General features: G+C 36.4%; 54 protein-coding genes and 1 riboswitch (1 of these 55 running past the window's edge). Of the genes, 9 read left to right on the top strand and 45 right to left on the bottom strand.

Annotated features, from left to right (window positions below; all coding sequences use genetic code 11):
- Positions 1-161: 161 nt before the first annotated feature.
- The 8 genes from ACNSTQ_RS16750 to phaQ form a co-directional block, all read right to left on the bottom strand.
- Complete coding sequence (locus tag ACNSTQ_RS16750) at positions 162-986, bottom strand: basic amino acid ABC transporter substrate-binding protein (RefSeq protein ID WP_418200968.1); 825 nt, start codon at positions 984-986, stop codon at positions 162-164.
- Positions 987-1,350: 364 nt separating this feature from the next.
- Positions 1,351-2,694, bottom strand: coding sequence for a DUF2254 domain-containing protein (locus ACNSTQ_RS16755; protein ID WP_418200969.1), 1,344 nt, complete (start codon positions 2,692-2,694; stop codon positions 1,351-1,353).
- A gap of 66 nt (positions 2,695-2,760) precedes the next feature.
- The gene (locus ACNSTQ_RS16760; protein ID WP_418200970.1) at positions 2,761-2,916 is read right to left on the bottom strand and encodes a hypothetical protein; all 156 of its coding nucleotides are present in this window, start codon (positions 2,914-2,916) and stop codon (positions 2,761-2,763) included.
- A 154-nt stretch (positions 2,917-3,070) separates the two neighbouring features.
- A complete protein-coding gene (gene mreBH / locus ACNSTQ_RS16765; RefSeq protein WP_418200971.1) occupies positions 3,071-4,078 on the bottom strand; it encodes a rod-share determining protein MreBH in 1,008 nt (335 codons plus the stop codon).
- Between the two features lie 215 nt (positions 4,079-4,293).
- Complete coding sequence (locus ACNSTQ_RS16770) at positions 4,294-5,151, bottom strand: alpha/beta fold hydrolase (RefSeq protein WP_418200972.1); 858 nt, start codon at positions 5,149-5,151, stop codon at positions 4,294-4,296.
- 235 nt (positions 5,152-5,386) lie between these two features.
- A complete protein-coding gene (locus ACNSTQ_RS16775; protein WP_418200973.1) occupies positions 5,387-6,730 on the bottom strand; it encodes a cytochrome P450 in 1,344 nt (447 codons plus the stop codon).
- Between the two features lie 329 nt (positions 6,731-7,059).
- The gene (locus ACNSTQ_RS16780; RefSeq protein ID WP_418200974.1) at positions 7,060-7,614 is read right to left on the bottom strand and encodes a hypothetical protein; all 555 of its coding nucleotides are present in this window, start codon (positions 7,612-7,614) and stop codon (positions 7,060-7,062) included.
- Entirely contained in the window at positions 7,586-8,035 is a 450-nt protein-coding gene (gene phaQ, locus ACNSTQ_RS16785; protein WP_275119108.1) for a poly-beta-hydroxybutyrate-responsive repressor, read from the bottom strand. Before phaQ ends, ACNSTQ_RS16780 begins: the two co-directional genes overlap by 29 nt.
- A gap of 168 nt (positions 8,036-8,203) precedes the next feature.
- Between phaQ and ACNSTQ_RS16790 the strand changes: the two genes are divergently transcribed.
- The gene (locus ACNSTQ_RS16790; protein ID WP_418200975.1) at positions 8,204-8,989 is read left to right on the top strand and encodes an alpha/beta fold hydrolase; all 786 of its coding nucleotides are present in this window, start codon (positions 8,204-8,206) and stop codon (positions 8,987-8,989) included.
- Between the two features lie 76 nt (positions 8,990-9,065).
- Here the strand turns inward: ACNSTQ_RS16790 and ACNSTQ_RS16795 are convergent, their stop codons facing one another.
- Genes ACNSTQ_RS16795 through ACNSTQ_RS16810 form a run of 4 tightly spaced genes read right to left on the bottom strand, consistent with a single transcriptional unit; the run spans position 9,066 to position 11,863 of the window.
- Positions 9,066-10,157, bottom strand: coding sequence for an alpha/beta fold hydrolase (locus tag ACNSTQ_RS16795; protein ID WP_418200976.1), 1,092 nt, complete (start codon positions 10,155-10,157; stop codon positions 9,066-9,068).
- A 22-nt stretch (positions 10,158-10,179) separates the two neighbouring features.
- Complete coding sequence (locus ACNSTQ_RS16800; RefSeq protein ID WP_418200977.1) at positions 10,180-10,758, bottom strand: polyhydroxyalkanoate biosynthesis repressor PhaR; 579 nt, start codon at positions 10,756-10,758, stop codon at positions 10,180-10,182.
- Positions 10,759-10,788: 30 nt separating this feature from the next.
- Entirely contained in the window at positions 10,789-11,376 is a 588-nt protein-coding gene (locus ACNSTQ_RS16805; RefSeq protein ID WP_418200978.1) for a hypothetical protein, read from the bottom strand.
- A 52-nt stretch (positions 11,377-11,428) separates the two neighbouring features.
- Positions 11,429-11,863: a hypothetical protein gene (locus ACNSTQ_RS16810; RefSeq protein WP_418200979.1), complete on the bottom strand. Its 435-nt coding sequence runs from the start codon at positions 11,861-11,863 to the stop codon at positions 11,429-11,431.
- A 367-nt stretch (positions 11,864-12,230) separates the two neighbouring features.
- Here ACNSTQ_RS16810 and ACNSTQ_RS16815 point away from each other — a divergent pair, with 367 nt between their 5' ends.
- Positions 12,231-13,037, top strand: coding sequence for an alpha/beta fold hydrolase (locus ACNSTQ_RS16815; protein ID WP_418200980.1), 807 nt, complete (start codon positions 12,231-12,233; stop codon positions 13,035-13,037).
- A gap of 52 nt (positions 13,038-13,089) precedes the next feature.
- Here the strand turns inward: ACNSTQ_RS16815 and ACNSTQ_RS16820 are convergent, their stop codons facing one another.
- The 4 genes from ACNSTQ_RS16820 to ACNSTQ_RS16835 form a co-directional block, all read right to left on the bottom strand.
- Positions 13,090-13,869, bottom strand: a complete 780-nt coding sequence (locus tag ACNSTQ_RS16820) for an SDR family oxidoreductase (protein ID WP_418200981.1) — start codon at positions 13,867-13,869, stop codon at positions 13,090-13,092.
- Between the two features lie 121 nt (positions 13,870-13,990).
- Positions 13,991-15,625: a long-chain-fatty-acid--CoA ligase gene (locus ACNSTQ_RS16825; protein ID WP_418200982.1), complete on the bottom strand. Its 1,635-nt coding sequence runs from the start codon at positions 15,623-15,625 to the stop codon at positions 13,991-13,993.
- Between the two features lie 614 nt (positions 15,626-16,239).
- Entirely contained in the window at positions 16,240-17,304 is a 1,065-nt protein-coding gene (locus tag ACNSTQ_RS16830; RefSeq protein WP_418200983.1) for an SDR family oxidoreductase, read from the bottom strand.
- Positions 17,305-17,775: 471 nt separating this feature from the next.
- Positions 17,776-18,693, bottom strand: coding sequence for a DMT family transporter (locus ACNSTQ_RS16835; protein ID WP_418200984.1), 918 nt, complete (start codon positions 18,691-18,693; stop codon positions 17,776-17,778).
- 135 nt (positions 18,694-18,828) lie between these two features.
- Between ACNSTQ_RS16835 and ACNSTQ_RS16840 the strand changes: the two genes are divergently transcribed.
- Positions 18,829-19,689, top strand: coding sequence for a hypothetical protein (locus tag ACNSTQ_RS16840; RefSeq protein WP_418200985.1), 861 nt, complete (start codon positions 18,829-18,831; stop codon positions 19,687-19,689).
- Between the two features lie 204 nt (positions 19,690-19,893).
- Here ACNSTQ_RS16840 and ACNSTQ_RS16845 read toward each other — a convergent pair whose 3' ends face one another.
- Complete coding sequence (locus ACNSTQ_RS16845) at positions 19,894-20,883, bottom strand: NADPH:quinone oxidoreductase family protein (RefSeq protein ID WP_418200986.1); 990 nt, start codon at positions 20,881-20,883, stop codon at positions 19,894-19,896.
- A gap of 132 nt (positions 20,884-21,015) precedes the next feature.
- Between ACNSTQ_RS16845 and ACNSTQ_RS16850 the strand changes: the two genes are divergently transcribed.
- Entirely contained in the window at positions 21,016-21,606 is a 591-nt protein-coding gene (locus ACNSTQ_RS16850) for a TetR/AcrR family transcriptional regulator (protein WP_418200987.1), read from the top strand.
- A gap of 96 nt (positions 21,607-21,702) precedes the next feature.
- On the opposite strand, the gene ACNSTQ_RS16855 is transcribed toward ACNSTQ_RS16850, so the two are convergent.
- The 9 genes from ACNSTQ_RS16855 to ACNSTQ_RS16895 form a co-directional block, all read right to left on the bottom strand.
- On the bottom strand, positions 21,703-21,888 hold the full coding sequence (locus tag ACNSTQ_RS16855; RefSeq protein WP_275119093.1) for a hypothetical protein: 186 nt from the start codon (positions 21,886-21,888) through the stop codon (positions 21,703-21,705).
- Positions 21,889-22,086: 198 nt separating this feature from the next.
- Complete coding sequence (locus ACNSTQ_RS16860; protein ID WP_418200988.1) at positions 22,087-23,463, bottom strand: MFS transporter; 1,377 nt, start codon at positions 23,461-23,463, stop codon at positions 22,087-22,089.
- Between the two features lie 560 nt (positions 23,464-24,023).
- Entirely contained in the window at positions 24,024-24,938 is a 915-nt protein-coding gene (locus ACNSTQ_RS16865) for a CBASS cGAMP-activated phospholipase (protein WP_418200989.1), read from the bottom strand.
- Between the two features lie 196 nt (positions 24,939-25,134).
- Complete coding sequence (locus ACNSTQ_RS16870; protein ID WP_418200990.1) at positions 25,135-25,380, bottom strand: hypothetical protein; 246 nt, start codon at positions 25,378-25,380, stop codon at positions 25,135-25,137.
- A 243-nt stretch (positions 25,381-25,623) separates the two neighbouring features.
- The gene (gene speD / locus ACNSTQ_RS16875) at positions 25,624-26,454 is read right to left on the bottom strand and encodes an adenosylmethionine decarboxylase (protein WP_418201040.1); all 831 of its coding nucleotides are present in this window, start codon (positions 26,452-26,454) and stop codon (positions 25,624-25,626) included.
- 138 nt (positions 26,455-26,592) lie between these two features.
- Complete coding sequence (locus ACNSTQ_RS16880; protein ID WP_418200991.1) at positions 26,593-27,705, bottom strand: polysaccharide deacetylase family protein; 1,113 nt, start codon at positions 27,703-27,705, stop codon at positions 26,593-26,595.
- A 116-nt stretch (positions 27,706-27,821) separates the two neighbouring features.
- A complete protein-coding gene (locus tag ACNSTQ_RS16885) occupies positions 27,822-28,214 on the bottom strand; it encodes a (2Fe-2S) ferredoxin domain-containing protein (RefSeq protein ID WP_418200992.1) in 393 nt (130 codons plus the stop codon).
- Between the two features lie 372 nt (positions 28,215-28,586).
- A riboswitch (cobalamin riboswitch) is annotated at positions 28,587-28,800 on the bottom strand.
- A 68-nt stretch (positions 28,801-28,868) separates the two neighbouring features.
- Entirely contained in the window at positions 28,869-29,618 is a 750-nt protein-coding gene (map, locus tag ACNSTQ_RS16890) for a type I methionyl aminopeptidase (protein WP_418200993.1), read from the bottom strand.
- Between the two features lie 399 nt (positions 29,619-30,017).
- Positions 30,018-32,786 (bottom strand): GTP-binding protein, encoded by a 2,769-nt coding sequence (locus ACNSTQ_RS16895; protein ID WP_418200994.1) that lies wholly within the window; start codon positions 32,784-32,786, stop codon positions 30,018-30,020.
- A 624-nt stretch (positions 32,787-33,410) separates the two neighbouring features.
- Here ACNSTQ_RS16895 and ACNSTQ_RS16900 point away from each other — a divergent pair.
- Positions 33,411-33,707 (top strand): hypothetical protein, encoded by a 297-nt coding sequence (locus ACNSTQ_RS16900; RefSeq protein ID WP_418200995.1) that lies wholly within the window; start codon positions 33,411-33,413, stop codon positions 33,705-33,707.
- A 158-nt stretch (positions 33,708-33,865) separates the two neighbouring features.
- Positions 33,866-34,207 (top strand): hypothetical protein, encoded by a 342-nt coding sequence (locus ACNSTQ_RS16905; RefSeq protein WP_418200996.1) that lies wholly within the window; start codon positions 33,866-33,868, stop codon positions 34,205-34,207.
- A gap of 197 nt (positions 34,208-34,404) precedes the next feature.
- Here ACNSTQ_RS16905 and ACNSTQ_RS16910 read toward each other — a convergent pair whose 3' ends face one another.
- The 7 genes from ACNSTQ_RS16910 to ACNSTQ_RS16940 all read right to left on the bottom strand — a co-directional run bounded on the left by ACNSTQ_RS16910 (position 34,405) and on the right by ACNSTQ_RS16940 (position 41,167).
- On the bottom strand, positions 34,405-35,577 hold the full coding sequence (locus ACNSTQ_RS16910) for a cyclic nucleotide-binding domain-containing protein (protein WP_418200997.1): 1,173 nt from the start codon (positions 35,575-35,577) through the stop codon (positions 34,405-34,407).
- Between the two features lie 224 nt (positions 35,578-35,801).
- The gene (locus tag ACNSTQ_RS16915) at positions 35,802-36,059 is read right to left on the bottom strand and encodes a hypothetical protein (protein ID WP_418200998.1); all 258 of its coding nucleotides are present in this window, start codon (positions 36,057-36,059) and stop codon (positions 35,802-35,804) included.
- A gap of 124 nt (positions 36,060-36,183) precedes the next feature.
- Positions 36,184-37,092: a fumarylacetoacetate hydrolase family protein gene (locus ACNSTQ_RS16920; protein ID WP_418200999.1), complete on the bottom strand. Its 909-nt coding sequence runs from the start codon at positions 37,090-37,092 to the stop codon at positions 36,184-36,186.
- 13 nt (positions 37,093-37,105) lie between these two features.
- On the bottom strand, positions 37,106-39,085 hold the full coding sequence (locus ACNSTQ_RS16925) for a sodium:solute symporter family protein (protein WP_418201000.1): 1,980 nt from the start codon (positions 39,083-39,085) through the stop codon (positions 37,106-37,108).
- A gap of 15 nt (positions 39,086-39,100) precedes the next feature.
- On the bottom strand, positions 39,101-39,871 hold the full coding sequence (locus ACNSTQ_RS16930) for a cyclase family protein (protein WP_418201001.1): 771 nt from the start codon (positions 39,869-39,871) through the stop codon (positions 39,101-39,103).
- 125 nt (positions 39,872-39,996) lie between these two features.
- Entirely contained in the window at positions 39,997-40,803 is an 807-nt protein-coding gene (locus ACNSTQ_RS16935; RefSeq protein ID WP_418201002.1) for a TrmB family transcriptional regulator, read from the bottom strand.
- Positions 40,804-40,906: 103 nt separating this feature from the next.
- On the bottom strand, positions 40,907-41,167 hold the full coding sequence (locus ACNSTQ_RS16940) for a hypothetical protein (protein ID WP_418201003.1): 261 nt from the start codon (positions 41,165-41,167) through the stop codon (positions 40,907-40,909).
- 215 nt (positions 41,168-41,382) lie between these two features.
- On the opposite strand from ACNSTQ_RS16940, the gene ACNSTQ_RS16945 reads away from it, so the two are divergent.
- Complete coding sequence (locus ACNSTQ_RS16945; protein WP_418201004.1) at positions 41,383-41,880, top strand: hypothetical protein; 498 nt, start codon at positions 41,383-41,385, stop codon at positions 41,878-41,880.
- Positions 41,881-41,982: 102 nt separating this feature from the next.
- Here the strand turns inward: ACNSTQ_RS16945 and ACNSTQ_RS16950 are convergent, their stop codons facing one another.
- The 7 genes from ACNSTQ_RS16950 to ACNSTQ_RS16980 all read right to left on the bottom strand — a co-directional run bounded on the left by ACNSTQ_RS16950 (position 41,983) and on the right by ACNSTQ_RS16980 (position 48,155).
- A complete protein-coding gene (locus ACNSTQ_RS16950) occupies positions 41,983-42,774 on the bottom strand; it encodes a DUF4367 domain-containing protein (RefSeq protein ID WP_418201005.1) in 792 nt (263 codons plus the stop codon).
- On the bottom strand, positions 42,752-43,330 hold the full coding sequence (locus ACNSTQ_RS16955; RefSeq protein WP_418201006.1) for an RNA polymerase sigma factor: 579 nt from the start codon (positions 43,328-43,330) through the stop codon (positions 42,752-42,754). Before ACNSTQ_RS16955 ends, ACNSTQ_RS16950 begins: the two co-directional genes overlap by 23 nt.
- 291 nt (positions 43,331-43,621) lie before the next feature.
- Positions 43,622-44,641 carry a potassium channel family protein gene (locus tag ACNSTQ_RS16960; RefSeq protein WP_418201007.1) on the bottom strand — a complete coding sequence of 340 codons (1,020 nt, stop codon included), beginning with the start codon at positions 44,639-44,641 and terminating at the stop codon, positions 43,622-43,624.
- Positions 44,642-44,735: 94 nt separating this feature from the next.
- On the bottom strand, positions 44,736-45,980 hold the full coding sequence (locus tag ACNSTQ_RS16965; protein ID WP_418201008.1) for a glutathionylspermidine synthase family protein: 1,245 nt from the start codon (positions 45,978-45,980) through the stop codon (positions 44,736-44,738).
- 12 nt (positions 45,981-45,992) lie between these two features.
- Positions 45,993-46,409 (bottom strand): DUF350 domain-containing protein, encoded by a 417-nt coding sequence (locus ACNSTQ_RS16970; protein WP_418201009.1) that lies wholly within the window; start codon positions 46,407-46,409, stop codon positions 45,993-45,995.
- Entirely contained in the window at positions 46,406-47,650 is a 1,245-nt protein-coding gene (locus tag ACNSTQ_RS16975; protein ID WP_418201010.1) for a glutathionylspermidine synthase family protein, read from the bottom strand. Before ACNSTQ_RS16975 ends, ACNSTQ_RS16970 begins: the two co-directional genes overlap by 4 nt.
- Positions 47,643-48,155, bottom strand: a complete 513-nt coding sequence (locus ACNSTQ_RS16980; protein ID WP_418201011.1) for a hypothetical protein — start codon at positions 48,153-48,155, stop codon at positions 47,643-47,645. Before ACNSTQ_RS16980 ends, ACNSTQ_RS16975 begins: the two co-directional genes overlap by 8 nt.
- 302 nt (positions 48,156-48,457) lie before the next feature.
- Here ACNSTQ_RS16980 and ACNSTQ_RS16985 point away from each other — a divergent pair, with 302 nt between their 5' ends.
- Entirely contained in the window at positions 48,458-48,613 is a 156-nt protein-coding gene (locus tag ACNSTQ_RS16985) for an aspartyl-phosphate phosphatase Spo0E family protein (RefSeq protein ID WP_418201012.1), read from the top strand.
- A gap of 58 nt (positions 48,614-48,671) precedes the next feature.
- Here the strand turns inward: ACNSTQ_RS16985 and ACNSTQ_RS16990 are convergent, their stop codons facing one another.
- Both ACNSTQ_RS16990 and ACNSTQ_RS16995 read right to left on the bottom strand, forming a co-directional pair.
- The gene (locus ACNSTQ_RS16990; protein WP_418201013.1) at positions 48,672-49,214 is read right to left on the bottom strand and encodes a DUF6933 domain-containing protein; all 543 of its coding nucleotides are present in this window, start codon (positions 49,212-49,214) and stop codon (positions 48,672-48,674) included.
- Positions 49,215-49,285: 71 nt separating this feature from the next.
- Positions 49,286-51,682 carry a S8 family peptidase gene (locus ACNSTQ_RS16995; RefSeq protein WP_418201014.1) on the bottom strand — a complete coding sequence of 799 codons (2,397 nt, stop codon included), beginning with the start codon at positions 51,680-51,682 and terminating at the stop codon, positions 49,286-49,288.
- Between the two features lie 462 nt (positions 51,683-52,144).
- On the opposite strand from ACNSTQ_RS16995, the gene ACNSTQ_RS17000 reads away from it, so the two are divergent.
- Positions 52,145-53,578, top strand: a complete 1,434-nt coding sequence (locus ACNSTQ_RS17000; protein ID WP_418201015.1) for a carbon starvation protein A — start codon at positions 52,145-52,147, stop codon at positions 53,576-53,578.
- A gap of 393 nt (positions 53,579-53,971) precedes the next feature.
- On the opposite strand, the gene ACNSTQ_RS17005 is transcribed toward ACNSTQ_RS17000, so the two are convergent.
- From ACNSTQ_RS17005 to ACNSTQ_RS17015, 3 genes are all read right to left on the bottom strand, one after another.
- The gene (locus ACNSTQ_RS17005) at positions 53,972-55,393 is read right to left on the bottom strand and encodes a hypothetical protein (RefSeq protein WP_418201016.1); all 1,422 of its coding nucleotides are present in this window, start codon (positions 55,391-55,393) and stop codon (positions 53,972-53,974) included.
- A 701-nt stretch (positions 55,394-56,094) separates the two neighbouring features.
- Complete coding sequence (locus tag ACNSTQ_RS17010; protein ID WP_418201017.1) at positions 56,095-57,279, bottom strand: diguanylate cyclase domain-containing protein; 1,185 nt, start codon at positions 57,277-57,279, stop codon at positions 56,095-56,097.
- Between the two features lie 220 nt (positions 57,280-57,499).
- Positions 57,500-57,671, bottom strand: the end of a protein-coding gene (locus ACNSTQ_RS17015) for a DsbA family oxidoreductase (RefSeq protein WP_418201018.1). Its footprint extends 542 nt past the window's final position; the window shows 172 of its 714 coding nt (coding positions 543-714); the start codon falls outside the window, past its right edge — the gene reads right to left on this strand; it ends in the stop codon at positions 57,500-57,502.

The following is a 57,671-nucleotide window of genomic DNA, read 5'->3' on the forward strand; positions in this document are numbered from 1 at the left end:
GCCTCGAGCTTCCTTCAGATTCCACGTCACCATGGACACCCTTGCTTTTGGCTATGTACTTACCGCTACAAGGTCGTACTCGGGACTTTCACCCGTTAGAGTTCGCCCATGCTGGGCGAACAAAAAAGGTGAGACCTAATCAGTCACACCTTTAAAACCCGTTATTCACCAAAATACTGATTGTAAATTTCATCGTATGTTCCGTTCTCCATAATAGTAGAGAGTCCGTTGTCCATTTTCTCAAGTAGTCCATCTGCACCCTTAGATACAGCAATACCGTAATCTTCACCTGTTAAACGTTCACCAACGATACGTAATTGTGTGTCATCACCATCCGTTGCAATCTTATAAGCAACACTTGGATAATCGTTAACTAATGCATCAGCGTTACCTGATAAAATTTCCATGTACATCGTTGCATCTTCTTGGAGAACCGTTACATCACCGTTATACTGTTCTGCAAATTCTCTCGCCTTTTCAAGACCAGATGTTCCTTGTTTCCCAACGATCTGTGCACCTTCTAAATCTTCAATGCTATTAATATCGCTATCTACTGGAACAACTAGTGATAAACCAGATTCAAAATAAGGTTGTGAAAAATCAACTACTTCTGCACGATCATCGCGGATCGTAATCGCAGATACAGCAGCATCTACTTGATTGGCCTGTAACGCTGGGATAATTCCATCAAACCTCATGATCTCCCAGTTAACTTGTAAGTTCTCTTCAGCTGCAATTGCCTCAATAATATCGATATCAAATCCTGTTAAATCACCATCCACTATGTACTCAAACGGTGGATAATCTTGTACAACCGCAACTGAAATCTGTTGCGCTTCTTCCTCGGTTCCACCATCACCTGATGCTTCACCTTGAGTTTCATCAGCCGTCCCACATGCTGCCATCCCTAGCAAAAGCGCCGATGTAAAAAGGCCACCCATCCATTTCTTCATCTTACTGTTTCTTTTTCTCTCTAATTTTTTCAAGTTGTTTGCCCCTTTCTTTTTTTGTAAAGCGAAAGTAGTGTATTTGCATCACATACTTTTACAAACATTTTTCATACGTTTTATGTTAAACATTTATACAATTTTTCACAAATTGTGTATTTACTGATATTTTAGTATTCATGCTGCTAATTTATAATAAGAGTTTGTTAACTATAATACGTAGCTATTTCCTCCCAAATAACGGAAGATCCTCCATATCCCTAGGAATTTGCTTAAATAAGTTTGAAAGGGTTAATATGCAAGGTACAAAGAGACAAGTATTTGCTTGTCTATATATATAAAGTCATAAACTATAAAGAAAAAAACAAAAAACTGTAGCGTGATCCTACAGTTTTTAAAGAAACTAAGTCATTGTTTTTGCTCTTAATTGAATGAATTTTTCATTGTAATATTGAAGATCTAGGTCTTGGAGGACTTCTTTATTAAAGCTTTGATCAACGTACTGGCTAAACGTCCAGATTTTATTTCTAATCTGTTGGTCGTTTCCTTCTGCCATCATAATAAGAGCTTCATAAGTGGCAAGCATGATCGATATATCTTCCCGACCGTAATGACAGATTTGATAAAAAGTAACATAAAGAATTTCCTCAACTGTTTTTTGAGGAGCAATCACTCGTACAATAGATCGATCAGAATACAAAATGTAGTTTCCATCTTGTTTACATGCTTCTGCTAACAATTTTCCTATGTGTAAAATTCCGTCTATCGCTGTATTTGGATCATTAATACCAGGTGATAAAGCCCTGAGTGTTACTTCTACAACTTTTTGGATTCCAAAATCAACATCCTGTAATATCGTGCGATCATTGCCGACTTCTACGTATTTATGAAAATTGATCTTTGGTTTTTTATATTGATAGTATACGTTAAAAATGATTTGGTTTGTAGTGATAAATGTGCCAATTGCAGGAACAATTTCTACGTAAAGATCATCCTTTTTCGCTCTTTTTAATAAATGATCATATTGAAAAAGTTGAATATAACCAAATGTCTGGCTTCTTACTTCTATTTTATTAAAGCCCTCTGGAACTAGCTTAGGTTTTCTATAGGTAATATTTATTGTTTCCGTTTTTTTATCTGGCTTTTTGCGATTATAGACCGTATCAAGTGTATGTCTAGTCAATTCGCTAATTAACTTATTAACTTGAATGGAAGTTGCAACAAAATGAATAAAGTAAGCAAAAAAAGCTAAGCAAACAATCGAAAATAGCACACCAATTGTCCCTGCTATTACTTCATGTTCGAGGTCCTCTCTCATAAATAACAAAGAAAGGATCGAGTACATAAAGCCTCCCATATAAATTCCTAACACCCGCATCGTCACTTTATTCGTTACGAAATCTGAAAGCGTTCTCGGTGAAAACTGAGATGAATAAGTAGTAAGAACAACCATAATTGTTGAAAATGTGATCGTAATCATCGTTAATAAAGCGGCTGCAATAATACCTAATATGGTTTGGGCTAAATCAACACTAATTAATATTGTCGCAGGAAGTGTAGCTTCTACTTTCGCGCCATGTACGGTATCCAACCAAATGACAAATAGAGCTAGAACGGTAGCTATTAAACAATAAGCGCTCGGTATAAGCCATATGTTTTTCCTTACCTTTAACACAAGATTATAAATCAGGAACCACCAACCTCCTTCAAAAATGGGTATGAGCCCAACTAGACATAAGTTGTCCAAACCATAAAACCATTTTATTAGAAGTAATAAATGGTTTTCTTTAAAGAAGAGTGATCTGTACTTGACTTAATGAGTAGAGATATTTCCTTCTTTTAACTCATTTCGTTCTTGTTCATGATCATATTCACTTTCAGATAAATTCGTAATCAGAATGTTTAAGCAAACGAACAAGATCACTAGCCAAAGCCACCATTTTTTCCAAATCGGCTTCTTTTTTTTCATCGAAATCTAATCCTTTAATTTAAAATTCACGTATCACTAGAATAGCCAGTAGCCCTTCTTTTATACTTCATTTATATAACTGAGTGCTTAAAAAGAAAAAGTATCGATAGTCAATCGACTATCGATACTTTGGGACATTAAAAAGCAAATTATATCAACCAATACGCTTTTTCATTTTTGATAACATTTTAAGAGATTTACCAGTACCGACCGCGACGGACTCTAAAGGACTTGGTGCCAGCATAACGGGGACAACAATTTCTTCACTGAGCCAATCCTCAATACCGTTTAAAAGAGCCCCCCCACCGGTTAGGATTACCCCTCGGTCAACAATATCCCCGCTTAATTCAGGAGGACAATCTTCAAGTGTTGCGCGAATAGCCTCTAAAATATGAAATAAATCTTCTTTCATCGATTCTTGTATTTCTGTCGAATGAATTGTAACGTTTTTAGGAAGCCCTGACACTAGGTCTCTTCCTCTAATATCAATTGATTCCTGTTCATGGTCGCAAGGCGCGTAACCTATATCCATTTTAATTTGTTCGGCTGTTCGTTCACCAATTAATAGGTTGTACTTTTTGCGAATGTATTGAATGATATCCTCATCAAACTTGTGACCCCCAATACGGATCGACTGACAAGAAACTACTCCGCCAAAAGAAATGATGGCTACTTCTGTCGTTCCCCCGCCAATGTCAACGACCACATTAGCAATCGGTTCGTCTACAGGCAATCCAGCACCAATTGCAGCTGCAACGGGGCCTTCAATGAGCTCCACTTGTTTCGCCCCACAACTTCTGACCGCATCGATGATTGCACGTTTTTCGACCGATGTAGAGCCTGAAGGAGCACAAATGATGACACTCGGCTTTCTAAACGACAACCCTAGCTTCTTTGCAGATAACTTCATCACATGTTTAAGTAACATCGCTGTCACATCAAAATCGGCAATAACTCCATTTTTCAACGGACTAACAACTTTAATATTCTCCGGTGTTTTTCCAACCATTTGTTTAGCATCCATTCCAACGGCTACAATTTCATGGGAATGCTTGTTAATCGCAACGATAGAAGGTTCATTTAATATAATCCCTTTTTCTTTACTATATACAAGGATATTAGCTGTTCCTAAGTCTATACCTAACTCAAAATTCATAAACATAGCTATTTCACCAACTTCTTTATTCTTTACTGTTAGGTCATTTTATCAGTTAGTTAAATAGTAAAAACAGCTTCTAACGCCTTATCTTCTATGTAATTTCATGTAGTAATATGTAAAGAACTTCCGAAAAAAAGGAGGAATGTACGACTATTTGTTAAATAATGGAGCAATAACAAAATTCTCTAATCAGTAATACCCATCTCTATAAGACTAGTTTATATTTTATTAAAATGTTCCTTTACAAACGTTTGTGTCGCTTCTGGAACTTCGATATGAATAAAGTGGCCCGCATCTGGGATAATATGAACTTTAGCATGAGGGAATTCTTGATCACGAAGCTTATAAGCGTAATCTGTCGAGACATACGGATCTTTTTCTCCCCAGATAATCGTTACAGGTTTATTTATTTGTTGAAGTTTTCCTTGATAAGGTATAACTTTTTTCATATCACCGGAACGATATAACTCTAAAATGACAGATCTCGTGTCATCACTTGAAAAGATTTGGAAAAAGTCTTCAAGCACATCTTCACCCACACCTGGAACTTCTTTTTTCATCCCTGCAAACCATAATTCTTTATTGGCCATTTGCTTAACAAGCTCTTCACCTTTGCCAGGCGTTTGCCAAATTTGTGCAGCTTTATGCCAAGTATAATCAGGGGTAAACGTCGTGTCTGTAATGATTAAACTATTTACTTTTTCAGTGTTGGAGCTCGCCCATCTCAGCCCAATTAATCCACCCCAATCGTGTAAAACGATATGAACCTGATCTAACTGAAGTTCATTTAAGAAATCAGTGACAAACTGTTCATAACGTTCCCAGCTTGAAGTTTCTTCAAAACGTTCACTTTGACCAAAACCTGGCAGGTCGGGGGCAATTGTCCGATACCCTTCAGAAACAATCGCAGGTATGATTTCCTTCCATAACATACTCGATTCAGGAACACCGTGAATAAGCAATACAACCGGGTCATCAGTGTGACCGAAATCAAAATAAGCTACATTTTGACCTTTGGTTTTGATTTGTTTCTTCAGCTCTCTTCTTACTTCTACGTTCTTCACTTGTTTTGACATTGTATCCTCCTAAGAAAAGCGCAAGCGCCCGTTTAGCGACGTACAGAAAGCGGCACCGTATGAGAGATAGGGAAACACGGCGATCGTTAGTGAGCCGATGTTGACTTATCGTAAGGAAGTGAGCGAAGTCTCACTAGTCGCTGGGTGCTGGAGCTAGACATCTTCGAATTTTATACTTTTTTTAAAATAATGACACCAAATACTAACCATTCAGTATTTGGTGTCACGTCTAATGTTACGATCGTTTCGTTGCTACCATCGTTAAACCATGATTTGGTCTTAATGTAATTAACGGGATTTGTTTTACCGTTTGATCTTCAGCAAGTGTTAATTTATATTTTTGACCGATCGTTGCTAGAATAAGAACTGCTTCCATAATTGCTAAGTTATTACCGATACAAATTCGCGTTCCTCCACCAAATGGGAAGTAAGCATATTTTGGAATTTTTCTTAATAAATCTCCTTCAAAACGCTCAGGGATAAAGTCGTGCGGCTGTTCAAAATAGCGTTCGCTGCGTTGAACTGCATATTGACTCATACGGAAGTTATCACCTTTATTAAAAGTTACGCCACCAATCTCAACTGTTTCAAGGGCTTCACGACCGATCTCGTAAGCAGCTGGATATAAACGCATAGACTCTTGTAGAATGCAGTTTGTATACGAAAGTTGTCGTACAGACTCAAGTGTTGGTTTTTCGCCCTTAAGAACCGTGTCTAGTTCATTCCAGAATTTTTGTTCTACTTCAGGGTGTTGTGAAATTAAGTACCATGTCCAAGTTAACGTATGAGCTGTCGTCTCATGCCCCGCTAAGAAGATTGTCATAACTTGATCGTATAATTCCTTATCCGTCATAGCTGAGCCATCTTCTTCATAGCGAGATGAAATTAACATTGATAATAAGTCATGCTCATGTTCGCCGCTTTCAATTAACTTTCTCTTTTCTTCGATAATGGCATATATAACTTTATTTAACGTCTTCACTGCTTGATACAATTTCATTTGATTTTCTTGTGAAGGATTTCCATTTATAATTTTATCAACAAAAGTACTTGCGAAATTACTAAAAGATTCATCAATATCACCTAGTAATTTTTCATCGAGTTTCGTACCGAACATCGTTTCAGTGATGATGTTCAAGGTTACTTCCATCATTTCCTTTGAGATTAGTAGATTTTGTTCATCTTGCCAATCTTTCATTAAGTTGTCTGCATTTTTAACCATCAAATCTGCATATTGAGCGATGCTCTTCATATGAAAAGAAGGTTGTGCCAGCTTACGTTGTTTTTTATGTTTTTCACCTTCACTTGTTAAAAGACCCTCTCCAAGCAGAAGCATTAATCCATCATAGTCTTTACCCTTTTTAAATGACTTTTGCTTTTTTACTAGAACTTCCTCAATGTGATCTGCATTGAATAAGAAAAAGTTTTTTTCATCCTCACTTTTTGTAGGAATTTGTACGATATCATGCTCACCATACCTATCTAGCAAATGTAATGAAGCTTTTAAGTGGCTGGTGAATAATTCTGCTGCTTCTTCTGGTGTAGCTTTAGCAATTTTCTTTCCAATGATTTTTTCCATATCAATACTCCTATCTGATTTTTCTGATATTTTTTAATATACTAATATTATATTGTTAAGTCTTATGAATTTTCAACAAGATTTTTCCATTAATAACAGAAACTTGTCGATGTTTTACGACAAAAACCTTCAGTTTTATGACTTTGTCCTTATAGTTTTAATATAAAATTTGTCGAAATTTTGCATAAATTTTGATAATCGAAGTATTATTTTAGTTAACACTTTTTGAATATATTATTAGTTAATAATAATTGACTCTATTTTAGATCAAAGAAAATAAAAAGAGGAAAGCCTAATGCTCTCCTCTTGTACTTATTTATGTTGTTAAATTAACTCCCAGTGTTCACTAATGTACGGAAGCTATCCTCTAAGCGACGAGCCGTATCAATATTTTGCGTTCTAGCATATTGGATATACTCATCTGTTAGAGAAGCCCACGCTTTACGGCGATTACGGCGGTAGTTAATATATTGCTCAGTGTTTTGTTCAATACGATCTTCCACACGGTTAATCATATCAAACATTTGCTTCATTGGTGTTAGAGAAATTTCTTCTAATCTGCCAGTTACATCACGCCATTGATTTTGTACTTCTTTAGACTTTTCTGATGGTTCTCTTTGTAATCTTTCAGAGATATTAGAAGTAATTCCATTATAAACTTCTTTATTCGTGTTTCGAGCTTCTTGGTAAAAACCTTTGAGTGTTTCTCGGTAGTCTTGATTAAACTTTCTCGTTTGCTTTAATGCATTTAGATATGCATCATATCTTTCATCTGTTTGAGTACGGTAGCGAGCTAGTGCTCCCTCGTATTGATCCCATAATGTCTCTACTAGAGTTTCAGTTACATGATTTGTTTCATTCTTTTGCTTCGCCTTTTGACTCATCTTCGTTCCTCCTCATTTGTTTTTCAAATTCCTCTATCTTATCCTCCTTTTTAAAAGAAGGGATGTAGAGCTCGAGAAAACTAGAATACATATTGAAAAATTGATCCAGCATTGACTGGTAAAGTTCAAGCTTTTTCGCATAACCTTGTAAATAGTTTCTTCCTACATCTGTAATAGAATATAGTCGTTTTGCTGGCCCACTTCCTGTTGTATCCCATTCAGATTTCACAAGGTTTTCGCTCTCGAGTTTTCTTAACAATCGATACAAGTTTCCTTGATCAACCGTTTGAAAACCAAATGCTTGTAACTTTTGAATAAGCTCATAACCGTGAAGAGACATTCTACTTAAGATTAATAAAATGAATGGCAATACAAAATTTTTTGAAGGTACGATGGAAGTATCTTTTTTTTCATTTGCCATAGTTATACACCTCTGTAAAAATTCTTATAGGTGTATTTTACACATAGGGGTCATATTTAGTCAATAGTGCATATACTTAAATTAAAAGATTTGTGACAATTTGGTTAACAATCCAAAATTTTGGGTAAAACGTTATAAGAAACTAAATTAAACCTAGGAGGTTTTTATATGAAAACGGTGAATGTCAATAACATCCCCGTCCACTACCAACGTCTCGGAACTGGTGAGCCACTTTTACTAATTCACGGCTTAGGTGAAATCAAAGAAGGTTGGGTTGACCAACATGAACTAGCAGATCAATACGATCTCATTATCCCAGATTTACGCGGCCACGGTGAAAGTGAAACATATGATGGCATTTCCATTAAGAACTTTGCCAGTGATGTTTTAGGTTTACTTGATGCACTTAATATTGAAAGCGCTCACATTTGTGGCTTATCCATGGGAGGTACAGTTGCTCAAGAAATTTACAGGCAAGCGCCAGATCGTTGCCGCACATTAACCTTTGTTAGTACGTTTCACTATGCACCTAAATTACTCGGCAGGTCTTTTTTAAGGTTCAGAAAGTTTAGATCGAAATTATACACTCCTAAGAAAGCTAGAGATTTAGCAGCTCGTACTTGTCTCTATGCCTGGGATGAAGAAAAATCAAATAAATTTCTTCAGTTCTATAACCCTAAACCTAATAGTTATCAAAAATCAATGGAAGCTTGTCTTGCAATCGACAACCGTAAGCTCTTACCACAAATTAAAGTTCCTACGCTTGTTATTGGATGCCAATACGACACAGTCGTGCCGTTATGGGTGCAAATTATGATGCATGAAAGCATTCCGCACTCTGAATTGGTGATTTTTAGAAACGTGGGGCATATTGCTAAGCTTGAAGATACTGAGAGGTTTAATCATACCCTGCGAACGTTTTTAAATAAGAACAGACAAGAACAATTTGTATAGATACTTTAGAATAATAATTGTGGGAGGGGGCTATGTCCTTCCCACAATTTATTCTATTAAAGCATTAAGGCAAATATTACTTTGTTTTCGCAACTAAATTTGAACGTTCTGTTAACCATTCATCAAGTAAGACAGGGAACTTCCCAGATAATGCTAACGAAACATGGCCAGCTTCAACTAACTTATACGTCTTATTTTCACTAGAAACTAACTCCATCATCGGCAAACTTTGTTCTTCTGGAATTAGGTGATCATACTTAGACGTAACGACTAATAAATCAGCTTTGATATTCGCTAAGTCAACCTTCTTTCCTCGAATCGTTAATTCACCTTTTACCAGCTTATTATCTCGACCTAGATCATTTGCTAGTTGTTTGAAAGCCTCTCCAGTGAACGGGACATGTTCTTTCGTCCACTTATCTAAGCGGCGCCATCTTTCCACAAATCGTTCATCATGTGCTTTTGTCAATAACTGAACATATGGCGTGAAATAGACCGGGGCTGAAATGGAACGGAACATGGCGTTGACGAAAGCAGGTGGCATATTGCCATACACTTCAACCAGTCGATCAATGTTATAATCGCCTTTTCTCATTCCTTCTACCCATTTGTCTGGTGCAGATTGTACACTGAAGTCGATTGGAACAGTGGCTACAATTAAGTTTTTAATTGGTTCTTCAGCAATAGCTGCATAAATGGACGCAATTGTTCCACCTAAACAATAACCAATAACCGAGATCTCCTCTGCTCCAGAATGACGCAGTGCTCTTCGAACACCTTTTTGCAGATAATCAAGGATATAATCATCCAGGCTAATGCCTTTATCTTCATAACCTGGTGTACCCCAATCAAGCAAATAAACATCATAACCTAATTTTGTAAGGCCTTCGATAATGCTTGACCCTGGGTTTAAATCTAGAATAAACGGCTTATTGAATAAGGAATATACAAAAAATAAAGGAACATCATATTTCTTTTCAACCGCTGGATAGTACCATAATGTAGATTTATTTTTTTTCCATACCGCTTGTCTAGGGGTATGACCCACTTTTGGATCAGACTCCATTTCACTCATAATATTCATAAAACGACTCCATCGCTTCCATTCTTTTACCATATCAAAAGTTGGAAAGGGTAAAGTGTTTTTTTCTGGTGTTTTAGTTGTCACTTGGGCTCCTCCATTTCAATGATTACTTTTCGTTTTCACCAACAAGTACTGGTTCTAATTTTGGTTCGTTCACTTGATTTTTTTCTTGTAACAATTCTTTTAGGGAAGTAAGTTCTTCTTTAATGTCGCTCAATTGAGCTAGCTCTGCTTTTACTTCTTCTAATTCATCTTTAAGCGCTTTTGTTTCAGAAACTTCTTTCTTCGTTCTAGTTAGCTCCGTTTTTAGCTGCTTTGTCACCTTTACAACTTCACGAGAGATTTCTACTACACTTTCGATCTCTTGATTTGTATCATTGAATGAATCGGATAAGTTCCAAATTTGTTCTTCTAATAGATCTAGTTTTTCTTCTGTTTGAAGAGCTAGCTTTGAAACATTGGCTAAGTCTGTTTTTGTTGGAATATTTAGTTGAGTTGCTAACATTTCTTGGTTTCTACGTAATAGTTCTAAGTATCTAGAATGCGCATCTGAATTTACTTTGGCATAACGAACGAACTCTGAATTATTCGTCCATAAATGAATCATATCGTTGATTTGTTTTTCCCATCTGTCGCTAAATTTTTTAAAAGTATCGTATGGATCATATGATCTGTTTGATGACATATTCCTCTCCGCCCTTCTTTATTTTTTATATTATGATTTCACTTCGCTAGAACGTTCGATGTATTTATTAAAAGGAAATAAAACGTTTTTCAGTTGTTTTGTGAAAAGGTTAATCATTCCACGTTGATTTTCATGAATGGTGTTTAGCGTTGATTTTAAGTTGTCAAGAAATTGAATACGGCTCTTCTTTCTGAACTCAATATACTGTTCCATCGATTTAACATAGTAATCTAGGTGCTCACCGTTAGCGAAAGGTCGCAGCTGTAACTTGGATAGTTCTGTTGTTTTACTTTGGAAGTTATCCATCACCTTATTGATCTCTTCATAAGATTTAATTGGGAATAAGTATTGTAATGAAGTCGTTGATGTTAAAAGTTCTTCACGCGCCGTTTTTTCCCACTCGCGTTGCTCTTTAACTAATTGATCTAATAACTCTTTAGAGTTACTTTGGTTTCTTTTCATATTTTCAATGATACGCTTTGTATTGCGAAGTAATGCTTCTTCACGAAGGCTGGCTCTTTCATTCCAAGCATCTAACTCTTGTAATGATTGTTTCCAAAGTAAATCTAAACTCGTTACTTTCTCTTCTACTTCTACAGTTTCTTTTTCTTGTTCCATTGATTTTTCCTCCTTATTTGTCTTTCATTTTTATTAGGAATTACAGCAACGGTTAGTTTGCTAGTAAGTCTTTTAATTCATCCTGGAGTATTTCTAGCTTTGTTTTTGGTTTTAGAAGTTTACCTTCTTTATCAAGAAGTGTCTTCATCTTTCTCAGTTCAATAAACAACTCCTTTAACATTTGATTTTGCTTTTTGTTTGATCGAAGTAAACTGAACAGTCGCTCTTCTAGATCATCGGTTTTATGCTCCAGCCTTATTATGATGTTGGCCATCATCGCAACCTCATTTTTTGTTGGAACGTTTATTGATTTCAACCATTTTTCCGCGATTATTCTCCTGTCCAGTACACAATCAAGATGTGCTTCTAGCATTTTTCCAGACAATCGAACATATTCAGGACAGTTTAATGTAGAGATGAGCTCGGTGTTCCATTCTTCCTCTAGTTGTTTGTACTGTTCGTATAGATCTGATTTTTTGTCACTCATTCTCTTCTGCCTCACCTATCTACTACTAACCGGTTGGTATGTTAACCTTATAATATAACTAATTTTCGAAATTATCAATTATAATTTTCCAAAAAATTAAAATTTTTCTAAAGAACACAATATTATTTTAATATAATAGCCTCGCAAACCAACTTTTAGCACGCAGACCTTATATCAACTATTCAGTTAGATCAACTAATATACCTATTTCCCTAATAATTATATGAATATAAATTTATAGCTTTTATTCTACTTCTCAAATAATCGAACTCTACGTTAATACTAAATAAAAAGTACTTGTATTACTGTAATTTTCATATAATATTAAATAGAAATATCCATAATTTCCAAAAGGAGGTATGTTGCAATGCCAACTACAAAATCGAATGGTGCTGAACTGTATTTCGAAGTTCATGGACAAGGTGAACCTTTACTATTAATTATGGGACTCTCTCATAATTCCTTATCTTGGTTTCGGACTCTACCTGAGCTAGCTAAACACTATAAAGTTATCATTTTTGATAACCGCGGCTGTGGTAAAAGCGAAACCCCAACTACTCCCTATTCCATTGAATTGATGGCTGAAGATGCTCGTGCTGTCTTAGATGCAGCCGAAGTTGACTCAGCACATGTTTACGGGATCTCGATGGGAGGTATGATTGCCCAGCGACTAACCCTGCTCTACCCTGAACGTGTAAAGTCACTCGTTTTAGGCTGTACAACAGCTGGTGGCCCTAACCATGTTCAACCGCCAATGGAAGTATCTATGCAAATGATGGCTCGAGCTAACTCTCAAGCTACTCCTGAGGAAATGGCTTGGGAAGCTGCTCCTATTCTATATAGTTCATCTTTTATTGAGACAAAGCGTGACCTCATCGCTGAAGACATTAAAAAACGAATAGAAATTCCAACGTCTCCCCAAGGGTATATGTTACAATTGCAAGCTTGTCTTGGACACAATACAGATGAAGAACTTAGTCAAATTAAATGTCCAACCCTTGTTATTCACGGGGATGCCGACGTACTAGTTCCTTATCCAAATGGTCAAAATTTAGCTAATAAGATACCTAACGCTGAATTTATAACCGTTCCGGGGGCTGGGCATATCTATACTTCAGAAGCTGCTGAACTCGTAAATAATAAATTGCTAGAATTTCTAGGTTCACAAAAATAAGATTGTAGATAAAAAGTGCCATGACAAAAAATGACAGGGCACTTTTTATATTTTAGATGACAGCTGCACTAGCTCCTCCATCAACAACTAGTGTATGACCATACACATAGTCAGAAGCCTTAGAAGCTAAGAATAGAGCTGCACCTTTCATATCGTAATCAGAACCGAAGCGACCTGCAGGTGTATGAGCTAGTAATCTTTCACCCGCTTCATCAAGTACCCCTTTTGCCATTTTCGTAGGGAAGAACCCTGGTGCAATTGCATTAACGTGGATGTTGTAACGAGCAAGCTTTACGGCAAGGTCTTTTGTGAACGTAATCACGGCACCCTTACTTGTCGAATAACCAATCGCATCCATCACCTCAGGGTTTTGGCCACCAGTACCTGCGATTGATGCAATATTTATGATTTTTCCAGATCCCTGATCAGCCATAACTTTTCCTACTTTTTGAGAAAACATGAATATTGCTTTGACATTAACATCCATTACTTTATCCCAAGCTTCAACAGGCATTTCTAGTGCAGGTGCTCCCCATGATGCTCCGCTATTATTAACTAGAATATCAATACTTCCAAACTCTTTTAGTGTTGTTTGAACGACAACATCAATGTCTTCCTGTTTCGTTACATCACATTGTAAGGCAATGGCTTTTACTCCCTTTGCTTTTAACTTCTCGCTTACTTCCTGACACGCTTCAAGCTTACGAGAACAAACAACGATATTGGCACCTGCTTCAGCATAGGCATTAGCAATTTGTTCTCCTAAACCTCTTCCCCCACCAGTAATAATTGCTGTTTTATTAGTTAGATCAAATAATTGTTTAATTTCCATGTCTTGTTCCTCCATTGCTTCGATTATTAGTATAATTTAGGCGCCAATACTTGTTGGCCTAAGACACTTTTCTTTAGCTGATTAAAAGTAACTTGGCGCCTTTGTTTTAAATTAAATTAAATTAATGAGTTTTAGCTGCTTCCTCATCACGAAGAGCGCGTCTTAATAATTTCCCTACTGCTGTTTTTGGAAGTTCATCGCGAATCTCAACGAACTTTGGTACTTTATAAGGAGCTAACAGTGATTTTGTGAATAGAATAATATCTTCTTCTGTTGCTGTTTTCCCATCTTTTAAAGTAACAAACGCTTTTACAGTTTCGCCGCGGTATGCGTCAGGTACCCCAACTACGATTACTTCTTGTACTGCTTCGTGTTGATATAGCACTTCTTCAATTTCACGCGGGTACACGTTGTAACCGCTCGCAATGATCATATCTTTCTTACGGTCTACAATATAGAAGTAGCCCTCTTCGTCCATACGTGCCATATCACCCGTGAATAACCAACCATCTCTTAATACCTCTTCCGTAGCGTCAGGACGTCCCCAGTATCCTTTCATAACTTGTGGACCTTTAATAATTAATTCACCAACTTCTCCTACTGGAACTTCAACGATTCCATCTTCTGTTTCTTGAATAATTTTAGCTTCGACACTAGGAAGAGGAATACCGATACTTCCAACAACTCTTTCACGGAAAGGCGGGTTGAAATGTGTAGTTGGCGATGCTTCAGATAAACCAAACCCTTCACATAAGTTACAACCTGTACGTTTTTCAAATAAGTGAAGTTGTTCAATCGGCATGGCTGAACCACCACTATTGAAATAAGAAACTTGATCGAACCCATAATCTTCTAGGTTCGGATGACTATTTAATGCAACATACATTGTAGGTACTCCTGAGAATTGGAACGGCTTTTCGCGCTTAACAGTTTCAACTACTTCTTGTACGTCAAATCGTGGTAATATGATTTGATTGCATCCTGCTTTAAAGCCTAGAAATACGTTACACGTTAATCCATAAATATGGAACATCGGAAGGACACTCATGATTTTCGGATTGTCAGGACTGTCAATCGCTCTAAACATAAAGTCATAGATTTGTTCAAGGTTTGAAATTAAATTACGGTGAGTTAACATAACCCCTTTTGAAACTCCCGTTGTACCACCAGTATATTGAAGCATTGCAATATCTTCCGCTGGATTTAATTCAACTTGTGGAGGAGTTTCTGCTTCAAGTTGTAAAAAGTCATCGAAGTAATAATCACCTTCTGCCAAAGATGTCGTTTGCTGTTGTAAGCTCACCACGATAATATGTTTAAGGTTAGTGTTTGCTTGTACTTGTTTAACACGAGGATAGAGAAGATCTAAGACAATCATATACTCAGCACCTGAGTCTTTTAACACATGTTCAATTTCTCTTTCAACATACATTGGATTGACTTGAACGCCGATCCCTCCAAGACGAGCAGCACTGAATAATGAAAAAATATAATGAGGTGTATTTGGTAACATGATCGCTAATCGATCACCTTTATTAAACCCAATACTATGTAATGACGCTGCGTATTTTTCAGAGATACCATATACTTCATTAAAACTAAATGTTTTATTATAAAACGTAACGGCCGTTTTAGGACCGAACTCCTTCACTGAGTTCAATAAGACATCAGTAAGAGAAATGTTTGGGATGTTTGCGTTTTCTCCAATTTTTTCGTCGAAATGTTTTAACCATGGCTTTTCACTGTACACTGTCATGTTAATCCCCCTTATAATAATGTCAATTTTCGCCAATACCAACCGGTTAGTTAGTGACAGGTATCTTTATACCAATTGTGCGAAAATTATAGTAGTAGCTTTACACTTAGAATTATTAAGTTTAATAGCATATTTGTAAATAAGTGTTTGTCGACAAATAAAAACATTCTATATCAATTGCTGTCGATTGGTTTGTTAATAAAAGTTGTTTGATGTCACTTAAACGTTGTTAAAACGCGAATGCAGCAGTCGATAGATATTGGGGAAACGTATCGAATTTTGACGTACGAATTTTAAGTAAATTTCAGAAAAATTTTTATATTCTAACATAAAAAAGATAGGAAAGAGAACAAATACAAGCGAGTGAAAGAGTTGACATTCATCTAATACAAAATTGTTGACTACAAATGTATATTGCATTCGAACTACTTCTATCACTGAATCCCCTCTATTAACAAAATATAAATTTAAAGTGAAGGTCGAGTTTATCCTAAAATATAAAGTAAAATAAAAACTGACCCTTAAAAAGAGCCAGTTATAACAACTTTAAATTTACAAGGTTAATTATTTTATAGGTTTGGCGAGGAATTACACCATTCCCATAAATATCTCTATTAGACTAACAATGCTTCTTTTTCCTTCTTGTATCCAAGGATAATCGTTTTAAACATGTTCTTATCCATGTTCAATACTTCGTTATTCGTATCATTAAGAAGTTGCGTCGTGTTAGAAATGTCGAAATGAATATCTCGGTTAAAATAAACCGCAAAGCTGGAGATGAAATCATTTAATACTTTTTCTTCTTTCGACAAGAAAACATCTTCTTTTTTCCTGAATTGAATTTGTGGTAAATCTAGTAACTGGTGAATTAACTTTAGACCCTCATTATTTACAGGTGGTTTGGGGTTCGTAACATGATATATCGTCTGATTTTGTGCTTTCGATAATCCCGCTAATAAAACTTGACAAACATAGTCAACAGGCACAATATTTTGACTACCAAAAGGGTTACCAATTATATTAAACACTCTATCCTGATCGTATCCAACTCTAGTAATTCGCTTTTTAAAGACCTCAAGCCCCTTCAAAAAGCCGTACAAACCAAACCCCGAGTCTGTTTGACCGGTTTTAGAGTCACCTACTATAATCGCGGGTCTAAAAATAGCCACTTTCATCGTTTGTCCATAATCCATCACTAGATGCTCGGCTTTACATTTCGTTTCCTCATACGCATTATTAAAACTTCCACTTATATCATGTAATGTTTCTTCAGCATACTCTTTATCTCCTAATGTATAAGCTGTACTTACATAATAATAAGATTGAACGCCCAGATTTCTAGCAAACTCTAATGTATTTTGGGTCCCAATATAGTTTATTTGATTGAGTTCGTCCTTCTTTTTAAAGTCAAATGATAATAATGCAGCGATATGATAAAAGACATCAATGTTGTTCAATAATTTGTTTTGATCCTCTTTTGTAATGCATAACTCTTTGTTTGAAAGGTCTCCTACAATAACCTCAATCTGAGAGTGTAAATCATTAGGGATTTTATTAAGTAAAGTCTCGCTCTTTTTTTTCGATCGTGCCAACACATATACTTTATGTTTTGACTGTATTAATTGTAAAATGAGTTGGGTACCTAAAAATCCTGTACCTCCTGTCAAAAATATATTCATCTCGTTGCTCCTTTCCGAGCTGTAAGGTTGAACTCTCGGTCAAGTATAACAAATACTAACCTCCACTTTCGTTCATAAATCTTTCAATTTTGTGAAAATACAACCTTACCACTGTAGCAAGCTGTAAAAAAGGAGTCACCAACTACTAATAATATAACGTATAATCTATAGTCCTTTGAGGTATTACCTCGAAATCAAAAAAAACGAAACTGTAATAAGATAGATACAGGCACTCGATAGCAGCGTATGAACTGTCCGCTTTGCAAAAAATGCGGTTTTTGGATAATTTCACTCCATATATGACTTAGTGTAGTAGGAGAATAAAGTCCAGACGCTGATCCAGCAACGAGTGGACTACATATAGACACTTGTTGCTGGTGCGACCTTTCCCCGAGCGGACTGTGTTTGAATAGTTATGTTCCGAAACGTAGACTTTCTTACCCAAATTACATTCTCTTTTCTTTTATTCTCTTAACCCGACTTTCTTAAATCCGGTTTTCCCCTTTTTCCAGACAGCCGCTGGTCTAATAACCCTGTTGTTAGGTATACACCAAGAAATACAAACAAACCTCCCAAGACTTGGACGAATGTAATCATCTCACCTAAGATCATACTGATGATTGCTGTGAATACAGGGATCAGGTTTAAAAATATTCCAGACTGACTTGCACCAATTTCTCGGACAGCTATGTTCCAAAAAATAAAAGAACCAACTGATGGAAACAGGACAAAATAAACAATACCTGTTAACGCTAATGGGCTTAGCTCTGGTATCGGAAATCCTTGCGAAAGCGCAAAAGGTGCTAAAAGGGTCATTGCAAATAATGTTGAAACTGCCGTTGCAGAAATTGGCGGTAACGTTAGGCGCCTTCCTATAATTGAATAAAAAGTCCAAACGATAATCGCTCCAATCATAAATAGATCGCCCTTATTAAAGTCGAGATGTACGATTCGAGTTATGTCTCCTTGCGTTAAAATAACAACAGCTCCTACTAAAGAGGTAAAAAAACCCAGCAACTGAAGTTTTGACAATTTTTCTTTTAATAAAATGACAGAAGCTACGACAATAACGGCTGGATTCATCGCTGCTACTAACGAAGCATTGGTTGACGAGGTAAACTCTAATGCCGAGTACAAAATTAAATTGTAGCCGATAATTCCAAGGATCCCGTTCAGTATTAGAAAAGGCCAATCTTTTCTTATAAGCTTCCAATTGGGCTTTTCTACATAATAAGCAATCGGGAATAAAAGAAATAATGCTAAAACCCATCTTGAAAACGTCATCCATATCGGGTCAATCTCATTTACTACATAACTCCCAAAGACAAAATTCCCTGCCCAAAATAAGGTCGCCAAAATGAGCATGAGCCACACTTGATATTTCTTCACAATAAGCACAACCTTTTATGTATTTTAAGTTTGTTTACACTAGTTGTTTCCTCACATTACGTTTAAAACTTAGAAAACAAGAGGAATAAGACAAAAAACCCTTTTCATACGTTCTATTTAAGGGGTGAAGGATATATGGAAATAATGAAAATTCCACTTGCAAAGATAACTCCTGCTTTTGAAATTCAAAGGTGTAAAAGTGTAATAAACAATATTAAACAACACATGAATTATAGAACCGTATTGTACTTTCCTCTTTTTGTTGAAAAGCAGCCAAACGATAACTATTTACTCATTGGTAGCTATCAAGATTATTATGCTATTAAAGATACCTTTAGTGATACCAAAAAAAACGTACTACTTCCTTGTGTCATTATCAATACAACCATCACGAGAAAAGAACGTCTCTTAATCACTTTTCGTTATCTATTACGCTACTCTACGCTAAGCCCTCTCGATAAACACGCACTGTTTGTTCAACTTAGGAAACATATTACAGTAGAAACACTTGCTAAAGAAACAGGGCTTACCACTCAAGAAGTAAGTAAATATTTATTTCACCCTAACATCCCGGAAAAGTTTCGTAAATTGTTTTTCTTAGACCGACTACTCATACTTAATAAAGTGGAAAAACTTGAATTGGACGAAGACTTAAAAGAAAAATTATATTATTTAGCGCTCTTGCCAGAAGAAGACTCAAAACGACTAACTTATGAAAAACTCCTGTGCTTTAGACGTTTTTTATGCAATTTCAATGAACAAATTGGAAGAATATCAAAAATAGATAAAGAAACGCTGTTAATAAACATCATTGAGTCAGATTTTTATATGGAGCAATATCTTGAAAGCCTATTGTCTGAATACGTCAATCACTACAAACGAGCTTCTACTCGCATAATAGTAAAAAAAGAAGTCAATACACTTCCCTTCCCCATTAAAGGACAACAAAACGTAATTAAAATTAAGTTAAAGAACAAAATACTGTTTACTTATTGAAAAAAGCTTTGTATTTAAAACAAAAAGTAACAAAGCGAAAATAGGGTTCACCTTATATTTAGAACCCTATTTTCTTTTTTGAATTATTTGTAAATGATCATGGATTCAGTTATTCATAAACTGAAAAGTGTGCGAACTCGTTTACGTTTTTATCAATTATCAACTATGCTTTACATATCCCTACCCCTTACGTATAGCGGCAACCTATAGCTTAACAACTACTCTACCACGTACTTGCCCATTTAAAATAGATGCTAAGTGCTGTGGCAATTCTTTAAATTCACTTTCGACAGTAATCTTTTCCAAGCTTTCAGGCTTATAGTCGTCCGCCATGCGTTCCCAAATTACTTTTCTTAGCTTCATTGGACAATATACCGAGTCGATGCCTAACAAATTGACTCCTCGTAAAATAAATGGAAATACGGTCGTTGCAACATCCACTCCGCCAGTTAACCCACTTACCGCTACAGATCCACCGTAATGCATTCGACTCAGAAGGGCAGCCAATGTGTTTCCACCTACAGGGTCAACTGCTCCTGCCCAATATTGTTGATCAAGCGGACGGATTTTTTCAGGAACTACCTCTCCACGAGTTATGACCTCATTTGCTCCGAGTGTATGTAAATAGTCATGCTCGTTTTCCTTACCTGTACTAGCTACCACTTCGTAGCCACGTTTATGTAGGATGGCTACAGCGATACTTCCAACTCCTCCAGTTGCTCCCGTAACTAGTACTTTCCCCTTTTCAGGAGTCAAACCATTTTCTTCTAACCGGTGAACAGATAAAGCAGCTGTGAAACCAGCTGTTCCATAAGTCATCGCTTCTTTAAGTGTTAATCCTTTTGGTAGAGGAACAATCCAATCTCCTGGAATACGTGCGTATTCACCGTATCCTCCAAAATGTGAAACACCAATTTCGTAGCTCGTAGCAATAACCTCGTCCCCTTCTTTATAACGAGGGTCTTCTGAAGATACAACGATTCCTGCTAAGTCGATTCCTGGAATAAACGGATAAGATTGAACGATCTTTCCTTTAGGAATACTAGCAAGTCCATCCTTATAGTTCACACTTGTATATTGAACTTCGATTAACACATCACCCTTAGGTAGATCGTCGATAGAGACATCTTTAAAACCAAGTGAAAAATTGTCTTCTGTTTTATTGACAACTAGCGCTTTAAATACTTTACTCACTTTCGTATCCCTCCCATAAGTAAACTTCACAAGGATAATTATAGCAAAAATTATTCTGACTGGTCAAAATATTCATAAAATTAATTTTATAGTATACTATAGAAAAGCAATACCAATAAGGTGGGAAATCCTATGAAGAAAAGAGCATTAGAACGAAGAGAACAAATTTTAAGAGCAGCATTTCACGCTGTCGCAGATAAAGGATTTGAAGCGGTAACCTTACAAGATATTGCCGATTACGCAGGGGTCAGTAAAGGGGTTACGAATTACTATTTTCAAAATAAAGAAGATGTTTTCTCCTCTTTATTAGAATGGGTAACAAAACAAATTTATAAAAATGAATGCGAAGCGATTAATGATCAACACACTGCTATGAAAAAACTAGAGGCTTACATCCATTCTGTCTTTATAAGCCCTGAAAAAAATCGAACGTTTTATAAAGTGTACTTAGATTTCATTGCACAAGCGAGTCGAAATGAGAGATATCAGCAAATAAACCTACAGTTTTATGAAAATTGTTGGGGATTAGGAAGAGAAATCATTGCTGTTGGACAAGAGGAAGGCGTCTTTTCAAAAGAACTTGATATCAAGAAATCGGCAAAAATGATAAGAGCAACTATTGATGGTTGTTTAATCCAATGGTTAATGTGTAATCAAGATGATCTTCATGAACTTTATAAGAAAAGCTGCTTCCAAACTATTGTTCGCTTTTTAAGAAGATGATCATAAAAGGTTCGAGTCCTTGTTTAGGTAATACATATTTCCATAGATCAGGGTGCACACGGCAAATCGCCCAGCACCCTGTTTAAGATGAGGTAATTATATATCCTTGGAACCGCCATTTGCTTTCTTTTTTGTATTATTCAACTGACGGTTTTTTTGTTGATTTTCAACTGCGATATTTCTTTCACCACCGTCTGCAAGCTCTTCTGCAAACTCATGGTCTACTACATCATCACTTAATACAAGGTCTAAAGGACGACCTCTATGTTTTCTATGTGGCATGTTCACCCCTCCTTCTAAGCATTATTTTTTGTCAGCGGGAACTTTTTTATGATTTAAAAATTAGCCACCTATTGCTAATTTACAAGGTAATTATTAGTACTTTTATTTCAGTTGAAACACCCTCCTGATTTTTGCTCTCGTGGGCACGCCAATACAAAAAAGAGGCTGACTGTTAGCCTCTTTTTTGTATTGATAATATTAGTTAACAGATTTACGTTTCTGAAGTTCAGCTAAGATCGTTGGATACTCTTTGTCAATTTTGAACATAAGCAATAAAATGATCTGAACTACAGCCAAAGCTAATGGGATATAAATATTGAGTGCCAATATCATGTTGATAGCTAAGGTAGGTTGCTCAGCAGCCCCCCCCAAATATCCACCAATACCTAATAACCAACCAATTAATGCGAGACCAATGCCCGTTCCAATCTTAATTCCAAAGCTAGCTCCACTATTGACGAGTCCTTCTGTTCTCATACCAGTTTTGTACTCACCATATTCAATCGTATCGTTAATCATTGCAAATACTAATGCAATCGCCGGCATTGCACCTAAACCTGCTATAACAGTTCCAATTAAGAAAGTTGTTAAGTTTGTCGGGTCTATTCCTTTTACGATTTGACCCACAATAAATACCGCTGCCCCGAGCATCGCCACATTTCTCTTTCCAATCTTTGCAACTAACGGTCCAATAAAGAACAAGCCAATAATCATTGGGCCGGATAAAGCAAGTCCGATAATTGGGAACAAGTTAATATCGCCTAAAATCCATGCTGCGTAATATAAACCGGCACCTTGAGTTAACCCAATTGTTGCATAGAACGTAACACAAAATGCTGTTACAATGATCCAATATTTGTTATTAAATAAAGATTTTAATGATTTTTTTATGCCTAAATTCTCTTCATGGTGAACTGAAGCGGAAACTGCCCTTTCCTTTACGAAACGGAACGTAATGAATAAGCAAAGAACAGTAATAAATCCGTAAATTGCAGCTAGAGCTGTCCACCCTAATGAGGCGGCCACCGGTTGTGTCAATGTCATAACAATCATCGTACCAACCATTATAAAAATTGCGGAGTAAATATTTGATAACGAGCGACTATGTTGATGTTGCGTCATGACTCCAAGCAATGTTTTATAAGGAATAGATACAGCCGTATACAGCAAAATAAATAATATGTACGTAATGTAAGCATATACGATCTTACCATTACTACTAATATCCGGAACGGAAAACAGCAAGACTGTAGTAATCGCTAACGGGAAAGACATCCATAGCAACCACGGACGTGCTTTTCCATGTTTTGATTTCGTGCGGTCAACAACAGACCCCATACCTAAATCAGTAACACCATCAAAGAGACGTGCGATTAGCATAAGGGTTCCTACTGCACCAGCAGCCAACCCTGCAACATCTGTATAGTAAAATGTTAGGAATGCTCCAATTAATGTCCAGACTGAAAAAATTCCAAAACTACCTAAAGCATAGGCCCACATTTCTTGTTTCCTTGGCTTTTCTATTTCAATTGGCTTTTGTAACACAGCATTATCATTTAGTTTTTTCGCTAGCATGAACGAGTCCCCTTTTGCTACTGCAATAGAATTTGATTATTTTCCACGAATATTGAATAAAATTAGAATTATAAGATTATCACTAATATATGTTTGTAAGGGTTTTCATTTCGTGTTTCTTTTAAAACAATACCTTACAAACCAATTGATTTTTTTCAATAACCAACTTAATGCTCTTATCACCTCCGTAGATACCAATCGGTTAGCCAACGACAAAACCACCCTAGCCGTAATATCTTTGTTATTTTAGATTATTAATTTAATTGACTATTTTGTATATATTTTTTTGTCGACATACCTCTAGGGAGCCGTTAGATATTTTGTCGATTTATTTTAGTTTAACAAGATGAAATTACTTTTGTTTTATATACAAAGTAAGTTTTTCGGAAAATTGAGTATGAAAAAAAGGTCGAATTATGACTAACGATTTTGTGGTTTTTTAGAATATTTTTAGTTTTCAATGAAATGATGGTTATATAAAATAAACAAACGTGTTTAACTAACAAAATTGAAAATAAAAAAACGAGATTTCCTTATCGGTTCATCTCGCTTCTGTACTCCTATTCCTTATTTAAATATTGAAGTATAGTATCCTTTTTCTCCATAAATACACTTCTTCCTAATTCACTAAGTTCATCGATATATTCCACTTCATCAAATGGAATTTCCTTACCTAGTTCGCTGTTAATACGAAGATAATGATCACCTAAAAGATGATGACAATGGTAGGAAACAGATTCGGATGATAAATGTAAAGCTAAATCTAATAACTTTGGGGTCACTTTCATTGATGGTAAATGGAAGGGTAACCATTCTTTTATGCCCCAATCCATGTTATCGTCCTCAGTGAAATCAATGTTTTGCTGTCCCGTACCGATAGACATTATTTTAATATCATTTAATCGTTTTTGAAAAAAGTCCATCGCCTCAGTAACACAAACTAAAGACGGATTATTGGCCCACAGTCCCCCATCAATGGATAAATACTTATTTTTTACTTTATTAGGCGGGAAATAAACAGGTGCTGAACAAGATGACAGGACAGCGTCCCATAGTTTAACTGTTAAATCACTAGTTTCAGGGTGTCCATAGTTGGACCGATGAACAAATGGCTTTCCGTGTGTTAAATCCACCGCTGGAATTAGTAGTGGCTTTTCAATATCTTCTAAAGATGCATTTCCAAATCCCTCTTGTAAAAATTGTCTTAAATATTCATCACTGTATACGCTTCTAAAAATTCCAACCTTCGTTTGCCGAACGAAAATTTTCTTACCATATTTTTTATAATCTTCAAGTACGTCTTTCATTTCTTTGTTCATAGATATGGAAGCAGCAATTATCGCTCCCGTACTTGTCCCAGCAACCGCATCAAACAGATCACCAACAGCACAATCAAACTCTTCTTCAAGCGCTTGTAAAATGGCAAGTGCGAATACACCGCGGATGCCACCCCCATCAATACATAACATTTTCATTCTATTCACCTAAGCTTTTTATATGTTATCCTTTATTATCTCCTAAGTTTAAACGAAACAAAAGGATATAGCCTTACGCAAGTTAACATTTTTATCATTTTATCTGTATAATTTTAATTCAATTTTAGAAGGAATTATTTAGCGCAAAAAAAATGTTCTATACATATAGAACATTTTCTACTAATTAGAAAAACTTTTATCCGATCTTCTCTTCAGTATCTTTACTTAATAAATGACGTTTATTCTGAATCGGTGTTAGGTCCTTCTTCTTTAAGAGATATAATAGGTGGTCAACAGGCATCGAACCATGACCTTTATCATTTTCTAATATAAATTGAACAATATTGCGATTTTGCCGAATGACAGTTAGTGACTTCGCTGAATTAAAATGACCTTGCCTTTGTTCTGTTATCTCATATTCAGTTCCTAATTCAATTTTCATAAAGGGAATCTCCTTTTTCGTATTCTCCCCGTTATCATTCCAATATTTACACTTTTTATACACAGAAATTTCCAATGGTTATTATCAATATATTAGAATAATTATATTTAATCAACAAGCTTGAAAAACACTTTGAAAATTTTTCTTTTTACTAAGCTAATTACATTCAGTTTTGTGTAGTAAACTTTATCTTTTAACAACAAAAAAAGAAGCCATTTATTCAGCTTCTTTTGCACCTGAAACTTAATCTTTAAACTGCGTACCTAGTTGAATATTTTTCCCATAGAATATTTCATCCATTTCAAGTTTCAGTTTATCTGTTATTTCATCGACTTCTCTTTGTTCTAATTTTTCTTTTGTGTATCCAAATAAATAATTATTAATGTCAAATTCTTTAAGACGACATTTCGTATGAAACAGGTTTTCTTGGTATACATTTACGTCAATCATATCATACAAGCTTTTTACTTCATTAGGTATGTAATTTTGAATAGAGTTAATGTCGTGATCAATAAATAATTTATTTCCATCAATATCTCTTGTAAAGCCACGAACCCGATAATCCATTGTCATAATATCCGTTTCTAGAGAATGGATTAAATAATTTAATGCTTTCAGTGGTGAAATTTCTCCACAAGTTTGAACATCAATATCTGCTCTAAATGTACTAATTCCCTCAGTTGGATGAAACTCCGGATACGTGTGGACTGTAATATGACTCTTATCCAGGCCCATCACAACTGCACTTGGAAGAGGTCCAGGTGACTCATCGAATGACGACTCAGTTGGCACTTCTACAACCGGCCCTTCAGACACTAATATCGTTACACTTGCTCCTTGAGGTACATAATCCTGCTTGGCCACATTTAATACATGTGCTCCAATAATATCAGCAACATTTTTCAGTATTTTCGTGAGACGGTCCGCGTTATATTGCTCATCAATGTAATCAATATAAGCTTCCCGTTCTTCTATTGTTTTTGTGTAACAAATATCATACATATTGAAACTTAGTGATTTTGTCAAGTTGTTAAAACCATGTAGTTGGATACGTTCTTCTGGAGTAAGTGACATCAATCCGTTCCCCCTTAACGTTGATTAATCTTGTGATTGATATTGAAAGTCTAACGACAATACCCCGATACTTGATGAATTTAAACTAGTTTTTCTTAGGTTACCCATTCTTTTCTATCTATATCAACACAAAATTATTTACTGTGATAATAAAGTCTGAACGGTAACAAATCGATACCCTTTAGCTCTTAAGTCATCAATAATCATCGGTAACGCTTCTACCGTTCCATCAAGGAGACGGGCATCTGTTTGAAAGTTATGCTGCAATACTATCCCGCCCGGTGATATATCCCGCTGTACTATTCTTAAGATTTCATCTCCTGATAACCCGCTCCAATCAAGCGTATCAACAGACCACATAATCGTTCGAAAGCCCATTTCATGTAGGACAAGTGCATCAGATTTTGTTATTGCTCCAAATGGCGGACGAAATAAATCTGGTTTTCTGCCGACCGTTTTCTCCATTATATTTTGAGTCTTTCTTATTTCTTCAATTACTCTACCCGTCATTTGCCGTGGCAGTACGGGATGGCTCCACGTATGATTGGCAATACCATGTCCTTCATTGACGATTCGTCTCATTACATCTGGAAATGCTTCTACTTGCTTACCCATTACAAAAAAAGTAGCTGGAACTTGTTTACTTTTGAGGATGTCTAAAATTTTAGGAGTATAATATCCATCCGGTCCATCATCAAAAGTTAAAGCCACTAGTTTTCTTGCTGGATCTCCATGATAGATAAAATTAGGTGCTGAACGAATATTCGTCGTAATGAAAGTCCGTTCGAGTTGTGGATTATAGGTTGTTCTCATTCCAAATTTCCGGGTAACATCTAGTAATGGCACAAATATATCGCCAGCGAATTCTATCGTTCGCGTCGATAACGGTTGACGTTTCCATTCGCCTGTCGCTCTTACAAAATCATCTGAATAGTTTTGTCCAACGGGCAACGCAAAGCAAATATTTCCATCGGTAAAAACAACAGAACGATATTGCTCATTCCAATCAACCCTCACGCCAGTATGTTTTAAAAACAAAGAAGGCACCATCAACTGGCCATCTCTCATAATGTACTTTGTTTTTACAGGCAGATTGTCAATAAAAATAGGTGCTTCCGGTAATCTTGATTCTTGTGCATATGTATGAGTCGAAAAGGATGTATTAATGAAAATCGCCAATAATATCATACAAAATATTTGTAAATGCACTTTCTTTACCCTTTTACGATACAACACCGTCACTATTTGCATTTATGTCTCTCCTAGCTATTAAATTCATATTAGACGATGTTATATTTACCAATTTTCTGCTAATTTATTTATTAAATTTAGGGTTGATGGAAAACCCACACTGAAATTTTTTCACTTTATAATACTTTAGATACTTTTTTTACACGTTCACGATCTTTAAATTCCCCTACAGGAACATCACCATGCCTTCTAAACCCATTTCCATCAAAACAATGACTGATTTTATTTGTCATTCTTGCCTCATTTACTAATGAATTAATGAGGTCAGAGGCATCATTTGCAGCTAAATCCTTATACCAGATGCCTTGTGGGTAGGCAATTAACACACACTTATCCTGACATCGCCCATTACATTTCGTCCGTGTAGTATGGATCACGTCGTCAAGACTACGTTCTGATATCTCTCTTCTTACTGCTTGTGTTAAATCCTCAGCTCCAGCCTTATTACAACTACTACCATTACAAATTAATAGATGATGTTTCGTCTCCGATAAATCCCATGTCGCCATTCTGTAACCTCCAGTTTTTTATTAGCTCTGTTAAATTGTTAATGTTCGGCTTAAGATTTCGACTAAACTGCTGTGAAACTATCATTTCACACGCATAGTGCACCACGAACTAGATTCAGCAACAAGTTAACACAGCCTTTTTTTATTAATAGACAATCATCGTTAATCTACCTTCAGGAAAGAGTTAAAAGTAAAGTGTCTATGTAATTCTAGAAAAATTCAAACCAAAAAGCATCTCTGCCTTAATAAAGGGTCAGAGATGCTAATCATAATTCATGAAATTACAAATGGAACAATAGTCTACATTCAAAGCATAAATAAAGATAGACATGTTCAGCATTCTAACCACTTCCCTAACAGCCCCGTAGGTCAAACAGTGATGTTAAAATAGGTAGGTCTCCTGACTTAGGGTACTTCTTTCAGTCCTTCCCAGGTATTTCCCAGTGGATCAATCTGAAAGTCTCAGTAGTTTAACTACTGATACCCAACACAGTGGCGGGTCCGTGTCGGCATTGAACCGAACTTCCCTATTAAGCTTGTAAAAGCAGTTCTGCTTTTATCTAGCACCTATTTTCTAGTATGAAGTTGATCAAGTCTATTAACCGATGACTTGAGTTAATAGTAGACATAATGCAGAAAATTGTCAATACATGTTTATTCTTGTGATGTAAGCAACTTCGGCCCTGTTTTAGTAATCGCTAATGTATGTTCATATTGTGCAGACCATTTTCCATCCACTGTTCTTGCCGTCCAGCCGTTATCATCCATTTGACTAAACCAAGTACCTTCGTTAATCATCGGTTCGATCGTTATAACCATTCCTTCTTTGAGACGTGGTCCTCTGCCCGGCGAACCGAAGTGTGGAATTTGTGGTGCTTCATGTATTGTTGGACCAATACCATGTCCTGTAAAGTCTCTAACCACCGAAAACCCTTCTGACTCAGCATACGTTTGAATGGCATGGCCGATATCGCCGAGTCTATTTCCAACTAATGCTTGCTCAATTCCTTTATATAACGAGGTTTTCGTTACATTCATTAACTTTTTCATTTGATCCGAAACATTCCCTACTGCATACGTCCATGCCGAGTCGGCTAATCCACCGTTTAAATTAATGACCATATCAATCGTGACGATATCCCCTTCTTTTAACGGTGTTTTCCTTGGGAATCCATGACAAATTTCATCGTTTATAGAGGCGCAGGTTGCATAAGGATAACCTTTATAACCTTTTTGTTCAGGTGTTGCGCCATTCTTCATTAAAAAGTTCTCCACAAACTGATCAATCTCCATCGTGGTTATCCCAGGTTGAATTAACTTTGCAATTTCTTTATGACAAGCCGCTAACAACTTGCCGGCCTCTGACATTTGATTGATTTCTCTTTCAGACTTCAATGTAATCATAGGATCATTCCTTTACAAATCAAATAAAATACAACACGCAGACTTCAACCGCACTTTGAAACTAATTGTATACCCCTGCAATAGATTAGTTTTCCACTTATGATCTTCTTTAAAACATAAATTTGATCATATCTTAGATAATGAAAGAAGTACCGTGACCAGTCGTTAATTGTAAAACAAGTATCAGCATCTTTCCATATACCATTATTATGCTATTAAACTAAAGACTACTCAAACTATATATAAAGTTAGATACCTTTTCAGGACGGTGAAGCGGGGGCTTTGGTCATGAATAACGACTTTTTAACAGAGCAAAAAAACCGGATTTGCCATGTAACAATTCCGGTTTTTTTCTTTACTTTCAATAGTTTGGGTTTACATAATTACATAATTGTTTACTTATGTGAGTAACGGGCTCTTAAAATCATCTTTTTGCATCCATTCGTATTGTAGTAGTCTTACCTTAAACAGAGTGATAGGGTCCTGATATTGTTCTGGGTTGGCTTTTAATCGTTCTAGCGTATCTTTTTTCTGTTGAATATCTTGTTGTTCTTCTTCAATGACTTCGTGGATGACATGGAAAGGTTCACTAAAGAACATCGTAATATCACGGTCCAACCCTTTCTCAAATAATTCAAATTGTAAAATAAACTGATTAGTAACCGTGTTTGCAATCTTTTCATAGTCCTCATTCTCAATAAGCTTCTTATACATATTACATAACATCGTTTTATTTGGACGAAGTGTTCCAAAAAGCTTTCCGGCACTTTTTAATACTAACTGAGACGGGGTCGAACGGTTGAGAATATTCAGCATGTCTAATTGAACCCCATTTGATAATCGGTTAGCATCACGACTCCAATCATCTAGTACTTTAAAGTCACAATTAAGCTTTAGTCGCTGTTCCCCATACATCATATTAAAGCCTTCGCTCATTTCCCCCAAGTAGTCTTGACTCAAGTAAAATTCCTCGGTAGCCATCTCGATCCAGCCTTGAATCGCTTTTGAAAATCTCGGTAAAACCGTATGTTCAATATAGTTATGAATCCTTTCGTTCATTTCTTGATTAAGCTCGATATGAATTTTTCGAAAGTCACTTTCTTCTTTAATAAGGGCTGCACAATCTCTCAATAATTTAGGAATTGTCAATTTAAGATCTAACTTAATATCTTCCTTAATCGTATGGTAAGAACTTTGAATGACCTTCATTTTTTCCTTTTCTAAGTCACTTAACTGATGAACTGCTGCATTTAACTTAGAAACCATATCTTCTTTCCATACAATGGCCTCTGTCATTTCATTTTCCGTTTCTACTCTCCTCTTTAGCAAATAAGTAAGCGCTTCTCGGATGTAAAAAAGTAAGTGCTGATTTCGTTCGGTGGTTCGCGTTTTTTGGTTCAGAGCCTCTCGAATAAACTCAGACAATTCATCCACTTGTTTGCTGCTTTTATTGTGCTTTGAATAGGGGAAAATCTTTGCTTTCGGAAAATCTTCAGCCAACTTTGCACGTATTTCTTCTACCATCTTCGTTACTTCTTGTTCATGATAGATCGCATCGGTTTTTAATAAAAAGTGAACTCGTAAATGAGGCACATTTTCTTGTATTTTCAACAAGAGGTCCCGCTCTCTATCTGTAAAAAGAGTGTTAGCTGTTAGGACAAACAACAACCCATCAGCTAAATGTAGAAATTTGTTCTGTTCTTTTTTATTATTTTTAATGGCTTCGAATGTACTACGGTCAAAATCAGGAAGTTCGATTAAATTTAATTGATTTTCTAGAAGGAATTTGGCGGGCATTTTAAATTGCACCAGAGACGTTTGCGAGGTTGTCAGGTCCTCTTCTTGCTTCATCTCAGCAAAGTCTATGAGACTTGAAACCGTTTGAGTAGATGTTTCCGTCACTTCACTAATGTCTATCTCTTCATCGTTACTATATAAAACAACAGTAGAAGGCGGAGTTGTTCCAATATTTCCACCTATAAGGGAATGAATGACCGATGTCTTGCCATTCCCTGTCATACCAGCTACTAAAAGGTTGTTGGCTTGAAGATCTAAAATCTTTTCAACCGCCCACTTCAAGCGGTGATCAACGTTTAAATTATGTATTTCCCCCCACTTTACAATTTCTTCAAACAACTCAGAACTACGCTCAATTTGAGCTACAGGATGCGTCTGCTGTAGAATATACTCTGCTTTTTCTATGGTTGTCGGAGATAGTGTCCCTTCGAAAATATCATTCCATGCCATCACCGCTGTTGCAGCAAATAAAGCATGCGAAGTGTCAGCTAATTGTAACCAGTTCGTGAGTAAACTTGGAACGCTTCCTGAAATTTCATCCAGATAATATTCACCGCTTATTAATTCAAAATAAGTGTCTTGATACTTAGCTGACACTTCATGCCACATATCTGAAGTTGTGAATTCAAGATGAAGAAATAAACGATCAATTTCAGTAAGCCATGAAAAATAAAACTCCCCGCCTTGATAACTACTCCAGAAAGCTACGACTAGCTTCTCAAAACTTTCTTGATTTACATCATATAAAACTTCAAGAAGTTTTGAGAAATAATGAGGTGGGATTTGTTTCGTTAACCCTTCTTCGATATAACCCTTCAAAATATCGAACCATTCCATCTGTTGTGTACGAATCGCTTCATCGACAGCAAGTTCAATGGCACTACTCCAATCACGATACCTTTCGAAAAAAGTTCGAGCGGCGTTTGTGACATTTGGATAGTCTGGATTGACAGATACAGCTCCTTTAATAACGTCTGCAGCAAAATCCAATTGACCTTGTTCGTTATAAATTGTAAATAACTTTAATGCCACTTCCGAATTTAAAGTTAAGCTGTCACTGTTTACCGATTGATATAAATCAATGGATGCTTGTAATTGACCTATTTCATAATAAGCGTCTGCCATATTTTTTATTGCCCATTGCTCTAAACCATTATGTACCTTTTCCCATTTAAATATAGCCGCTTCAAAATCTTTATTATGAAAATATACTTCTCCTTGTGAATAACGAATATAAGAAAGGTCTGCCTCTTCCTTTCGTTGTTCATCTATATATAAATGTCCTAGAAATTGAACTGGGTTTTCAGTTGCTTCTTCTATAATTAGACTTTCAAAATACTTTTTTTGGATCAGGTGGTTTTCTAAAGTCATGTCTATTCCCCCAAATATGAATTTTTTGTCGAATGAGCTTACAACCCTCTTCCCTAATTTCAAATCAAATTAAACCAAGTATCTTTCATAAATAGTAGCAAATGTTTTAATTACAAAGGTTTCAGTTATATTTCAATTCCGCGTCAACATATGTAAAATAACCGCAAAATAAGGTTCAGTTACGGCAGTAGAGATTTGTAATCTGTAATCTGAAGCATTAGTGAGATTTTTTTACGGACTGGGAGGCCCTTATTTCGTCAAAATATACTAGTTTGCCACTCTTAGCGGACTGAGAGGCCTCTATTTCCTACGATTGTAGTGCAATTAACCACTTTTCTATAGAATAAGAGCTTCTGAGTCCGCTAAACCTTAGAAAACAGTGTTTTCGACCCAAATAAGGGCCCTTGAGTCCGCTAAAATGTGTTCAACGCCACTGTTCCATTTCTATAGTAATCTCTCAAAATAACAAACACTTCTAAAAAACTAATCTAAGAACATCGCAAAAATTGTAAAAGTCTAAAAGAGAAATGTTAAAGTCATGGATTCACTATACAAAGCGACCCTACCTGCGTAAGATGGCAATTGTAAACAGAAATTCAAATTCCATGAGGAGGTTTTTTCAAAATGAAAAAGCTATTTTTAACAGCAGCATCAACTATTCTTGCAGTAGGAGTTTTAGCAGCATGTGGAGATCAAGATTTAGATGATCCGACAATGACTGAAGAACCAGACTATGGAACAGAAACAGAAGGCGATATGGGTGGATTTGATGAAGAGCCTGCAATGGATGAAGGTACAGAAGACTTTGGTGGCTTCGAAGACGAGTCAGATGACTTAGAGTCTGATTTAGATATGGGTGAAGAAGAAGATACATTTGAGTTTGAAACTGAAGAAGACGACGAAATGGAAGACGAAGCTTAATATTATAACAATAGAACAACATGGACTATTCAATCAGTAGGAACGTTTCCTACTGATTGACAATCTACACTCGTAACGCTCCCCCACCCGTATCTATTAACGACCAAGATCGTAGGATACTTTGGCCAAAAAACTGGTCTTGAAACGGAGGGACAAATATGGATCGTCAATCAAAAAAACAGAGCCATACTCAAGAAAACAATCATTTGCCAAACGAGCATCATTCATCACCTGAGCAAGAAAAGAATAGAAAACCTTGGTACAACCAAGGTTGGCTCTGGCTGCTAGTCGCCCTACTCGGAATCGGTGTTTTGTTTTTCGGTTTCTCTTCTCTAATTAGTGAAATTGGAAATACAAATCAAGTGATCCAAGAACAGACAGAAGCAATCAATGAACAAAATAATGTATTACACTCTATTAATGAAGGAATGCAGGAAATTACAGTAACTATTCAAGACGCTATTAGTTCACTTAAAGACTCCATTAATGGTTCAGCATAATGGGTTGGTGATCAGGAATACAGAATTAATAAGTTTGGTGAATGTTCTTACAATATAGAAGAAGCGGATGACTAGAATGTCATCCGCTTCTTCAGTTTTATATAAGGTTTTAGCCATATTAAACAGATTTAATAAAGAAAGAAAGAAACCAAGAGGAAGACGGTGATCCTCATACGGTGACCTCCCTTCTTGTTCATTTAACTGATAAATTCCGTAAAGCCTAATATAAAAATAACCCATATACCTATTAGCATATGTGAAACACAAACACCGACGAATGACTTTTGCTTGGCAAACATCCAACCCCAGAATAAACCTGGAATAAAAGCCGAAAGTGCAAATAACGTCCCGATATGAGAGTGAGCCATGGCAAAAAGTAAATTCGATAGAATAATTGATTTCATATGCTTTCCTTTTGACCCTGGTAAAAATCGATAAAGGGCCGATTGCAAGCCCGCTCTCGCAATAAATTCTTGAACGACAGAAAATAGAATGTAAACAATAATGGTTAGTAAAAAGATAGAAAAACTAAAGCCTATTTCAGAAAACGCAGCAGTTGGATTAAATAATGCAATATCAGCAAATGCCGGTATAAAAGTAATAAGGCCCCATTTCAAAACCAGGAAAAAGAATAATACAGGCAGCGTAAGAAGAATAGCGTCTTTTACATGAACCTTCCATTTGTCCAGCGATAAACCGAAGGACTTTAACGGATATCCACTTTGCTTTAAGATCGTATACATAACAAACGCAAACCCGATTAATAACGCAACATCAACAAATGTAGACACCCCGTGATAATCAACAAAGTGAGTAAGCGACATAAGCATAAGTGTATAAATCGATAGAACGACTAATAAATTCGTAGCTAGTAACCCTAGGGCTTTATAGGATTTCAACTCCTTTTGTTGTCTTGCTTCTTTTTCTAGCATCATTTCATTCTTATGCTGTACTTCTAACGAAAGCTGCTTCACCATCTTCCGTAACAATTTTACTTGTAAACTTTTATAGTTAGGATTATTTAATAGATTTGTAACGTTAATTTTAATTAACAAGGAAGGTTGTCTCGTCCTAACAGCAGTGGTTGAACCATGACCACCAACCTCTGCTAGATCCCCAATAAAATCACCATCGTTTAAGACGGTTACTAACTGTTCGTGTTCTCTCTGTTCTTTATATAGGCCAACACTGCCAGTTTTGATGATATATAAAGACGGTTCAGGATCTCCTTCACGAACGATATATTCGTCTTTTTCGGTCATCATTACTTTTGAATGTTGAGTGATAATGTTAACCTCATCATCAGTAAACTCCGCCCCAAACGGATTATGTTTAATTTCATGATATACATTAAAAGTTTTACTGCTCATAGTAACCCGCTCCTAGTTTCGCAAGAGATGTTATTTTAGTCATACCTTTAATTATAGTAGATGCAATGGGGCAAATATAGTAGGTACGAGACAGCAATATTTAGTAATGTAGAAGGATATTAGAAACTAGGATTGGGGATAATTTACTAAAAAAATAGATTGTTATCAAAAAGGTACATGGCAACAATCTATTCTCATTTTACGAGCCTAAATTGAGGGAAATCTTACAGTTCGTCTAATTCTTCAAGAACTGCTGGATTGAATAAGGAATGTGACATTGATTGATCAATCTGTTCTAGAGGCAAATCACCAGTATAGGATTTGATTTCATGCTCAATCTTTCTTATATCTTCCATAACCACATCGTAAGCGTCAGTATCATTCTCTAGTTCAGTTATTTTGTTTTGCAACATTTGTCTTGTTTCCATTAAAATATGTAAATCTTGTAACTTTTCAACATAAGTTAATTCTCTTTCCATCATATCCCTCCTCCTTTGTTATACTTTCCAATTTTTTGATTAAATATGTATTTCTTGTTTAATGTTGAGGCATTTCTACTAAATGTTAAAAGCTATCCCGAATAAATACGGGATAGCTCAGTAGTGATTAGATGATTTTATTTTTTAAAGTACCTAAATGTTCAATCTCTAGCTCCACTTTATCTCCAGGTTCTAACCACCTATGGACTTCATTACCTAATTCAAGAATACAACCCGAACCGACTGTTCCAGAACCAAAAATCTCTCCACAATGAAGTGGAACTCCAGCAGATGCTCTCTCAATCATTTGGCCAAAAGTATAATACATGGTTTGAGCATTTCCTTCTGACAAAAGCTTCCCGTTTACTTTTGCGGTCATACGGAGGTTAAATTTATCTCCGCTACGGTATGGCTCTAATTCGTCTTTTGTTATAATATATGGCCCTATCGATGTAGCAAAGTCTTTACCCTTAGCTGGACCTAAACCAATTTGCATTTCTTTCATTTGCAAATCCCTTGCTGACCAATCATTTAATATTGTATAACCAAAAATATAGTCATCAGCTTCTTCCGCTTTAATATCTCTGCCATCTTTACCGATTATACATGCAATCTCCAATTCATAATCAAGCATTCTACAGGTTGGAGGCCTTTCTACATCTTCTTCAGGACCCTTTAAAACTAAGTGATTCGTAAAGTAAAAGGCAGGAATTTCATACCAAGCTTCGGACATTTTTATCTTACTTCTCTTGGTAGCATTCACCACATGCTCTTCAAACGCCATAAAGTCTCTTACACTTGGAGGAATTGGTATTGGTGTTGTCAGTTGTACTTCGTCAAAGTTATACGATGGTTCTATGAGATGTCTATTAATTTCGTTTGCTAACGGCAAATACTCTTCGTTAAGCTTTATAAATTCCAGTAAGTTACTTGGTAATTGGCCTTTACTAACCTCTTGCATATCTGCCACGCCATTACCTAAAATCCACCCTGATCTAAGGTCACCATTAGCATGTCTATATGTTACAAGTTTCATTAAGCACTCTCCTTTATATACTAGAATGTTGAATTGTAGTTGGTGGATATTTATTGACGAGACGTTTACCTGTTTCAGTAATAGTAACTTTCCGTCTCCAAACACCAAATTCTTTTACATGATTTTGTTTTATGAGTTTTGCTAAAACGACAGAAGCCTTTAAAGAATCGTACTCTTGTTGTTTTAAATATTTTTGCAACACATCGGTTCCCTCATTTAGCTTTTGTAAGAATAAAATATCTTCAAACGATACATTGTCTTCACTCATTCTTTTTTGCTCATTTGTTAACGAAAAGTACTTTTTTGCATCTTTAGCTAGCTCAAATGTATAAAATCCAGGCCCTGTATATTTTTGTCTAGTAATTAATCTTTTTTGATCTAAACTCTCAACAATCTTATTACTAACAGAAGAATCCACTCCGAGCATATCACTCACTTCGGCCATCGTGTTGTAACCAAAGTGGATGAGTTTTAAGACTGATTTTTCATCTTCATTCACTTCAATAGGGTCAATTACACTTTCTTCCTTCCAATCCTTTGCACCATAATAATTAGGTTTTGTCACTAAACTAATTAATATAGTGGCGGTTAATGTAACTACTAAACCTACTACTCCAATATGAGTATATTGAGCAATGTTAAAGATACCTGCCAAATCTAAGACGGTAAATAGAATTAATACAAATATTCCGAGGATTGCTCCCCAAAAAGCCCCTTGAATGGATGTACGTTTCCACCAAATACCTAAAAATACTAAAATTGATGGTGGTCCGAGCCATGCAGTGGAGAATGCAAATAAGTATAGTGGTCCCCCAGGATAAAAACAGAGTAACCAGACAAGTAAACCTAAAATGAGTGTAATAACTTTTGATGGGGTCGTTAATTGTTTTGAAGTGGCATTAGGTTTAAAGTACCGCTGATAGAAATCACGAACAGCTGTACTCGATGCTCCAATTAATGCTGTAGTTGATGTGGAAATTGAAGCTGCTAAAGCTCCTGTTAATGCGAGGGCTGCAATACCTACTGGAATGACTGTTAAGACAACACCAAACGCTGACATTGGATTAGCGGTTCCATTTGGTGCAAATTGATCTGCAAACATACTGCCTGCAAATAGTCCGATAAAAGCTAAAATGAGAGTTGGAATAAATAACAGTAATGCCCCATAGACAAAAGAAAGTTTTGCCGTTCTTTCACTTCTAGTTGAAGAAACACGCAACCAATAGTAGTTATTTCCCCATACTAAAAAGCAAGCAAATAATACAATAAAAGTTAGAATACTAGGATACTTAAGAGAAAATATCGACATTTGTGCATTAGCAAATCCACTAGTCCAATAACTAAAATCACCCGCCCAGTTACTGCTAATGAAACTCGTGCCTCCAAATTGAGTGAGGACTGTAATAAATAGTACTGGCAGAGCAATTAAGCCGATACACATTTGAATAAAATCAGTTAACGTAACAGCCCAAAACCCTCCAATATACGTAAATAAGAGGAACATAAAAAAGATAACCGATAACGTCCAAATAATCGGCCACCCTGTAAAACCAGTTGCAACCATCGCCATGGACACAACATTATTGGCCATAATACCAAGCAGTCCAAGAATAGTTGTCACTGTAATTAGGGTTCTTGTCTTAGCGTCATACCTCATTTCCAGCCATTCGGATAACGTATGAGCTCCTGAACGTCTAATGTAGGGAGCAAAAATAATCCCATATAATGCTAAGCCCCCAATGGCATATACAAGCCCAAACCCAAGTGATCCCCAAAATCCGGTTGTGAGAGCCAGCCCTGGAATAAGCGTAATCATCGTTCCTGCAAATCCGATCGCAGCAACCCCGAAAACATTAATTAACAAACTTACTTCTCGGCCTGCAATAAAATAATCATTCGAGCCTGTGATCCATTTTTTCGTAATGAAACCACCATACAACAGAATGATGATGAAAATGACACTATATAAAAGAAAGATCATATTAAAACTCATATTCTATCTCCCTTCTTAATCAAAAATTGCTACTGGTCTCGCCCAACCTCCGCTTGCGCCTTTAATTTTTACTGGAAAGACAGCCACTTTAAATCCAAAACGTTGTGGTAATTGATCTAAATTAGCTAGTTTCTCAATTTGACAGTATTCTTGTTCCTTACCTGCAAAATGAGCTGCCCAAAGTACTCCTTCTCTAGGATTTTGGAGATAATCCTTAGCTTGTAAATACAACGGGATATCCCACCCCCATCCATCTGTACCCATGACTTTAATACCTTTACTCATCAACCACTTGGTTGCATCCGCTGATACTCCTGCATGGACACTTGCATAGTTTTCTTGATAGTATTTTTTATCTGCATCTGTCCGAATAAGTACGATATCATATGGTTTTAATTCATAATTCATTTCCTTTAACTGACTCTCTAAATCCTCTATTTGAATTTCATAGCCTTCTGCCTTCATGCTAAAATCAAACAATACTCCATTACCGTAAAACCATTCTAAAGGCAGTTCATCTATCGTTCTTGATCGTTCTCCATTCGTTTTTGAAGCATAATGCCAAGGCGCATCGACATGAGTCCCTGTATGTGTAGATAATGTAATTGTTTCAACTGCCCATGCCTCGCCGTCAGGAAAATCTTCTGCCTTTAGCCCAAGTAGCTGCGCTGCCTGTTCGGCTCCTTCCTTATGTTCAGAATAAGAGATTTGCGGTGGAAACGGCTCCTTCGCTTCACTATCCAAGGGTACACTGAGATCAATAATTCTCAACTGATTTCTGTTCATATCTTCCTCCTTAAGTTTATTTTTTGAATAGAGCTTAATAGAAAGCGCTTACATTTTTCTTGCAAAGAAATTAAGTTGATACGTTTTCCTATACTTAAACTTAATCACCTCCTTTAAGATTAATGCTAAAAGTCATCTATTAACTTTTCTAGTTGTTCCCCGTATAATTTCTTTAAATCCTGATCAAAATCATTCATTATTCTATTCACATAAATATCATGTCTAATATAATTTCGTGTTGTCTTAACCATTGACTGATGACTAGATACAACTCCACTAGACTTCGCTGACTTAGCCTCCAAGACAATTACTTTTTTATCATCAAGAACAATACTTAATTCTCCGAAATGACGGTCATCAACTTTTGTACTTGGATAATGAAAAAAGTGACTCCAAGGAATTGGGGTTGTGGTTTGATCGAATATCATAGTGACAACTTTTACCCCACGTTTCTGTGCAGCTGCTAAGTGAGATATAAGCGCATCAAATTCTTTTGCCCAGCAACTCATTATGATTTCCTGACTCGACTGGTCAATTTCATTTTTAATTACTTCAATCGAAGTTTCATATCCTTCCATATGAAACAATTCGCTCCATTCTTCGTCACTGCTATTCGAAATCTGTTCCAAGGATGTGTGAAGTAAATTTAAATTCTCAGTAAACTCTTTTTCAAATGATGTTAACAAATCTTCATAAGGTAACGGACTATAACGCTTACTTGTTGATTTATCTCCACTTTTTACTAGGAAGACATAGCCTTTTTCTTGCATTTTCCTTAATGTTTCGTATACTTTGGGTCCTGGTACCCCAGAAGATTTAGCTATCATATTCCCATTAGCGGGGTAACTTTTTAACAAGGATAGGTAAACCTTTGCTTCATATTCAGTAAAACCATTGTTCTTTAATGAGTTTATAATATTCTGATTTTTCATAATATTCACCTGAATTGTATTTTACTACTAGGGTAGTATGATGTCAATAATATATTAGAAAAAATATCCTCTTTTAACCTCAACATAAAATTTTCATTATAATTTAACTACTTAATATATCAACCTTTCTTAGCAATCTCTGTTCACCTTCAATTTTTCCACCATCATTATAAACCGTACCATCAATTGAATTATATATACTGACTGTTGAATGTTTTCTTAGGTACAGATCACCTGTCAGTTCAGCGTACAAAAATAGCTTTGCCCCACTTAGTACCTGAATGTCACCCTTTACTTTCCCTTTAATGATCGTATCTACTTCAATGATTGCATCACTTAAGTTATTACCGATAATAAGTTTCAATATCACCATCTCCTTTAATCAAACAAACATTAACTCTATTAGAATTAATCGCTGAAGCCTCTCTTTTGTTACACAAAATTTAAAATTTTTTATTACGCTCAGCAATCAATTATCTGTTTTCTTCCAAAATAAAATATAATTTAGAAATTTTCGTAACAAGTTTACGTTTTAAAAGATTAATAGAATTGAATAAATTAATAAGGAGGAATTATTTCATGTTTCTAATTCAAAGAACGAGCTTTTTGTTTTGTTTATTTTCTCTAGCTGTTTTCACCTGGACTACAAGTACATTTGCGGTTGAAGAACAGTTGGAGCCTGGTGCTTTAACTCCCCCACCGCCAATTGAACTTGATGAAGATATTGGGGACTTCAATATAATGTATAGTTCTTTATCTTCTCTCATTAGTAATGCATTTAGCAGTATTTCAAGAAATAATAATACGGTTAGGGTTTCGGGGGATACGTATACGACCAGGACGGTAGATGAATTACGACTTACTCTTGATATTCAACGGTGGGATGGCTCTAAGTGGAATACGATAGGTTCAAGAGGACCCTTTATCGATTATAATTGGTATTTCACTTCTGCCTCACAGAGTTATACAGTCACAAAAGGTTATTATTACCGTGCACGTACTGTACACTATATTCGGTCCGGCAGATCTACCGAACAAGTCACACGTTACAGTAGACATATATTAGTTCCGCTATAAAAGATGAACTAGATGCCAAAAGAAGAAAAGAGCAAAACAAAGCCCAGCCTACGACCTTAGACGGTATCGGCAGGGCTTTAACTATTTAATAGCAATCCAACACTACTTTAACTGTTTGGCAAAATCCATCGCTTCCTCTTCTGACAACGCTCCAAAAATCGTAATATAATTATCCCCTGAGATATACTCTAAATTAATAATGTTATTGGACACGACTACGGTTGCTGGGACATGTCCGATCATCACTTTTCTCACTTCAGCCTGATCTAGATTATATTCAATACTTCTACTAAAGTGTTCAGGTATTTTTTCTTGCAAAATAGAAAACCAAACTTCCCCATTGGAATAAGCTAATTCTACCTTCTCAACACCAATCTCTTGAGAAGTCGTCCATACTCTTACTTTTTCTAGCTCATATGATCCAAACAACTTATCTTCTACGGGAAAGAAAGCATCAAAATTAACCCTCTCTTTAGCTTCGTCTAACTCAACTTCTTTTATTTGGGATTCCGTTACAATGGCTTCTCGTTCATTTTCATCCAGCAAAAACGCTTCACCTGGGGCTGGAGTTAGTGCTGCTCCTTCTTCCGTTTGGTCAGTTTGTACGACGAATTGAACGACATTGTCTTTCCATTGATTGACGACATGAACGACACTTGAGAAAGCGGAAGATCCAGTTGGGCTCGCTAAAAATACAACCAATAAAAGGCTAGCGGCTAATAAACCGCTGTATTTTTTCAGACTATTTTTTTTCATTTGAACTTGCTGTTCTTTCTCTAGTTCAAGTTGAATACGGTTCCATGTTTCTTCTTTATCGGGTAGAGGAATGTTCGTATCATTGAATGCCTTATTTGCTGCATTTTTAATAGCTTTATCCCATTTTGGATTGTTCATCATGATCCCCCTCGGTTTTCATACGTTTTTGAATAAAGTTTCTTACTCGAAAAGTTCGTTGCCTGACTGTATTTTCCTGAAGGTTAAGACGTTCTGAAATCTCTTTATAAGACAGATCATGGACATACCGTAGTAAAAAAATGACCCTTGAAACCTCTGGCAGATCACAGATGATCTTTTGTATTTTTTCTATCGTTAAACGATTCATGATCTCCGCTTCAATTGAAGAATACTCTTCACTTAATTCAATCTCCTCTTTAAGCATTTCGTTACGCTTGCTAACGTTTTTTAAGTATTTTAATGCTTCATTTCTAGCAATCGTAACTAACCATGCCTCAAAACTAGCATTTTCTTTTTCTTCATAAGTAGATATGTATTTAAATGCACGGATAAATGTTTCTTGAACAATATCTTTGGCAATATTTTCGTCCGCACAATATCGATAAGCCGTACGATAAATACAAGGATAATATTGATTATAAATGACTTTTTGAGTCGATAAATCCATCGTATGATTTGCTTTTTTATTAAAAAAAGATAAAATGAACTTTTTCATAATTTCTCCCATCTTAGAAATCGTAACTCTATTTTCTACTAGCTATAACAATTGTACCAAATTATGTATTTATTGTTATGTATTTTCATATTTTCTTAACTACTAACTATTCAAGTGTGATGATATTAAAATAAGTCTTTATTAAAGAGTCTATTAAAAAATCAAATCATGATCGTACAAAAAAATTCTCGACCTAAAAAGGAAAATCGAGAACTTTTCGTATGATTTCTTTCTGAACATTTATAGAGCAAGCCTAGGGAGAAACGACTGAAGCGACATTCTAAGAACTCTTTAATCATCTAACAACGCCTCGTATGTTTCTTTGTTACAAATGATATATAACACCGCTTCGTCTGGAATTTCCTCTTGTAATCTTCTATTAATATTGAGTTGATCCCGGTCAGCAATCAATGTTGCTCCTTTTGAAAGTAACTCCTGAAACGCATCATTATACGTCACCCAATGTTCCTTTTTCGTAACCTTATACAAATCTTCACCGTGCTGCCTACTGATTAACTGTGAATAAACTTTACTTACACCTTTATACATCGCTGATCGAACCGCTAAACTAGATATCGTTTCTTGCGATAATATAAACTCATCCACTCGTACATGCGAGAAGTTGGAAATATGTTTTTCCGTTAACACTTCAACTGTAGTATGTACATCTGGTGCTAATCGATCAACAGTAATGGCAACTAAGAGCGTTTTCGCATCTTTTAAAGAACCGTCTTGAATCGTATCATCTGCAAACACAATAACCGCACGAGCTTTTTCGATATTTGCTTTTTCATACGTTTCTTCCTCGGTCGGATCTCCTTGAATATAATGAATTCGGTTATTCGAAACATCGATTGGTGCTTGTGTAAGAGTATCAATAATAATAACTTCTACCTGTTGATCCGAGTCGAGAATTTCTTTAACGGCAAAGTCCGTTTTCTTTCCCCAACCAATAATGATAACGTGGTTTTCTTTGATATAGCTCAACTTCCCTTCCTCCCTTTTCCTTCTGAAGATGGTGAATGAGTCAACAATTTTCCCAATCACAACCCCTAGCAATCCAATACCAAATAAATACATAAAGACAGCAAACATTTTGCCAGCCATTGTAACGGGAGAGTAATCTCCGTATCCAACCGTAGAAAAAGTCGTCATGACAAAATAAAACGTATTTAAAACACTTTCAAATGTATCCGGTTCCAACAGATACATAATAATGGTGCACATCATAATGAAAACCAGTGACGTAATAAATAACGTTAAATTCCTCATTTTTATTAAGCCAAGACTTATTTTTAGAAAAAAATGCAACTAAATCCCCCCTTTCGTTTCCATAAAATAGATAAACCAATGAAAACGGGAAGCTAATCCTTCCCGTTAATTGAATAAGATTTAGAAGTTCACATCAAACAGTTGTGTATGGCACAAACATCGATAAGTTACCTGTTATTAACCCGCCAACTCTGAAGAACAACCCACTCGGTTCACCGTTCATAACATGAGAACCAATTAATAACTTTCCGGTATAAGGGCCATCCCACGTATCAATGGTTTGATCAGGCATCTGGAAATATTGCTGATAAACCGCTTGTTGATCTTGATAGTAGTCAACATCCTCATCGAGAATTCTCCCGTTCGAAACAACACGGATGCCTCCACCTTCTCGACCTAATACCGGTTTTTTAACAAAAGTATCCCTTAACGGATCAGCAGAAAAATACGTAGGTAAAAAGTATTTTTCAATTGCCGCCTGTTCCATTCTCGTATACCACTCTTCTTTTTTGGCGGTAATGAGTGCTAGTATCGCTTTTGATTGCATAAGTAGTGCAGCAGGCGGATTAATAACCTTCAATTTATTATTGATAATATGAACTAAAAATTGTTCACCAATTGGTTCACCCGTACCACTTTGCTCTTCTAAAAAGTATTCTAAGGGATATAGACGATATAAAAATTCAATCGATTCGCCATCAGGCGTTTTCACACCCTCTTTATCTACTACAATCTGTTCAAGTGGAACATATTTCGCTTGCTGCGGAAACAATTCCATTAAATACTTCACAGTTTGTTTATCTTCATCGTGCCAATCCGCACACGTAAAATAGAGCGTGTCGCTACTACGAATATCATAATCTCGAATGATTTGCTCCCACGTACTTTTCACTTTTTGGTTGATGTGTGCGTTTGGGTTTTTACTCTTATGCTCATTACATAGAACTTCTTGTGCGATAGCTGACTCTACTATGCCTACGGGAGTATCTGTATTAGCTTCAATTATTTTTAACCCACTAGATGACGCAATAAAATCATATCTCGTAAAGTAAGAAAATTTTGTCTTGCCCAGCTTCTGAAACAAGTCCCACAGCATAATTGGCAAACCTAACTCATGAATCGTATGTGGATTTTTTACAATTTGCTCGTACGTTTTCGAAAAGATATCATGGGCTGCTCGGGACGCATTTTCAATTTCGCGAACCATCATTTCTGGAACAAGTAATAAAGAATCGCTCATATATTGATTGTCTTCATAATTTTCATATAAACTTGCCCATGTAAAGCCTTTTTCCGCTACTTTCTTTTCTACCGCTTCCCAGGATTTTAAATACGTTTCCGGGTGAAACGGCTTTGTTAATGATTGGTATGGAAGCATTGAGGACCTCCTTTAATAACTAATAGCTGCAGCAACAATCATACCGACTAGAATAGAAACACCACCTAAGAAAAGACCAACAGCAACGTTTCCTTTTTCCACTTCTTTCGCCAAATTCGTATTTCGAGTAAAAACATACTCAATGACTATGTGAAGCACGATTTGCACAATAATAGCAATAATGGCCCAAATCGCTAAATCCACTAGATTGATCGAGCTCCGGATCGCCGACTGAAGGACAACGACAAGCCCCGCCATCTTACCTAATAGTTTAAGAGAAACCGCTATATTCCCTTCTTTAATAAGTGCTCGTTCAGAGTATGGGGTAATTAATTTAAAAATATAAGTACCAATCAAAAATAATACTAATGACGCTCCTAAGTAGATTAAAAAGTGATCAAAAGTTTGTAAATAATAGGTTAAATTCATTCACTTTCTCCTTTCACACCACAAGGTAAAAAATATGATAAGTTATTTGTAATTTTATCGCCTGCTCGAAGGCCAAACGCACTGGGTTTTTCATTGATGATAAAACTACCGATTAATAAATGAGCGTTTTTAGCTCCCTCTTCTGTCTGGATCGTCGTTGCCGGAAGATCAACATATTTTTGGAACACTTTTACATATTGATCATACGTTTTTTGTTTCGGAGCATAAATTGTATTACGTTTTTGTCGTACTTCTACCGTATCACCTTCACGTCCAAAGGCTGGTTTTGACACATAAGTCTCCCCAGTTTCGATAAAAGGATCTTCGTCTAAATAAGTAGGTAAAAAGTAGCTTTCAATAATAGCGTGTTCTTCTTCACTAAAAAATGGATGGCGTTGTTCACACATCCCCCAAATAACTGCCATGACGGCTTTGCTCTGCATCAAAAAAGCTGACACTGGATTTAACATCCCGACTTTTTTCTGCTCGACTAATTTCATAAATTCAATACCAATCGGAAAATCGTCACTCGTCTTATCTTCTAATAGTGCTTCTAAAGGATATGTATGGCGATAGACGATATCAATTTTCTTTCCATTTGGATCAAATACACCCTGTCCTTCTACTACTTGCAGATCTCCCAGGGGAATAAATGCAGTACCTTTAATTTGGGAAACAGCCATCAAATAGTTCATCGTTTCACGGTCTTCAATGTCGTCTTCATGAGCTGTAAACACAACATACGGATGCCCTTTGACACCGATTGATTGTGCACAATGAAAGATACTATTTCGAATTGATTTTCCTAAATAAGCTTCCTCATTCTGATTGGGATTACTTACACCGAACCGTTCGCATACGAGCCCGTTCACTTCAAACAATTCACGAATAAAAGTAGGCGTATCAGAATTAAATTCAATAAGCTTTAATCCTTCGTATGTTTTTACAAAATCAAAGCGACCAATCACTGTTTCATACGGAATTTGTCCGATCCGCAAAAAAGGTAACGCTTTTTTGGGAAACCCTAACTCTAATAAAGTCTCATCAGGTGCATTTTTTAAAAGTAGATTTAGTTTTTTATAGATTGAATACGCATCATTCGTTGCTCGCCTTACTTCATCCGCTTCAACTGGTGCAATGAAATGACAATCGTACAAAGCGTATTCCGTTCCATATAACCGATCCCAAAACATTGGAATTTGCTTGTAAAAGGCATTTCGTTCACTGTATTGTTTATCCACCAAAACTACCACCACTACCCATACCAGATCTTGAATTCGTCACTTGCCCTGAATTTGTGCTCCGATTCGTTTGTTGACCTGTTGTTGTTTGATTGTTTTGATTAACCCTTTGTTGATTCGTTGTTGTTCCAGTTGGTTCCTGACGTCTTTGCGTATTATTTACATTTGAATGATTTGAACTACTTCTTCCGATCGCTTGCCCAGCCATAAATGCTGCAATTGTCGGAAACCAACTTCCTCCTGAATAATAGTGCCCGTAATTCTCTGATCCCTCCTGAACACATTGATAGACTTCACCTTCAGCATCCCACGTCCAAGTATCACAATCTGCTTCATCTGGAGATGGCGGGGGCCCAGGATTTACAGCCTGATTATGAGTATGAGACTGTTCTGGAACTGAAAATAATTCCTCTTGAGAATTTGTCGAACAGCCCGCTAAACCGAAAAGAGCGACACTTGTTCCAACAATGCCCTTAAGAAGTTTATCCGTTTTTGGTTTTTTCATGATTTACACCTCCCGTACATAGTTACGAAACACTTTAAGAAAAGTTTCAAGACCATTAAATTTTACCAGTAGTACAACATTTGAGCAAAAATGGTTTTATAAATAAATCAGTTTTAGAAACCTTAATCAAAACTAGTGATATATATACTTTTTTTAAGTCATTTAATGCGGAAAATTGTAGAAAAGTTTTTTAAAATATTTTTATTTCTAATAGGATTTTAGTATTCATTTATCGAAATATTTATTAAATTTTTAATTTTAGAGAAAAAGAAAAAATAGAATGTGGGGGGGCCTACGAAGAAATGCCTACAAGTCTAATGCAAACGATTGAGCTTAAACGAAATGAATTAGTAAATTACGGAAAAAAATATGGATTATCCTCTGATATCACCATTAAAAGCAGTCAAGAACTCGATCAGCTATTAAACACATTGGAGAAAACCAAAAATTATCATTAATACAGGCAACTCCCCTTCTTTAAAAAGGTGGAGTTGCTTTTTTATTATTTCGGGAAAGTTACAAGTGTTGTAATTCATCCTTCATCGTTTCTCCAGAATAGGATTTTGGAAGCCTCAGCATAACAAAACGATTAAGGTCTCGATTGATGTCGTCAATGTTGATTTCCTTTCCTTCGTGTTCTCGGATTTCCATCCAGTATTTAAAGACACTAATCATTTCATTTATCTGACTAATAATGGTTCGCTCACTCGTTTTCGTATAAGTAACCGACTGGAAATTTTTCATGTATTTATGTACGGTAAGTTCGTCAATCCCATCAGCTATCATATTACGCTTCATTTCTTCCATAACGATTTGATCAAGCTGCTTGAAATCACTAGCTTTTAAACCAAACAATAGAAAGTTATAACGAGAAACGTTGTTCATCACTAACACACATTTCTTTCTCTTGTAAAGAAACAGATGTGCATGCCATGAATATAGCGGTTCGTTGGTTAGGTCGGTTAAATCCGACATCGGAACCTTAAGAGTCTCTTGTAATTTTTTCGTACATTGGATGGTGAGCAAATCTATCACCTCTGTTATTATTTGTGTCCTCATTATAGCAAAGTTATTGAAAGGAAAAAACGATCCCCATAGATGAACTGTAAGGATCGTTTTAGTTGAATAGTTTAGTTTTTAGTTACTAGATATGCTTTGTACTCCGTAACACCTGCTTTTTCCACGTAGACTCCTAGGACCCATTGACCCTTTGGTAGATTAATACCATTTTGCACTGTCCCATCCCAGTTGAATTCATGAATTGGGGCTGAAGCGTTTTCAAATGAGCCAATTGTATCTACAAAACCACCAATTGTACCGTCAGCGTTGTATACATATATATCATACTCAATTACTTCCGCACCGCCTGGTAAGTAAGAGCCAACATAATAAGAACCGTCAGCCTCTTTACCCATGAAAGCTCCAGTTACACGAGGATAATCTGGCTCTTCGACAAATAGAATGGTAGGAACCTTAATAGTTTTTGTGCCATCACTTACTTTAATTGTTCCTTCATAATAACCAGGCTTTAACTTAGACGTATCCACTTGAACGTTAAAGTTCACTTGTTGTCTTTTACCAGGTTGTACATTTAAATTGTTACTCGTCATTACTTTAATGCCGTCTGGGTTGCCAGTAAATTCAACTTCAAAGCTATAACGCTTTCTTTCCTTTGATAGATTTTGAATTTCAAAGCTTTGACGCTCTACTTGTCTACCAGTGTCTTTCACGAATTTCCCGAAAGAGTGGCTTCCAGGAGCGACTAGAGTCTTAGTATTTATTGCATCTAGCACTCGGATGCTTCCTGCACCTTGTGAGTTGTGTGCATAACTTTTCCCTGTAGTTGGATCAATCATATCTTCTGCAGTGTTCATTAACGCAGCTTTTACTTGATCAACACCCCATGTAGGATGTGCCTCTAAAATTAATGCCGCAGCACCTGCTACGTGTGGTGCCGACATTGATGTTCCTTGTAATGCAGCATAACTCTCACCAGGGAACGTACTAACAATGTTTACTCCAGGGGCTGACACATCTGGCTTAATCATCCAAGTGGATGTTACTGGACCACGAGATGAGAAGTTAGCCATTGTTTCTCCAACTTCACCGGCAGCTGCAATATCAAACAAAACTGTTACATCGTCCACTTTTGCTAATAGGGCTTGTCCATCCGCTTGGTTTAGCATAATAGTCGGTACAGCCATTCCAGGAATTAATGGCATCGAGCCTGCCACATTATTATATAGCACAGCACCAACCGCGCCTGCTTTTTTCGCTTCCGAAGCTTTATCTACGAAAGCAATATTAGCTCCACGACTAATTAAGGCTATCTTCCCTTCCAATTCTTTCCCATCAAAATCCGCTGGAGCACCATAACCCACGTCTACTAACTCAAAGTCTTGACCGTTAAGTGCTAATAAGGCTTCTTCTGTAGGATAACCTTGTACTGCTGATGAAGTATAGCTCACACCGTCAGAAGATGTAGTTTTTGCAGTAAAAACTTTATAAGGTAATTGTGTTGCCCCTACAGAAATCGCATCACGAGAAGTTCCAGGAGAACCAACTGTCCAGTTGTCCGGACCGCTGTTTCCATTTGATGTTACAGCCACAACCCCTTCAGCCATCGCCCAGTCTAATGCGATCGAAGTTGCCCAGTCTGGGTTGTTTAAAGTATTACCTAATGATAGATTCATAATGTCAGCACCGTCTTTAACCGCTAATTCAATACCTGCAACAACGTCTTCTGTTGTACCACCGTCAGGACCTAATACACGGTAAGCTAAAAGATTTGCTTCAGGCGCAACTCCTTTAATTCCACCGTTAGCTGCAACTGTACCAGCTACATGTGTCCCATGATACTGCCCTGGACCTTCTTGCGGGTCATCATTATTATCTACAAAATCATAACCTTTATAGTCACCAAAGGCATGCGCTAAGTCTGGATGAGTGTAATCCACACCTGTATCAATAATTGCTACTGTAATACCTTTACCTGTAAAACCAGCGTCCCAAGCAAGATCAGATCCAATAAATGGAGCACTTTCCATCATGTGCGGACTAAATGCTTCCGGGTCAATAGGAGTTGCTTCATCAATAGATGTTACATTAAACTCCACATTCGGATACACTGCCTTAACACCTGGTGTTGTTAATAATTGTGGGATTTCGTTTGCAGGAAGTTCTACTGAAAATCCTGAGAATACGTGGTCATACTCACGGTTAACTTCTGCGTTAGAAACCTTATTCTTGAGTTCAGAAATGACTTTTCCTCTTTCGGTCGCTAACTTTTGCTTGGTTTGTTTTTTTCCTTTATGTTTAGCTTCAACGATCGACTCTTCTTTTAGTTCAACGATGACCGTTGTAGGAGCTTTCGAAGCCATTTCAATATCGCCAAATATTTCAGCGATTTTTAGTTCCTTAGCTTGCTGCTTACTACTAGTGTTTGCTAAGGCACTCATACTAAATGACGATAAAATGAGTGCTAATGTCAATAACCATAAGACAGATTTAGATATTCTCTTGTGCATTATTTGTAAACATCCTCTCTATTGTTATTTAAAGCCCAAAATTTCTATCCGACCTCCTCCCTACAAAAGAATATTACGAAAATTTCGAACATTTTAATAATTACTCTATAAAACTACCATTTCCCTTTCATGCAAAGGTCCTCTTCTTTCGACGAAGTTCGTCGTAGGAATATTAGTATTTATTTACTATTGTTTTGATATTTTCAAACATTTTTATCATACTTTTTACACTTTTACATACTTTTTTAGAATGACGAATTTAATTTACTGGGTAAAAAGTAATGTTTATTAAATAAGTAGAGCCATGTTCTTTTGAATACTCTCTCAGTTTATTAAGATACTGAAATGACCATAAATAAAAAATAATATAATTTTTCTAAATATTATTTACACTCCTTCAATACTTTAGTAAAATAACGTAATAAAATTATATATACATAGTAATATAAGGAGATTAGACACATGATCACGTTTTTAGCATCTATCGTACTACTTATTTTAGGTTACATTTTCTATTCTAAAATGGTTGAAAAAGTATTTGGTATCGACGACAATAGGAAAACTCCTGCTTACACGAAACAGGATGGCCTCGACTTTATGCCAATGAGTTGGGCTAAAGGAAGTTTAATTCAACTATTGAACATTGCAGGTTTAGGTCCAATCTTTGGAGCTATAATGGGAGCTCTTTATGGACCTGTTGCATTTATTTGGATCGTGGTTGGTGCTATTTTTGCCGGTGCCGTTCACGATTATTTTGCAGGGATGATGTCTGTTCGACATGGCGGGGACCAATATCCTTCCATTGTTGGTCGCTATTTAGGGACAACTGCAAAAACAATTATCAACATCATTTCAATTATATTAATGATCTTAGTAGCGGCTGCCTTTACAGCAGGTCCTGCTCAATTATTGTCTTCTGTAACACCGCTTAGTTTTACGGTCGCTATTTTCATAATCTTTGGTTATTTTTTAGTAGCTGCCTTACTACCTATCAACAAGATTATCGGAAGAATTTATCCCATTTTTGGTGCTGTTTTAATTTTTATGGCTTTAGCTATTGGGATTGGTCTCTTATTTCAAGACCAACCGATCCCTAACCTGACCTTTCAAAATTTACATCCACAGGAGTTGCCGATTTGGCCTCTCATTATGATTACCATTTCGTGTGGAGCGATTTCCGGTTTCCATTCGACGCAAAGTCCGATCGTCGCTAGAACGATGAAAAAAGAAAGTGATGGACGAAAAGTGTTTTATGGGGCAATGATTGTTGAAGCTATAATAGCTATGATTTGGGCTGCAGCAGCGATGACCTTCTTTGGTAATACAGGTGGACTACAAGCAATGCTTGCCGAAGGTGGTCCTGCCGGTGTTGTCGATCACATCTCTAAGTCAATGCTTGGAACTTTAGGAGGAATCCTTGCGATTATTGGGGTAATCATTCTTCCTGTTACAACTGGGGATACGGCACTGCGATCTTCACGAATGATGCTCGTTGATTTGCTTCGTAATTTCTGGAAGCTCGACGCAAAGTGGAAACAATCACTGTTGGCGATCCCAGTAATTATCCCTACTTTCTATTTAACACAAATTGATTACTCCTTCTTATGGAGGTATGTAGGATGGACGAACCAGGTCGTAGCTACAGTCATGTTATGGACAGCAGCTATTTATCTCTTGCAACAAAGGAAATTCCACTGGATTTGCTCTATTCCAGCGTTATTTATGACAGGTGTCGTCGGGACATACATCTTCTACGCACCAGAAGGATTTAGTCTTCCTTATTCTGTTTCTGTCGGCATTGGTCTTGTTGTTACCACAAACGTTGCCATTTGGTTCATTTTCCAAATGAGAAAAACCAAGCTTGCAGAACTTGATCAAAAATCAAATGTGGCTTAGAGCTTTTACAGCGAAGGTCTTCCTGGTTGCATAAAAAACACTAAACGCTAGGATTTTCAATTCCTAGCGTTTTTCTTAATTAATCTATCCTATTTGCAAATATATTAACGTAAGAAGAAATCAAATAGTGTTAATGCAACCACAAATCCGCCTACAAAAACCACATAAAATAAGATAATAAAAAGCACCCAATTTTCGCTAAATAATTTCTTTAAGTTCATCGTCCTCACCATTTGATTTGTATTTATTACATATCGTTCCAAATTGATGGTCTGGCCATACTTAAATTTCAATTCCTTTTTAAAAGTCGTTGCTAGGTAGAACCCATTTTATATACTTCTTTCCAAAAAAACAAAGGCTGGCATTACGCCAACCTTGTTGTTAAATAATTTTTTAAAAGAATATTAACCCAAAAATTGTTGAAATGATCAACCCGATCACGACAGGTATAAAACTCTTCCGGACCAGTTCCATAACTGGTACTTTTGCAAAGCCAGCAACGGCTACAAGTGAAGACCACGCAATTAATGTTCCACCGCCGACCCAGATAGACCCCATTTGTCCGATCGAAGCTAAAGTTGCCGCATCTACTCCAACAGTCGGACTTAATGCTCCTGACAACGCCCCAACTAAAGGAAGTCCTGAAAACCCAGAACCGTCTAAACCTGTTATCATTCCGATCATGAGAATACCGAACCCTGCAACAAATGCACTTTCAGGAATGAGTTGCTGACCAGCTTGCACAAGGTCAAATAAAAACGATGGCGAACTTTCCACACCTAGAATTTTCGCTGACAATTCTCCGCTCCCGATGAAGAAAAAGCCTGCAATCGGTATAACCGGTCCCATCGCTTTAAAGGCAAATAAAAATCCTTTGACAATATTGTCACTGACATTTCCAAGTGCTTGCTTCACATTTTTAAAGAATGTTGCGGCTATTAATAGAACAGCAGCCGTACCACCAATCAACGCTGCTCCCGAGCCACCTTCAATGGAAGGAATAATGCTCGAAAATTTTGCCAAAACCATGTAGATAATAATGATGAGAAACGAAACAGGAACGAGCACTGCAAATAATACGCTAGATTTACCTTTCTTCTGCTTTACCGTCTCTTTTACCTCATCTTCTACCGTTGAGTTAATGGCTTCCCAACTGATTAGATGTTTATCAGACGGACGTGAAATAGACTTTCTTAAAAATAAATACGCAAGCGTAATCGCAACAACCCCTGTAACAATTGATAATAGAAAAGCTTTGTCGGCGACTGCACTTACCTCTACTCCAGCAGCCGTTGCACTTAACATCGGGGCAATCTGGATAACATAGTCAGAGGATAAAGCCATGCCTTGACCAGCTAAAGATATCGCGATCGCCGCACCAATTGGCGGTAATCCTGCTCGAATAGCTACAGGAATGAGTAATGCGCCAACTAACGGTACAGCAGGCGTTGGCCAGAAGAATAAGGAAATCGAATAGGTCACGAATACTAAGATCCAAAACGAGATATGCCCATTTTTCATAACACGTTGAAAAGGGGTTATCATTTGTTGGTCAGCACCGATAGACTTGAGTGAGTGGAGAAGTGCTGTCATAATCGCGATGATTAGAAAAATATTAAAGAGCTCTCCAGCGGCAGTTAAACTAGCATTGAAGATTGATTGTAACCCACTAACAAATGAACCTGTATAGATCCAACCCACTAAAAAGGTTACAACGATCGCAGGAACAACCACATTTTGTCTAAACAACATCGTTAAGATAATAACCGTTGTGCCAAAAAGATACATCCAATGAGCAGCTGTTAATTCTACCATAAACATTTTACTCCCTTCTAGGTGTTTTAGCTGCAACTGCTTGTATAAAGAATGCATGTTTAATTATTAGAATAATATATGAAATTTCACTGCTATTGGATACACGTGGAGGTTTGTATTATGAAAGTATTTTATTTCTTGCATGAAACATTATTTTCTACCCTATGTTTGCTAGATTACTAGTTTTACTAGAGATTATTTTATTAATAGAAATTTATCTGCCACCTGCCACCTGCGAGCACAAATAACTGTTAGATTGTTACATACACCTAGTGCTTACTCTAGTTCTTATCATTCTGGCTCTTTAGTTTGCTCTCTCCTAATTTTCCCCTCTATCGCTCACTATTCTGGCTCTTTCGTTTACGTTTTCACTTAATTTTTCCCTCTATCGCTCTCCATTCTAGCTCTTTCGTTTACTCTTTCTACTAATTTTCCCCTACCGCTTACGATTCTGCGCTTTTCAATCACACTTTCTCCTAATTTTTCCCTCTACCGCTCACGTTTCCGCTCTTTTCGTTCACGCTTTTCCCTAATTTTTTCCTCTACCGCTCACGTTTCCGCTCTTTTCGTTCACGCTTTTCCCTAATTTTTCCCTCTAGCGTCCACTGTTACTCTAAAAAAAGAAAGGGACTTATCCTTTAGGATAAGTCCCTTCTATACCTTCACATCTCTGTTGAAAAAGCAACCCTTAAACCCCATTCTTAGCGAATGTAAGTTTCTTTTATTTTAGAGACAGACTCTATAAACTTTTCAAAGATGCCCACCTTTTTAGAGTGATAATCTTCTAGTTCTGAAGTAAAGAATTGATATGTTCCTTTACCCTTTTCTTTTGCATGATACATTGCCTTATCAGCATTTTGAATTAGTGTCTCTAAATCTTCACCATCATCGGGCAAAATACTAATCCCTATACTTGGTGTCACTTTTGCTTCATTCTCATTTATCGTGTACGGAGCTGAAACAACTGACAAAATTCGCTCTGCAATGCCAATAATTTCATCTTTACTCGTCTCCTCAAAGACAATCATAAATTCATCTCCACCGAGACGTCCCGTTAAATCCTCTTCTCTTACACAACTGTTAAGTCTGTTAGCCACTTCTTTTAATAAGATGTCTCCACCTTCATGTCCTAATGTGTCATTCACCTTTTTAAAACCATCTAAATCAATAAACATAATGCTTAAGCTGTGCTGGTGACGTTTTGATCTCGCCATTGCTTTCCGCAAGTGTTTATGAATTAACTTTCGGTTCGGTAAATCGGTTAAATCATCGTAATAAGCCATTTGCCTCAAATATTCTTCTAATTGTTTACGCTTCGTAATATCTGAAATCATACCATCTACACGAATGATGTTTTCCGGACCATCAAACAGCGGGGTGGTTGATACTTCAAGCCAGCGCTTTTCATTGTATTTATCGGTAACAATAAGCTGGTTTCTCATTTTTCGGTTCACAAACAGTTGATCTCTAAATGAAGTCGTGCCTTCCTCCAATGGTTTTAAAACGGTTTCTATTAACCTTACATTCTGATGATAGTCTTCTTGATCATAAGAGAAAAGATTTTCAATTGCTTTCGTAATAAAGATCTTATTTTCCTTTACATTATAAGAGAAAAAAGTTTCATTAAAGCTGTTCAACAGATCATGAAGGTGTTCATTTTCCTGTAATAAAACCTGATAGTTTTTTTCGAGTTCACTTTTGTCTAATTCAACCTTTGCCTTTTCTTTTTGCATGCGATTGTATTGCCTACATAACCAAAGCATTGGTACCAGTAGAACAACGAATAGTAGAACATCATTAGCGACCTGGAACACGTAATGGGCAACTAAAAAAAGTACCATACAAAAAAGGGTGTATATAGTAAATATCTTACTTACATTATTCAAAAAACCACTCCAACTTTTTAAGTCATTCAAATGAAGTTACAATTATACCTAGCAAAATCCCTGAAGGTATTTTTTGTAAGAATATAACACTTTAAAATAAGTAGAATTCATAACTGTCCTCAATTATAGCAAAGTTTGTAGAATTAGAAATGATTTTGTCGAATCAAATTAATTTTCCCAGTAAAAAACCCAACTCACAATGTGAATTAGGTTACAATGTTTAGTAGTCACAGCGATCATCGGTACATGTCGCACCTTGATCCCCTGCTGATGTAAGAGGTTTTAACGGAGATTTTTCATTCTCTTCCTCCCATACTTTTTGTAAAGCATTTAGGAACGTTTCCATTGGTTGTGCACCGGAAATGGCATATTTATCATTAATCACGAAAAAC

The organism is Alkalihalobacterium sp. APHAB7, from assembly GCF_048323755.1.
Taxonomy (GTDB): domain Bacteria; phylum Bacillota; class Bacilli; order Bacillales; family Bacillaceae_F; genus Alkalihalobacterium.

Excerpts from the sequence above, each read along its gene's own strand:
- ACNSTQ_RS16760 (WP_418200970.1), bottom strand. The coding sequence starts at position 2,916 with ATGAAAAAAAAGAAGCCGATTTGGAAAAAATGGTGGCTTTGGCTAGTG.
- ACNSTQ_RS16850 (WP_418200987.1), top strand. The coding sequence starts at position 21,016 with ATGAAGAAAAGAGCATTAGAACGAAGAGAACAAATTTTAAGAGCAGCA.
- ACNSTQ_RS16925 (WP_418201000.1), bottom strand. The coding sequence starts at position 39,085 with ATGAGTTTTAATATGATCTTTCTTTTATATAGTGTCATTTTCATCATC.
- ACNSTQ_RS17000 (WP_418201015.1), top strand. The coding sequence starts at position 52,145 with ATGATCACGTTTTTAGCATCTATCGTACTACTTATTTTAGGTTACATT.
- ACNSTQ_RS16880 (WP_418200991.1), bottom strand. The coding sequence starts at position 27,705 with ATGCAAATAGTGACGGTGTTGTATCGTAAAAGGGTAAAGAAAGTGCAT.
- ACNSTQ_RS16950 (WP_418201005.1), bottom strand. The coding sequence starts at position 42,774 with ATGAACAATCCAAAATGGGATAAAGCTATTAAAAATGCAGCAAATAAG.
- ACNSTQ_RS16770 (WP_418200972.1), bottom strand. The coding sequence starts at position 5,151 with ATGTCAAAACAAGTGAAGAACGTAGAAGTAAGAAGAGAGCTGAAGAAA.
- ACNSTQ_RS16805 (WP_418200978.1), bottom strand. The coding sequence starts at position 11,376 with ATGGAACAAGAAAAAGAAACTGTAGAAGTAGAAGAGAAAGTAACGAGT.
- ACNSTQ_RS16810 (WP_418200979.1), bottom strand. The coding sequence starts at position 11,863 with ATGAGTGACAAAAAATCAGATCTATACGAACAGTACAAACAACTAGAG.
- ACNSTQ_RS16900 (WP_418200995.1), top strand. The coding sequence starts at position 33,411 with ATGAAAAAGCTATTTTTAACAGCAGCATCAACTATTCTTGCAGTAGGA.
- ACNSTQ_RS16840 (WP_418200985.1), top strand. The coding sequence starts at position 18,829 with ATGGAAATAATGAAAATTCCACTTGCAAAGATAACTCCTGCTTTTGAA.
- map (WP_418200993.1), bottom strand. The coding sequence starts at position 29,618 with ATGATTACATTGAAGTCTGAAAGAGAAATCAATCAAATGTCAGAGGCC.
- ACNSTQ_RS16935 (WP_418201002.1), bottom strand. The coding sequence starts at position 40,803 with ATGAAAAATCAGAATATTATAAACTCATTAAAGAACAATGGTTTTACT.
- ACNSTQ_RS16860 (WP_418200988.1), bottom strand. The coding sequence starts at position 23,463 with ATGCTAGCGAAAAAACTAAATGATAATGCTGTGTTACAAAAGCCAATT.
- ACNSTQ_RS16830 (WP_418200983.1), bottom strand. The coding sequence starts at position 17,304 with ATGAATATATTTTTGACAGGAGGTACAGGATTTTTAGGTACCCAACTC.
- ACNSTQ_RS16920 (WP_418200999.1), bottom strand. The coding sequence starts at position 37,092 with ATGAAACTTGTAACATATAGACATGCTAATGGTGACCTTAGATCAGGG.
- ACNSTQ_RS16790 (WP_418200975.1), top strand. The coding sequence starts at position 8,204 with ATGAAAACGGTGAATGTCAATAACATCCCCGTCCACTACCAACGTCTC.
- ACNSTQ_RS16855 (WP_275119093.1), bottom strand. The coding sequence starts at position 21,888 with ATGCCACATAGAAAACATAGAGGTCGTCCTTTAGACCTTGTATTAAGT.
- mreBH (WP_418200971.1), bottom strand. The coding sequence starts at position 4,078 with ATGTTTATGAATTTTGAGTTAGGTATAGACTTAGGAACAGCTAATATC.
- speD (WP_418201040.1), bottom strand. The coding sequence starts at position 26,454 with ATGTCACTTACTCCAGAAGAACGTATCCAACTACATGGTTTTAACAAC.
- ACNSTQ_RS16905 (WP_418200996.1), top strand. The coding sequence starts at position 33,866 with ATGGATCGTCAATCAAAAAAACAGAGCCATACTCAAGAAAACAATCAT.
- ACNSTQ_RS16985 (WP_418201012.1), top strand. The coding sequence starts at position 48,458 with ATGCCTACAAGTCTAATGCAAACGATTGAGCTTAAACGAAATGAATTA.
- ACNSTQ_RS16870 (WP_418200990.1), bottom strand. The coding sequence starts at position 25,380 with ATGAAAATTGAATTAGGAACTGAATATGAGATAACAGAACAAAGGCAA.
- ACNSTQ_RS16865 (WP_418200989.1), bottom strand. The coding sequence starts at position 24,938 with ATGAAAATGTTATGTATTGATGGGGGTGGCATCCGCGGTGTATTCGCA.
- ACNSTQ_RS16800 (WP_418200977.1), bottom strand. The coding sequence starts at position 10,758 with ATGTCATCAAACAGATCATATGATCCATACGATACTTTTAAAAAATTT.
- ACNSTQ_RS16910 (WP_418200997.1), bottom strand. The coding sequence starts at position 35,577 with ATGAGCAGTAAAACTTTTAATGTATATCATGAAATTAAACATAATCCG.
- ACNSTQ_RS16895 (WP_418200994.1), bottom strand. The coding sequence starts at position 32,786 with ATGACTTTAGAAAACCACCTGATCCAAAAAAAGTATTTTGAAAGTCTA.
- ACNSTQ_RS16820 (WP_418200981.1), bottom strand. The coding sequence starts at position 13,869 with ATGGAAATTAAACAATTATTTGATCTAACTAATAAAACAGCAATTATT.
- ACNSTQ_RS17005 (WP_418201016.1), bottom strand. The coding sequence starts at position 55,393 with ATGGTAGAATTAACAGCTGCTCATTGGATGTATCTTTTTGGCACAACG.
- ACNSTQ_RS16990 (WP_418201013.1), bottom strand. The coding sequence starts at position 49,214 with ATGAGGACACAAATAATAACAGAGGTGATAGATTTGCTCACCATCCAA.
- ACNSTQ_RS16945 (WP_418201004.1), top strand. The coding sequence starts at position 41,383 with ATGTTTCTAATTCAAAGAACGAGCTTTTTGTTTTGTTTATTTTCTCTA.
- ACNSTQ_RS16980 (WP_418201011.1), bottom strand. The coding sequence starts at position 48,155 with ATGAAAAAACCAAAAACGGATAAACTTCTTAAGGGCATTGTTGGAACA.
- ACNSTQ_RS16825 (WP_418200982.1), bottom strand. The coding sequence starts at position 15,625 with ATGACAGTGTACAGTGAAAAGCCATGGTTAAAACATTTCGACGAAAAA.
- ACNSTQ_RS16955 (WP_418201006.1), bottom strand. The coding sequence starts at position 43,330 with ATGAAAAAGTTCATTTTATCTTTTTTTAATAAAAAAGCAAATCATACG.
- ACNSTQ_RS16970 (WP_418201009.1), bottom strand. The coding sequence starts at position 46,409 with ATGAATTTAACCTATTATTTACAAACTTTTGATCACTTTTTAATCTAC.
- ACNSTQ_RS16780 (WP_418200974.1), bottom strand. The coding sequence starts at position 7,614 with ATGAGTCAAAAGGCGAAGCAAAAGAATGAAACAAATCATGTAACTGAA.
- ACNSTQ_RS16995 (WP_418201014.1), bottom strand. The coding sequence starts at position 51,682 with ATGCACAAGAGAATATCTAAATCTGTCTTATGGTTATTGACATTAGCA.
- ACNSTQ_RS16775 (WP_418200973.1), bottom strand. The coding sequence starts at position 6,730 with ATGGAAAAAATCATTGGAAAGAAAATTGCTAAAGCTACACCAGAAGAA.
- ACNSTQ_RS16965 (WP_418201008.1), bottom strand. The coding sequence starts at position 45,980 with ATGCTTCCATACCAATCATTAACAAAGCCGTTTCACCCGGAAACGTAT.
- ACNSTQ_RS16930 (WP_418201001.1), bottom strand. The coding sequence starts at position 39,871 with ATGAACAGAAATCAGTTGAGAATTATTGATCTCAGTGTACCCTTGGAT.
- ACNSTQ_RS16885 (WP_418200992.1), bottom strand. The coding sequence starts at position 28,214 with ATGGCGACATGGGATTTATCGGAGACGAAACATCATCTATTAATTTGT.
- phaQ (WP_275119108.1), bottom strand. The coding sequence starts at position 8,035 with ATGGCAAATGAAAAAAAAGATACTTCCATCGTACCTTCAAAAAATTTT.
- ACNSTQ_RS16815 (WP_418200980.1), top strand. The coding sequence starts at position 12,231 with ATGCCAACTACAAAATCGAATGGTGCTGAACTGTATTTCGAAGTTCAT.
- ACNSTQ_RS16915 (WP_418200998.1), bottom strand. The coding sequence starts at position 36,059 with ATGATGGAAAGAGAATTAACTTATGTTGAAAAGTTACAAGATTTACAT.